We start from the raw sequence: 50,582 nt of genomic DNA on the forward strand, positions 1-50,582 counted from the left end.
TAAAAGAAGTCAGCACAACACTTACGAACAGCCCCATGCATATGAGCAGCAGTGCTGACATCAGATTCCGCTTCTGTATTGTATTGTCTTTGTAGAACATGAAGGGATAATTTGTTTGTCTATTACTACAAAATAACCAACCAGCTATTATCTCTATTTTATGCGCAGGTTATCCTATAGTTAACAAACAGGCACCTCTAAATATATTAAATAATGCATATAACTGATTACTAATTATCAGGGCTTCAGGCATAACATCTCCTTAATAGTAGCACTGCATTCATAATAATTGGTTAAACATTCACTAACCATAGAGTAAATTAATAGCAGTTGTTTTGGGCATTGGAAATTTCAACCATTAACCCATAAAACACATATGAACAAGTTTTACAAAAGGCTCTTCTTAGCGGCTATTTTATCAGGTGCTGCTTTCAGTGCGCAGGAGACAATGGCGCAGTCTGCAACTGCTGCGGGCAGTGGTTCTCCTCACAAAAACAAAATCGGCAGCTTTACTTCTGTACAGCCTGTTGGGCAGACAATGTCTATTACGTACCCAACAGAGACGCATGCTATCCAGCAGCTGGCCAAGACCGGCTTTACCACTTATACAGACGGCACCACCGGAACCATGCCGGGCAATAACGACTTTACAGCCTTCATCCCAGTGGCAGGCAGCAGCAAGAAAGGTTATCTGACTATTAACCATGAAACTTCTCCAGGTGGTGTATCTATTCTGGACATGAGCCTGAACGAGTCTACTAACCTTTGGGAAGTACAGGGAGTGCGCAAAGTTGACTTCTCCCCTTTGGTGCAGACGGTACGAAACTGCTCGGGCGGCATTACCCCCTGGGGCACACTGATTACATCTGAAGAGACCACGAATATGGGTGATGCCAACGGAGATGGGTACCAGGATGTGGGCTGGCAGGTAGAAATAGACCCTGTAACCGGTAAAATAGTAGACTACGACGGCGACGGCAAGCCAGACAAGCTGTGGGCCATGGGCCGCATGAACCATGAGAATATTGCCATCAGTTCTGATAGGGTAACGGTTTACCAAGCCGAGGACGGCGGCTCGAGCGGTGTGTTTAAGTTTGTAGCCAACACGCCGGGTAACCTTTCTGAAGGAACGCTTTATGTGCTGCAGCGTGACAGCGAAACATCAGCCTCCGGTACCTGGGTGGTGGTTCCCAACACGACGCAGGCCGACCGCAATAACACCCGAAGCCTGGCTCCTGCTGTGGGTGGCACCAACTGGAGAAACCCGGAAGACATTGAGTTTGGCCCGGACGGTAAAATGTACTTCACGTCGAAAGGCTCGGGTACCATCTGGAGATTCAAAGACGACGGCATGACTGTATCGGAGATTGAGGCCTGGGTGACACCACAGTTTTATGATGTAAACTATGGCGAAGGTACACAGGCAGAAAACTGGGGAACGGGTATCGACAACCTGACTTTCGACGGAGAAGGCAACCTGTGGGCGCTGCAGGATGGCGGCCGCAACAACCTGTGGGTAGTGCGCCCGGACCACACTCCGGAAAGCCCGAAGCTGGAGCTGTTCATGACCACACCTTTCGGTTCTGAATCTACCGGCCTCACCTTCTCCCCTGATTTCAAGTATGGCTTCATTTCCATTCAGCACCCGAGTGGCGCCAATACCGCCACTTTTACAGATGCTGCCGGAAACGAAGTGCAGTTTGATAGGGACGTAACGTTTGTTTTTGCCCGCAAACAGTTCCTGGGTAAAGAAAACAACCAGCCCGCCATGGCAAGCAGCCTGGAGCCAGCGCAAATGATAAAGGCTTATCCAAACCCATTCCAGGCGAGCACAAAAGTGAAGGTAGAGATACCTGAGCAGGCTAATGTATACCTTGAAGTGCTGGACATGCAAGGCAACAAAGTAAAGACACTGGTAAACGGCAGCCTGGAGGCCGGAGAACATACCTACGACTTTACCCCGTCTTCTACATCAGGCAGCAAAATTTACCTGTTACGCCTGCAAGTGAATGACCAGAAATCAACCACCAGAATGCTTCAGGTGAATGAGTAAGATTGAAGTTTAGCAAATGTTAAGGCTATGGGCATTATGCCCATAGCCTTTTTCCCTCTCAGGATAAGTCAAGGCCTATCTAAACATCAGCTTTTATTTATAAATACAGCTATACAGGATGAAGAGAAGATTTCAGCGAAGGCATTTACCACTTTATCCCCTATCATTTTGACAGCAGGAAAGTGAAGCAGAAAATGAAAAGAACAGTAACGGTTGCCCTATTAGCCATTGCCATCTGGCAACCGCATAAAGCCAGTGCCCAGGCCAAACCACTACCACAGCAGGAGCTGGCAAGCACCAAAATATACTCCCATGTGCCGGAGGCCTTGCAGGAAAAGGACAGGGTATACCGCCTGAACATCCGGCAGCAAATGTACTACAGCTTTCCCCCTGATTTGTGTGAGCTGGTGAACCTGCAGTTCATCAACGCCATGAAAAACAAGATAGCAGACATAGCCCCTGAAATAGGCCAACTGCAGCAGCTGCAGGAAATAAATTTCAGCGAGAATGAAATCAGGGAGCTCCCGGCTTCCTTCTATTCATTAGAAGAACTGAAAGACGTGGATTTCAGCCATAACCACTTTACAGAGCTACCTGCCGGCTTCGGAAACTTACACCACCTGCAGGTATTGCACCTGAATGGAAACAGCATCAGAACGATTTCGCCGCAGGTGCGCCGCATGCGTGCGCTCCATACGCTAAACCTCAGCTATAACCACCTCGAAATGTTACCTCCCGAAATAGGCAAAGCAAAAAAGTTAAAAGACCTTTCGCTGTCGCAGAACCAGTTGCGCGAAGTGCCACAGGCGCTTTTTCAGTTAAAAGAACTCAAAAGCCTGGCCCTCGATTTCAACCAAATAACGTCCCTACCCAGGCAGGTGGGGAAGGCAAAATCATTACAAACGCTTTTGCTGGGGCACAACCAGCTGAAGGTGGTGCCGGAGGAGCTAACGCAGCTTGAAAACCTGCAGTTGCTAGACCTGAGTTACAACCAACTTAGCCTAATGCCCACAGCGCTTGAAAAGCTTGAAAGCCTGCGAACGCTGATATTGGTTGGGAATAATATACCGGAAGCAGAAAAAGAGAGAATAAAGAAGGCCTTGCCTTCGGCCAGCATCATCTTTTAAAAGCGTGAAAACAGACAACAAGGGGCCCGGTTTACGCCGGGCCTTTTTGTTTACCACTTCTTATCATCTCCTATCAGGCTAATTCCATAGTACTGTTGCTTTTTCTGCTCTACCGGGTCCAACCACCCCTACCCCCTCCTTGTCCAAGGATGGGAATCTGCTGTTTCGTTTGCGTAGGGCTTTTCCCATTGTCAATGTTTTAGTACAAATTCTGCCAGCACGGAGTGAATCAGTTTTCAGTCTTTGGGTTGAGCGCCTGGGGGTAGGGGCCCTCTATTGTAAATTTTCGGTGCTGAACGGAATGAGGCAGCCGTCTTAAAAAGGGCCCCTACCCCAGCCTAGAGAGCACAGGAAGATAAGATGGAAAAGGCTGCTAATGAGCCGCTGGATAAGCTGAACCGACGGCAGCTTAGACAAAAGACAAAGAGCTTTAGGAAAAGTGGGCTAGTTCTCTTCAACAGCATCACCCTTCTACCATGTTAAGAAACAGTCACATATCATAACACAGGAAATTCTGTCGGTACTTAAAGCAAGCGGCTGGCATGATTCGGACAAAAGCGAGGTCTACCATGCAGAAAGTGACATATTGACAGAAACAAAGTACTATTCTCCCCTTGGCACAAGGGTTGTTATAAGAAAGACAACAGGAAAAAATTGAATTAGAAATAAGAGTTTAGAACATATATAATAAAACTATAGAATGGGAAAGATAATTGGTATTGACTTAGGTACAACCAACTCCTGCGTTGCCGTAATGGAAGGTAACGAGCCGGTGGTTATTCCTAACAGCGAAGGCCGCAGAACAACTCCGTCCATCGTTGCTTTCTTAGACAACGGTAACGGTGAGCGTAAGGTAGGTGACCCTGCAAAACGTCAGGCGATCACAAACCCGCAAAACACAATTGCTTCTATCAAGCGCTTCATGGGCCACAGCTACAATGAAGTAAGCGAAGAAGCAAAGCAGGTTTCTTATAAAGTGGTACAGGGCGGCAACAACACCGTGCGTGTGGAGATTGGCGACAGACAGTATACTCCGCAGGAAATTTCTGCCATGGTGCTTCAGAAAATGAAGGCTACTGCAGAAGATTACCTGGGTACAACTGTAACAGAGGCCGTTATTACGGTGCCTGCTTACTTCAACGATGCACAGCGCCAGGCTACAAAAGAAGCCGGACAGATTGCAGGTCTTGAAGTGAAGCGTATCATCAACGAGCCTACTGCAGCAGCACTTGCTTACGGCCTTGACAAGAAGAGCGTAGACCAGAAAATCGCCGTATTCGACTTAGGTGGTGGTACATTCGATATTTCTATCCTGGAGTTGGGTGACGGTGTATTTGAGGTACTTTCTACGAACGGTGACACCCACCTTGGTGGTGACGACTTTGACCAGGTTATCATCAACTGGCTGGCTGACGAGTTCAAGAAAGACGAAGGCCTTGACCTGCGCAAAGACCCAATGGCACTGCAGCGTTTGAAAGAAGCTGCTGAGAAGGCGAAAATTGAGCTCTCATCTTCTAACGAGACAGAAATCAACCTGCCATACATTATGCCGGTTGACGGTGTGCCAAAGCACTTAGTACGTAAACTGACGCGTGCGAAATTTGAGCAGCTGTCTGATGACCTAATCCGTCGCTCTATGGAGCCATGCCGTCAGGCCCTGAAAGATGCCGGCCTTTCTACTTCTGATATCGACGAAGTAATTCTGGTGGGTGGTTCTACCCGTATCCCAAGAGTACAGGAAGAAGTAGAGAAGTTCTTCGGCAAGAAGCCTTCTAAAGGCGTGAACCCGGATGAAGTGGTGGCCATCGGTGCTGCTATCCAGGGTGGTGTATTAACTGGTGAAGTAAAAGACGTGCTCCTGCTGGACGTAACGCCGCTTTCACTGGGTATCGAGACGATGGGTGGTGTAATGACCAAACTGATTGAGTCTAACACAACGATTCCTACGAAGAAGTCTGAGACATTCTCTACTGCTTCCGACAACCAGCCGTCTGTGGAGATTCACGTACTGCAGGGTGAGCGCCCAATGGCCCGCGACAACCGTACTATCGGCCGCTTCCACTTGTCAGACATTCCACCAGCGCCACGTGGTGTTCCTCAAATCGAAGTAACGTTTGATATTGACGCCAACGGTATCCTGCACGTAACTGCGAAGGATAAAGCGACAGGCAAAGAGCAGAAAATCCGCATCGAGGCTTCTTCTGGTCTGAGTGAGCAGGAAATCGAGCGCATGCGCCAGGAAGCTGAAGCGAACGCCGAAGCCGATAAGCGTGCGAAGGAAGAGATTGAGAAGCTGAACTCAGCTGACTCTATGATCTTCCAGACAGAGAAGCAGCTGAAGGAGTATGGCGATAAGCTGTCTGCTGGCAACAAGTCGAACATCGAGAACGCCCTGAACGAGCTGAAAACAGCCCACGGTTCTAAAGACGTAGCCGGTATCGACAGAGCCCTGGAGAACCTGAACAATGCTTGGAGTGCAGCCTCTCAGGAGATGTACAACGCCACGCAAGGTCAGCCAGGTGGCGCACCAGGCGGTGACGGCCAGAGCAACGGACAGGCTGGTGGTGCTCAAGGCGCTACTGCCGGTGATGGTGGTGTAACCGATGTAGACTACGAAGAAGTAGACGGTAACAAGTAATCACAATAACCTGATTTATATAGAAAAGCCCCGCTGGTTTCAGCGGGGCTTTTTTTGTTTACAAGTAGTAGCAATTCCTCTTATACAGAAGCTTTGAACTTTGACAGGCATACCCTTGCAAAATAACCAAACCAGCCTACTATCCCCATAAACTTAAATCCGTCTTCCAGAAAGATTCTTAGGTCCTCTCCTAATACAGGTAATAACTGATGCTGCAAAGCATCCACCACAATAGACAGCCCCAGAAATACGAAGGCGGTAAAAAACACAAAGCATTCTGTTTGCATCAGGATGTAGTTTCGGTAGATAAGTAAACCAAGCAGCATCAGGATGCCATACCCTAAGAATATCAGCTTTTCGGAGACGGGTATATAATACAGGAATATATAGTCGTGGAACTGGAAGAAGTCGTCAAAGAGCAAGAGAAGGGTCAGCAGCCCAAAATAAAGCAGGAAGCTTGCCAGCGTCTTTTCATTCTCTTTCTGACGAAATACAAACCAGCTAAAAATGCAGATGGCGGCTGCTGCACACCAGAACAGCATACCCATGTTCGAGATAAAGCCTACATAAAACGGTAATCCGGCAACGGCAACAGGCTCCCTGGTAAAGTCTCCTATGGGTATGGCTGTGTAGATATGGCTTGCCAGAACCAACACCAGGCAGACCAGGGGCACCAGGTACAGAGACACCAGAAACAGAACATTCTCCTTTGCCTGCTTCAGCAGGTGAAAGAGGAGAGTTATAACTGAAAAAATTCTGGGTGCAGTAATCCGCCTGTTCTTGGTAGCGATGTCAAGCATATAAATTTAAATTTAAGGCTTTCAGATTGGACCATTCTGATTTATAGTACCAGCCATCATACCTAAAAGAAATAAATAAGGTTATATTTATATACCGATTATTTATATATACTTTTAATTAATTTTAAGTAAGTCCGTCCTCTTATTTTTACAATTCATTTATAATTAAGCACATGCATTTCAGAAAATCATCTATATTTAAACGCTAAAATATTTAATATGAAAATAATTCTGGTTGCTATAGGCCTGCTCCTGGCACTAAGCCCTGTATTTGCTCAACTAACTCCCGGAAAACCCTTTGTTGGTACTCACTTTGGGGGAAGCATCAAAAGGGAAAATGCTTCAACAAAGACCACTGCAATCAATTTTTCGCCCATGGCGGCTTTTGCGGTGAGTTCGCATTGGATGCTAGGCATGCAGGCCAGCACCAGCTTTTCTAAATCGGAATCGGATGCGCGCCTTTCCGCTCCAGTGCCTACAAGTTCTGGTTATTACTATCAAACATCTATTAACGCCATCAAAACCAAGTTCTCGACCATAGGATTTGGTCCTATGGCACGCTATTATACAACTTTAGGCCCTACACTTGCTTTTTTGCTGAAGGAGCAGCAGGCTACTCTAAAACAAAGTATAAAATTTATAGCGAAACGTCTCAGTTCGTGGATTCAGGCACTGGCGTTCCCGCTGGTTCTCCCTGGGGAACACCATCTACTATTCCTACCAACTGGAGCAAGAGTTCAAATGAGAACAGCCAGGGCAGCATAAACGGAACAATAGCACCCGGCCTTGTTTTCTTTCCCACTCCAAGAATTGGGCTTGAGTTAAAGGCAAACTGGTTCAGATATATGTACACGGAAGGGGGCAGTGAATTTGATGCTGACCTGAGCCTTGCAAAGGCTACAGTTGGTGCTGGTTTTTATTTCTGATTACAAACCATGAAAAAGGCCGCTCTACAAGTAAATAGAGCGGCCTTTTTCATGGTTACCTTTCCTGACAGGCAGACCAAGCCCAAGCCCACAGAGTGCAGGTTCTGACGATGGTGGTGTAACGAATGCCAACTAAAGGAAGTAGACGGCACCACAAGCAAGTAATTCATAGCTGCTCCAACTATCAAGCTTCCCTGCTGAGATTCAGTAGGGAGGCTTGGTAGTTAAATTTTAAATACATAGAAAATGACATATAGTTATTTTCTATAGTTTAATAAAAAACCTATTTTTATTATTAAAATAGATTATTAGCCGCCTGGTGTTTACAAATTTCATTTTAACCCTATTATTACATGAAGAAAATTTACATTACCTTATTATGCGTTCTTATCAGCAACCTGGTATTTTCCCAAACTGATTTTAGAGAAGGATATGTTGTTCAGAGCGGTGATACCTTAAAAGGTTTGGTTGACTATCGTGGATCACAACGCAATGCCACCGTTGTTACTTACAGGGCATCAGCAACCGGCAACGCTAAAATTTACAATCCCTCCGAAATAGAAGGCTTCGGTTTTATAAAAGAAAATAAAATTTACGAATCTAGGTTAGTTCCGGGCACCGACAGTTTGAACACAACTCAGAAACTGTTTTTAGAAAATTTAGTTAAAGGAGAAGCCAACTTATTCTTCTACCGCGACAAAACCCAGAAAGACCGTTTCTATATATCAAAAAATGACGATGTACTGGAGGAACTAAAACTGGTAGTAAGACAACACACAGATCTTACTACAGGCAAAAAATACATTATCAAAGACGAGATCTACAAGGAAACACTGATGCGGGCATTCAGCAATTGCCCAAGTATAACCAAAAGGCAGGTAGACCAAGTGCAACTGGCCCATAACCCCTTATCTAAAATCACACAGCAATACAACATGTGTATGGGTAAGGAGTTTTTCAGCAAAGCACCTGATAAATTAACCCTCTCCTTTGGACCAACACTTGGCATCAGCAGCTCAACACTAAAGTTTACCGGACAGCATGATTTTTCAAAAAGCGCTTTCGAAGAAAGTGCACCTAGCTTAAGTACAGGCCTTTCCTTAAATATTTCATCACCATCGCTTAGCGAAAAACTATCTATTCAGTTAGAACTGCTTTATACCAGCAACAAATTCACATCAACTTATACAGAAAATGGAATAGGTAGCAGCAGTAATAAGTATGACACTTATTTTGATCTGCATTACTTAAAATTGCCTACACAAATCCGTTATACATATCCCCGTGGCAAAGTAAAACCTTTTGCTAATGCCGGTTCAATGCTAGGATATGCAATAAGCCATGAGGGAGAAACAACAAGAACAACTTCATTAGGTGGCACATCCCAGAGCTCAACAAGTCCAGCACTTGGAGAAAATGGTATTCGGGCGTTTACTACAGGTTTGACAGCCGGAGTTGGGGCGCTTTATTACATTAGAAGCAAACCTGTTTCCATTGAAGCACGCTATGAACGAAATGCTGGCATGTCCGGGCTTCTATATGTATCTTCTACTGTAGAAGTGGTTTACTTCATGCTGTCTTACCATTTATAACAGTTACTTATCAAAAGAGAGCCACTCCAAATTTATTCTGGAGTGGCTCTCTTTTTTGATTTAGGATAAGGAGGTAATCAGTAGCAAACTTAAATCTAAAATACTTATACTACTCAATACTTAATCTGGATTAAAATCACTTGCATCTGGTATGCACTTTCTTTTAATCCAAATCACTGTCCCCTCTTCTTAATTCCTCTACTGAGCGCATCACCTTGTCCTTCAGGCTGGTTTTATACTTTTCCAGTCGGTCGGCTACGGCAGCGTTGGTTGTGCCGAGAATCTGAGCGGCCAGGATACCGGCATTCTGTGCCCCGTTCAGGGCTACGGTTGCTACGGGTATGCCTCCCGGCATCTGCAGGATAGATAGTACCGAGTCCCAGCCGTCGATGGAGTTGCTTGATTTAACAGGCACGCCGATAACAGGCAGTGTTGTTAGTGAAGCCACCATTCCTGGTAAGTGTGCTGCTCCGCCAGCTCCAGCGATGATCACCTTCAGACCGCGCTTGCGGGCATTCTCTGCATACTCTATCATGCGGTGTGGCGTGCGGTGCGCCGACACAATGGTCAGCTCATAGGGCACACCAAGTGTTTCTAATATCTCGGCAGCGGCGTCCATCACATTCAGGTCAGACTGGCTGCCCATGATGATGCCTACAGATGGTTGGGTGGTCGTGGTTTCTCCGGCCATGGTTTATGCTTTTACTTTAATAACATTTCTGATGGATTCTGCGCGCTGCTGCGCCTCTTCTAGGTTTTGTCCCAGCACGGTAACGTGCCCCATTTTGCGGGCAGGGCGGGTGTACTTTTTGCCGTAGAGGTGAATATATACTCCTGGCACAGCCAATGCCTCCTGCAGCCCCTCGTAAGCTGCCTCACCGTCGTAGCCGGGTTCGCCCAGCAGGTTAAGCATCACAGCTGCACTCTGTATTTCGGTAGAGCCAAGTGGTAGGTTCAGGATAGCGCGCAGGTGCTGCTCGTATTGTGAGGTATAGTTTGCTTTGATGGTATGGTGCCCGCTGTTATGTGGGCGCGGCGCTACCTCGTTTACCAGAATCTGCCCGTCTTTTGTCAGGAACATTTCCACGGCCAGTATACCCACCATATTGAAGGCTTCTATTACGCGGGTGGCAATTTCAATAGCGAGGCGCTGCAGCTTGTACGGCACATTGGCTGGCGCGAACAAGGAATCTACTAAGTTATGCTCTGGATGAAAGCTCAGCTCCACTACCGGGAAAGCGGTCACCTCACCGTTTGCGTTACGGGCCACTATCACGGATATTTCTTTCTCAAAATCCACCAGTTTTTCCAGCACCGATGGATCTTCGAAGGCTTTACTTAAATCGGCCTCGCTTGCCAGGCGCGTCACGCCGCGACCATCGTAACCTTCGCGGCGCAACTTCTGGAAGGCAGGCAGAAAACCAACATTCTCCTGCAGTTCCGACTTGTCTTTCAGCAGTACAAAGTCAGAAGTAGGGATGCTGTGCCTCTGGTAAAACTCCTTCTGCAATCCTTTGTCCTGGATGGTGCGCACGGTGCGGGCATCCGGGTACACCTTTACTCCCTCCTGCTCCAGCTTTTCCAGCGCATCCGCGTTCACGTGCTCAATCTCGATGGTCAGGATATCGCAGTTTTTTCCGAATTCATACACCGTATCATAATCGCGGAAGCTGCCTACATAGAACTCGTTGCAGATGTCTTTGCAGGGTGCATTTTCATCAGGATCTAATACCAAAGTATAAATATTAAAATCGAGCCCAGCCTGCATCAGCATACGCCCCAGCTGTCCGCCGCCTAGTATGCCAAGCTTTACTTCTCCTTTCATGCCGTATTTAGTTTTTGTTAATCTTTCCTCAAAAATAAGGATTATGTCCGAACCTCCCCTCCTGTTGCCATTTTATTATGTATTGGCAGTGGCCAAAGCTTTGCTTTTTATTTAGCTATACCTATATTGAAGGAAACAAATGCAGCTATATATGTCAGAGAAGTTGGTGCGCAGCATGATGGTACTATTCCATGTTCCTTTGTTTTTAATCATAATCCGGATGCTTTGGCAGGCAGGTGGCCTGGCAGGCATCGATTTACAACTCGTGCCCTTCCAGTTACTAAGCCTCCTGTTGGCGGGCTACCTGGTGCTGGGCGACAGTTCCCGCGACGAATATTACCCCACGCTGCTAGTGTTGCTGGTGTATGATTTGGCTTTGTACTGGTACATTTTAAATTAATTCTGAGTAGCTTGCGGCTTTCGTTCTTTTAAACCCAACTATGGAAATCATACTGGCCACCTTCTCTGCCTTGTTCTCTGTTGTAAACCCATTCGGGGCGATGCCTGTTTTTCTGACCCTAACACAGGACGACACACCTGCACAGCGGAACCAGCAGGCCCTGAAGGCCTGCTTATACATGGTAGGCATTCTGGCTGTTTTTTTCCTGACAGGGCAGTACATTCTGAATTTTTTTGGCATCCGGATTCACGACCTGCGCATTGCCGGCGGTCTCATGATCATGCGGGCAGGTTTTGATTTGATGACACCTGGCGCAAACAAGAAAAAAATTTCTCCGGAGGTTGTGGAAGAAGGGCAGCAGAAAGATGACATCTCTTTCACGCCGCTGGCCATGCCGATGCTTTCCGGCCCCGGGGCCATCGCGATCAGTATTGGCCTTTTCACCACCTCCCTGTCTATCCTGGACATGCTGTTTATACTGGTGGGTATTATCCTCCTGGCCGGTGTGTCTTATTTTATCCTTCGCTCATCTCACCAACTCACCCGCCTAATGGGCAAATCAGGCCTGGCGGCGCTCTCCCGCATTATGGGTTTTATTGTACTCTCCATTGGCGTTAACTTTATTGTATCTGCCCTTACAGCATTGTTTTTTACAGCGGGATAGGTGTTGCTACAGGCCGCTATGCCTTTGCTTCCTGAGCCGCCTTATTCTCCTGTTCCCGCATTTCATCCAGCTTTTCCGTGATAGGCGTAGCGGAAATGCCATGCACAAAAATGGAGATAATGACAACCAGGCCTACGAGTGCCCATAGTTCTTCTGCTCCTTCAAAGTTTTCCTCATTCAAGCCGTAGGACAGGTAATAAAAGGAGCCGATTCCCCGCATGCCCAGAAAACTGATAGCAAAGCGGTCGCGCCAGGGAGCCTTATTAAAACCAATCAGGCCGAGCACACCGGCAAGAGGGCGTATAATAAAAACTATGATGATGGCGCAGATAACCAGTGTCCAGGTAAGTGATGACAGCAGGCCACCTGCCACAGCAGCCCCAAAAGCAATTAGCACCGCTGCCATTAAAAGGCGCTCTGCTTTCTCTGTAAAAGCATGCAGTGCTTTCTGGTATTCGTGGTCCTGGTCATAGTTTTTGATGACCACGGCGCCAATAAAAGTGGCGATAAAGCCATAACCGCCGGCATACTCTGTAGCACCGTAAATTAGCAAAGTGGCAGCCAGGGCTCCTAAACCTACCATAGATTTTGCAAGTTCTGTTTTGGCAGGCATGGCCATGATAAAGCGAGCCAGCACATACCCCAGTCCTAATCCGAAAATTGCGGCAATCCCCAACTCATAAAGTACATCAATCAGAAACCAGGTTCCTATCCAGTTGCCGGGGTGTGCACCAGCCATCGCCATGGCAATGGCCATGTTCGTGAACGGGAAGGCAAGGCCGTCATTCAGGCCGGCTTCTGAAGAAAGGCCGAACCGCACCTCATCTTCCTCCCCATGCCCTGACTCATCTGTATCCTCCGTTTCTTCGTCTTCAGAGCCTTCCTGCGGTGCGCCCACCTGTACTTCAGAGGCTAACACTGGGTCAGTAGGAGCCAGGCAAGCACCTAACAGCATGGCGGAGGCCGGAGCGAAGGCCGCGAGCCACCAGCCAGTCAGGGCAACAAGTGCAATGGTTACAATCATGGTGATACCCAGCAGGCGCCAAGTCACACTCCAACCCTTTAAGCTGGGCGGCCTGTCTATCTTCAGCCCTGCTCCCATCAGCGAGACGATTACTGCCAGTTCGGTGAGGTGCTCTGTATAATCTCCCTGCTCTAAGGGATCCGGCGCTTCCAGACCCAGGGGCAGCGCAATAGCTCCCAGGCCTAGCATCACCACAGGCATAGAAAAAGGATATTTGGCCAGGATACGCGGTAGCACAGCTGTCGCCAATACGGCCAGACCAATTATAAACAGCCATAAATTATAGTTCTCCAGCACCTCGAGGGCCTCTTCTATTTCCATAACATTCTGTTTTTTTTGAGACTAAAGTAAAAGTATAGACTCCGTAAATAGTCTCTGTTCCTGTTTCATGCGGGGTGCTGGTTGGTATGTTATTGTCTTACGCAGCCTACGTTGCTATAGATATATAGAGAAGTCTGCTGGTACCCCGAGGCCAGGTCTGAAACATCATGCATCAGGAAGCAACAGCTGCATTTTCATCGACCTCTACTCTTACCGTACTATCACCGCAACACAAAGAGCTCCTGACCCAGGATTCTGAATCTGTAGGGTCCTAACCCTTTACAAATCTGCTCATCCTCAGATTTTCAAATCTAATTTTCCTATCTTTGCAGCATGCAACTGAAGAACGATCTGCTTATAAGAGCTGCCAGAGGCGAGAAAGTGGAGCGCACCCCCGTGTGGCTCATGCGCCAGGCAGGACGTATTTTACCTGAATACCGTGCGGTACGAAACAGCCTGAGCGGCTTTAAAGAGTTGGTGGAAACACCGGAACTGGCCGCTGAGGTGACCATACAACCTGTTGACATTCTGGATGTAGACGCAGCCATCATTTTCTCCGACATCCTGGTGGTGCCGGAAGCGATGGGCTGCACCTATGAGATGGTGGAGAAAAGGGGCCCTCTGTTCCCGAATACTATCCGCACAGAGGCGGACATGAAAAAGCTGCGCGTGGCGGATCCGCACGAACACCTGAACTATGTGCTGGAGGCGATCAGGGTAACGAAGCGGGCATTGAACGGGCGCGTGCCCCTGATTGGCTTTGCCGGTGCTCCCTGGACCATATTGGCTTATATGGTAGAAGGCAGCGGTTCCAAGACTTTCTCTCAGGCGCGCGGCATGCTGTACACCAACCCGAAGCTGGCGCACCAGTTGCTCCGCAAGATAACAGACACCACCACGGCTTACCTGCAGGCGCAGGTAGAGGCGGGCGCCAACCTGATCCAGGTGTTCGATTCCTGGGCAGGCATCCTTTCGCCGGCGCAGTACCGGGAGTTCGCCCTGCCGTACATCGCTGAGATTTGTAATGCCATCCACAATGTGCCGGTCACGGTTTTTGCCAAAGGCGCTTTCTTTGCCATGGAGGACTTCAGCAAGCTTAACTGCGAAACCATCGGCCTCGACTGGAATATGGACATTAAAACGGCCCGTCAGCAGGTAGGCCCGAATAAAACCCTGCAGGGAAACATGGACCCTTGCCTGCTTTACAGCTCCTTCGATACCATCCAGCACGAAACCATCAAAATGCTGAAGGAATTCGGCCCGCAGCGCCACATCGCCAACCTCGGCCACGGCGTGTACCCGGATACAGACCCGGAGAAGGTAAAATGCTTTGTGCAGACAGTGAAGGAATATGGCGAAGCCGTTAGTAGTTAGAACGTTTAGGAGTTAGAAGGTTAAAAAGTTAAAGCCTTACTAAACTATATACCAAAGAGAAAGGTCCGCCTGAACAGCGGGCCTTTCTCTTTGGTGGTTAAATCGTTTTTTTGAAATTCTAAACTCTCTAAAGCTGGTTGCAGAACAAAATCCACCCCTAGCCCCTCCGAGGAGGGGAACTACCTGCAACAGAGAAAATCCACCCTCACTTTCAAATTTTTAACCTTCTAAATTTTTAACTTTCTAACCTAAAATGACTCTCTAACTTGCCTACCCCACCGCCAGCTGTGTTTCCGGGTACTTATAGGCTGTGGAAGAGGCGCGGGTGCTGAGGGCAAGCGCCAGCGTGAGGGTACCTACCCTGCCCAGGTACATCGACAGGATGATAACACATTTCCCCATATCAGAAAGACCTGCCGTGATTCCTGTACTTAGACCCACCGTTGCAAAAGCGGATACCTGCTCAAAAGCCAGCTTGATGATGTCGAACTGTGCATCGGTGATAGACAGAGTAAATATAAACGTGATGTTGATAAGCGCCGCGAACGTAAAAACGGAGAAAGCTTTATAAGCCACTGAATGCGGAATGGTGCGGTGGCCAATCTCCATGTTTCGCTTGTTCCGGATGGTGGTGAGCACCGCAAACAGCACCACCGTAAAAGTTGTCGTTTTTATACCTCCCGCTGTCGACCCTGGTGAGCCCCCGATAAACATCAGCGCAATTATCATCAACAGAGTAGGCACGTTTAGCGCAGAGATATCTACTGTGTTAAAACCAGCGGTACGTGTAGTCACTGACTGAAAAAAGGACGCTACCAGAGCTTCGGCAAAACCAAGACTGGAGAGGGTGTTGTAATACTCCAGGAAAAAGAAGCCAATCATACCAATAGCCAGCAGAATGGCAGAAGTATAGATGGTGACACGCGACGACATCTTCCAGTTTTTCCAGGGCTTTTCCATACGGGCGCGCATGTTCCTGGGCGAAAGGACATCCAGAATTGTAGGAAAACCAATACCGCCAAAAATGATGATCAGTGCTATAACAAGATGCAGGATATAGGAAAAGCGAACCGGCTGCGTGTACAGGCCCTCCGGGTAAAGCGAGAAACCAGCATTACAAAAAGCTGACACAGAATGGAAAACAGAAAAGAAAATCTTGCTGCCAAGGTTCGTAAACTGCACCTCTGCCCCCCACGTCAGAAACACGGCAACGGCTCCTATTCCCTCTATCATCAGCGTCAGGAAAATGAGTTTGCGCATCAGGTTTTTTGTAGAGAAAAGCGACTCGCTATCCAGGAGCTCGTGCATGGCCACGTGCTGCTTGATCCCTACTCCCTGCCGCATAAGCGAGGCAAAGAAGGTGGCGAAAGTCAAGATACCCAAACCGCCCATTTGTATAAGCAGCAGCAGCACCACCTGCCCGGCAAAGGTAAAATAGGTGCCAGGGTCTACCACCGCCAGCCCTGTTACACAGGAGGCACTGGTGGCCATAAAGAGCGCGTCCAAAAAGCTGATACCTTCCGGTGCATTTGTCATTTTGGGCAGCATGAACAAGCCGGTACCTATCAGAATCAGCATAATAAAGCTGAGCAGGAACGTAATAGAAGGCTTCAGCTGCATTGTTTTCAGGTGCACCTGCGTCTCCAGCAGCTCCACAATCAGCAAAACCAGCATGTACAGCGACACCAGCACCCGGTAGAACTCCACCGAGAGCGGTATGCCTATTCCCTCAAAGATGTTGTAAATAAGTGGGTAGTCCAGTACATAAGTAAAGAACTGGTTCAGGAAGATAATGCTCATTAAGATCCCCTCGAACCAAGTGCGCCTCAGAAACTTGACTCGCTCAAAGGCATACAGAATGCGTAGAAAATAGATCAAAACGAATGTAGCCAGGATACCATCTATCGCATAATACAGCACCTGCAGCTGCACCGGGCTTTCCACCACCCCATGTGCATAAACCAGTAATCCTATTGCCAGTATTGTCAGCACATAAGTCGTGCGGCGCATGATGGTGTACGCCGCCAGCTTACTGCCGTATAAAAATCTATTTAACGACTCTGTATTCATTCTTTTCAAACAACCTTATGTGCGCAGCCTCCTCAAACAGGCGCGTCTTGTCTATGGGCACCACCCCCACCTGCTCGCACACTAAGCCTCCGCCTAGGTTGCTAAGCCCAGCCATAAACTCTTTTGAGGTGCGCAGGGCCATGCAAAGCGCGGCAATGCTGATAACCGTATCACCGGCCCCCGACACATCAGAGATGGAGCGGCGGTGCGCCCCGATATACGTCTTTTCTTCCCCGTCAGCCACAAATACCCCCCGCTCTGAGAGGGTGACCAGCACCTGCTGTACCTGCAGGCGCTGCTGCAGGTCGGCTACGGCTTCCTCAAAAGCAGGCAGGTTCTCGTCGGCAAACTCTACCTTCAGGCCCTCTTTGAGCTCTTTCAGGTTTGGTTTAAACAAGGTGCAGCCCACGTAGCTGAGGAAATTCTTCTTTTTGGGGTCGATGACACTGGGGATGTTGCGCTCGTTGGCAAGTTGCAGAAAACGCCTGATGTTCCTTTCTGAGAAAACGCCTTTGTCGTAATCTTCAAAGATTACGACATCAACCTTCTCCAGCAGCTTCAGGTAACGCTCTTCGAGGCGGCGCTCTTCGTATTCGGTCAGGTTGTGCTCTATCTCCGAATCCACGCGCAGCAGCTGCTGTGCGCCGGCAATAATGCGGTGCTTGATGGTGGTTACCCGTTCCGGGCTCTGCACAATGCCTTCTGTAGAAAGGCCTTTCTCCTCCATCAGGCGAAGGTAGTCCGCCCCGTCCTGGTCGTCGCCAATCACAGAGCAAAGTAACGGAACAGCGCCCATGGCCTCTATGTTAAGGGCTACATTGGCAGCCCCGCCCAGGCGCTTCTCCCGTTTTATTACATTAACAATGGGTACAGGTGCTTCTGGTGAGATGCGTGTTGATTTTCCCCATAAATAAGAATCAATCATTACATCTCCCACCACCAGCACCTGCAACCCATTAAAGGCTTCAAACAAAGCCTCTAAACTAGAAAATTGAGTCATTACTGCAGTTTTGCGAGGCTGCTCTTAATGCGGCGCAGGGCCTCTGTCAGTTTTTCGTCGGATGTGGCAAAAGAGAAACGGATACACTGTGGCGCCCCGAAGGCGGCTCCGCCTACTGTTGCCACGTGGGCATCTGCCAGCAGGAACATGCTCAGGTCCTCAGAATCCTCAATTTTTTTCCCTTCAAAGCTTTTACCGAAGTAATAGCTTACATCCGGGAAAATATAGAAAGCACCCATTGGCAGGTATGTCTTAAAGCCTTCTATGTCGTTCATGAAGTCGAGCACGAGGTTGCGGCGGCGGCGGTATGCCTCTGTCATTTCCAGGGCAGCTTCTTTTCCTCCTTTCAGCGCTGCAGCAGCAGCTTTTTGTGAGATGGAGCTGGTGCCGGACGTAATCTGGCTTTGCAGCTTATCACAGGCAGCAGCTATTTCTTTGTTTGCCGCCATATAGCCCACGCGCCAACCTGTCATGGCGTAGCCTTTTGAGTGGCCGTTCACCGTCACCACACGGTCTTTGATGGACTCCACACAGGCCAGGCTGAAGTGCTTGCCCTCAAAGTTGATGTATTCGTAGATCTCATCTGCTATCACGTACACCTGCGGGTGCTTCTCCAATACGGCTGCAATGGCACGCAGTTCCTCCTCGTCCCATACAGCGCCCGTAGGGTTGCTTGGCGAAGAGTACATCACCAGCTTTGTGTTGGAAGTAATAGCCTGCTCCAACTGCTCGGCTGTTACTTTAAAGTCGTTTTCGAGGCGACCCATTACCGGAACCGGCACACCTTCAGCCAGCTTCACAATTTCCTCATAAGACACCCAGTATGGAGAGAAGATAATCACTTCATCGCCCGGATTCACAAGGCACATCACGGCATTGGCAATGCTTTGCTTTGCGCCGGTTGACACCACAATGTTTTCAGACTTGTAGTCCAGGTTGTTGTCGCGCTTAAACTTGTTCACGATCTCCTGGCGCAGTTCCGGGTAACCGGGCACCGGAGTGTAAAAGGTAAAGCCTTCGTCAATAGCCTGTTTGGCAGCGTCTTTGATATATTGCGGCGTCTGGAAATCAGGCTCTCCAAAGCTTAGGTTAATCACATCAAACCCTTGAGCAGCCAATTCACGCGCTTTTTTGGCCATGGCTATTGTCTGAGACTCAGACAGAGCTAAGATTCTGTCTGACAATGCTGATCTTACTTCCTCTGTGTTTTGCATTTCTTTTTACATTAAGCTGGCAATTTAGTCATAAAGCCACAGAATTCCATCTTTGCAATTTTGAGCTGCTGTTACTGCGGCTTTAGCAGGTAAATTGGCAAGAAGGCTTGAGAATCAAAAAGAAAACCAGAGAAAAAGATAGCAAAGTGCCTCCTGAAGGGGCATAGAGGCTTTTACATTCCTGGCTTTTGCCCTACCACAGGTTCTGGGGGCACACTACTTTGTGCTTGTTGGGGATGCGCATGCCCAGCACTACCTCGTGGCTTACGCCTCCTAAAGCGCTCACGCCGGTATCGTAGGAGTACCCCAGGTCAAAGACCTGGTTCCAGGTAAGCCCCCCCAGGATGGCAAAGCTGTCGTTTTGCCGGTAAGACACCCCGCCCCAAAGCTTGTTATCGTAAACAGCGCGGAGGTTGTAGTCCACCGATACAGGCAGGGGCTGCAGCAGTTTCAGCATTACGGAGGGTATTACGTCAAGCCTCTCAGCGACTGGAAACTTATAGGCCGCAGTAAAGAAATAGTGGTTTTCAAAATTAATATCCATTCCCCGCTCCTCTTCTACAGAAACTGTGTTGCTGATAATTTCACTGGCAGAAAGCCCGGCATAAAAGTCAGCGGAATACAGCCACATTCCCAGTTTCAGGTTCGGCCGGTGTACTGTCCAGCCTGCACTGGCTGCATCTGCCGGGTTGGCGAACACAAGCTTGTTACCGTTCAGGGCATGCTGTGATACGCCCGCAGAGACGCCGGCCCCCAGCCTTACCCCGTCCGTGAGCGGCACATGGTAAGCGTAAGACACATTGGCCTCCATACGGGTGAACGGGCCAATTCTATCATGCAGCAGAACCAGCCCAATGCCATGGTGCGGCTCGTTACTGTACTTACGGTAAATGCTCCGTGGCTCCCTTGCTCCTATAAAGGAGGGAGTGGTATTTTCTGCGCTGGTTTTGTCTTTTGATAATTTGGTATGAACGCTGAGATAGAAGCTGCTTGGAGAACCCTCTATACCTGTCCACTGGTTACGGTACCCTGATTTTATATCTACATAATTCTCGATACCAGCTATGGCAGGGTTAAGCAGGTAGTTATTGATCATGTACTGGCTGTACTGCGGCTTTTGCTGCGCAAGCACCAGCAATGGCAAAAACATCAAAAGAAGCAAGAGAGTAGAAGTCCTGACGTTCATAAGTGCCTTTTAGTGAACAATGCTAACGGATCCTGTTATCTTCTTCCCATGCTTCGGTGTGCTCTCCTTAAGCGTAATCACATAGAAATAAGTGCTCACAGGCAAAGGGCTGCCATTGTACGTTCCGTCCCATTCGTTTATGTAGCGTACCTTTTCAAATATTTTACTACCCCACCGGTCAAACACTTCTACCCGAGCATCCGGATAATCCTCCAGAGTTTCTATCACCCAGGTTTCATTTACCCCATCACCATTCGGAGAAAAAGCATTCGGAACCACTATATCGCGGCGCAAGAAAACATGCACCTGCCCTGTTACCTGGCAACCCGCAGGGGTTGTGGCCACTACTGTATAAGTGATGGTTTCATCGGGTTGCGCACGTGGGTTTGCGGCGTAAGGGTCGTCAAGACCGGTGGCTGGCGTCCACTCATAACGGGTACCGGGTATGTTGTTGGCCTTCCCCAGCTTAATGGTTTCCCCTTTACTGATGGCAAACTCTGTATAGGCGCTGATATCGGGCACTGGATTGATGGTGGCCTGCACAACAGTCCGGTTGCTTTCGCACCCGTTTCTGCCTTTAACGGAGACATAGTATGCTGTGGAGGCAGTTAGTTCCGGTGTGGTATACGTGCTGCTGAAGACACCTGCCAAAGGCGCGCCGCCTTCGGGCGAAGTGTACCACCTGTAACTACCAGCATCACCACCGGTTGCCGTCAAGGTAACAGAACCAGGCCCACACCTTGCTTCACCACTTACCACAGGGGCAGTGGGCAATGGCATGGCTGTAACAGTAATTTTATTGGAGGTTACTACACCGCAGATAGTTTCTACATCCACGGTATAGTCACCGGATTCCATGGCGGTAAAAACAGGCGCGCCTCCTCCGGTAGGTGTACCGTTCCGCTTCCAGGTAAACTTCGCATCTGTTGCCTGTCCCGGAACGTGCAACACCACACTGCCTCCTTCACAAAAAGAGGTGTTGCCGGTAGCCAGCAATTCTACAGCAGGTAAGGGATACTGGCACGCCACATCTATAGTAACCTGCGCCGTTGCCAGCTTGGCATAGCACCGCGACGAACCGGCATCGCTGACCTCATACGTCAGCACATCCTGCCCAATAAACCAGGCGCTGGGTGTGTAAATGATTTTATTGCCTGAAATAACAGCTGTGCCATTTTTAGGACCATCTACAATTTTGGTAAGTGTTAGCGGCCCGTTGGTTGTGTGGGTATCGTTGTTCAGCACGGCCACTGAAACGGGCTTCCCCGGCACCGTCTGTGCCATGTCATCGTTGGCAACAGGTTTGCTATTTAGATCTACGAGGCAAATGGTCTGCTCGTTGGACTTGCCTCCCGTGGATCCTGTAAAACCATAGTACACCATTGGGTTGCCATTGAACACATTCCGGATGATATCGTCTTTATGTGTGAATCGCTCAACGCCATCAAAAAAGAACTTTAGTTCCTGTGTAGCAGGGTTCCACCTGATGGTGTAGGTGTGGCACTGGTTGTTTTCCACATCTACGCTATTCGGGTCTATCTGCACCGCCTTAAACCGGGGAGCAGGCGTATTACCGTTATAAAGAATGGTGGTATGGTCTGCTGCAATGTCAGCCTTGTTGTTAATATAGCTGTCGTTGGTGTTGTCGTAAGTGTCAAACTCTATGGCAACGGAGGGGCTGATGGGATTGGGAGCGCCAAGGCCAAAGCCTTCTCCCAGGCTTCCCCTTGCCTCCAGGCCGCGCGGGTCGTTATGAAAAAGGAAGGCAATTCCATCTGCACCATCCTCATCTTTTGTGCCCAGGTATATGGTAAACTCCAGCTCAACAGGCTGCGAAAGGTCTATTTTCTCCTGCCACCAGATATAACCATAACGCCATTCATGGTCTTCTGTAATTTTAAAGCACTGGTCAGACAGCTTAACAGCATCTCCGCGGGTAATAAACTGTGCTGCAGAGGTAAACGGAAGAAGTAAAAGGCTAACACAACAACAAAGTGCTACCAGGAGCACCTTACTTCTAAGATGAGTATAAGTTCTTTCATACCGAGGCAGAAACATCATAGGGTTGTGTTATTGGTAAAAGACGCTGGTTAAAGGTGCTTTATCATATCTGAAAGCCTGACAGAGACAAAGCATACCCATCACAAATAGAAACTTCAATAATCAACGTCTATTTTGTATTCTTGTAAGAAGCATATATAGTAATTGGCTTAACGAAACTGCAAAAAACTTGTTACCCAACTTTCATACTAAATTTTATATGTCGTTCGCTAAGGCATGTAAAAGGTTTACCCTTGGCCAGCCATATTCATGGCCAACCAAGGGTAATATTTTTTGTACTGTTTCAGATCAGTATCACCAATACTGCCAAGCCATTCAGGCTATAGACGTACTGCTTCCGGTAAATTTATAGTGCTGGAATTTTAAAAAGAGATACGGGTTTTCTTCCGCACCGGATCTGTTTACAGGAGTATTTCTTATGTTATGTGCTGAAAATAAGTAAACAGCTATACTTTGCCATAAGTGGTGCGCTCCACTATGCTTCGGCCAAGTGTAATCTCATCGGTATACTCCAGCTCACCTCCCACCGGCACCCCACGGGCAATGGTGGTAATACGCAGGTTGTGATCGCGGAGCTTGCGGGTAAGGTAAAAGGCAGTGGTGTCGCCTTCCATGGTAGGGCTAATGGCCAGCAGAATCTCCTTCACCTCAGACTTCTGCAAGCGCTCCAGCAACGACTCTATCTGTAAATCAGATGGGCCAACGCCTTCAAGCGGCGAAATAACGCCACCCAGCACATGATACAGTCCTTTGTACTGCGATGTGTTTTCAATAGCAATTACATCCCGGATGTCGCTCACCACACACAGCACACTTTTGTCGCGCAGCGGATTGGAGCAGATGCTGCAGATTTCTGTATCAGAAATATTGTGGCATTGCTTACAATGCTTCACATCAGTGCGCATCTTCACCAGCGACTCTGCCAGTGAGAAGGTTTCTTCCGACTCTTCTTTCAGCATGTGCAGCGCCAGACGCAACGCAGTTTTCCTCCCTATGCCCGGGAGCTTTGCCAGCTCCTCCACGGCATTCTCAATCAACTTCGACGGAAAATCCATTCAGTCTCCTCTTCTACTCTATGTCGGCTGACAAGTCTTTTTGATGCAGGCTGGTACACATGCCCACTAACTCTTCGTATGAGCCTACTTTTACGGTGCACTTTCCTTTGTAATGGATCAGCATCGTGCACTGCTCCGCCTGCTCCTGTGTATGACGGCACACTTTAATAAGCGTTTCTATCACATGGTCAAAAGTATTGACGTCGTCGTTGTAAACCACGAGGTTGCGCAGGTCGGTGCTCTCCTCGAGCAACTCAACTTCAACCTCTTCCTGATGTAAAATTTCTCTCTCCCAATTCATGTTACAAAAATACGAATAATTAAGCACTTAACGAAGCTGCACACGCTTCCCGAGGCCTTTTCTTTTGGCTTTTGCCTTTCAGCTCAGCCGCTTATCTTAACAACTCCGACACCTGTTTGATTCCGGTTTTTGCTTATTTTACCCGCTGCCCTCTTGCTTCATTCAGACGCCGGGAGGCAGATTAAAATAGCATTTTTCGCTGTACCTGCTGCGCAAAGCTCTACCATATTTTGACCTAAACAGATAAAGTTTATACTTTTGTATATGGATGCTGGCATTGCAGCAGCCATATACATGAACGCTGCTTTTTCCGTAGGCTTTGTAGCAGCCATTTGAAACAGACTTCTATTTTGAATACTAAAGCAAGCGCCCCTCTGCCCCAACCGGCAAACAGAGCGGTTAGCAAAAAAAGATTGTCGGACAGCAACAATGATTTATCATACTGGCTTTCAAGGCCTCCGGTTGCGCGCATTGCAGCACTGGAGCACCTGCGGGAACAGTATAGCTTAGTAGTACAAGTACAAATGGAGCCGACACACAATTTTCATGATTTTGTAAAAGCGTTCAATGCCAGTGGTGTGGTGTATATGGTGGCAGGCGGATTTGCCGTGGCCCTTTACGGTTACCCCCGCTATACCGGAGACATTGACATCTGGATTGACACCGCGGAGGAGAATGCCTCGAAAGCGCTGAAGGTACTTTACGCCCTCGGATACTCAGACAAAGAGGTGAACCTGGAAGACCTGACCACTTCTGATATCATTGTGCAACTAGGTTACCCACCAAACCGCATCGACCTGACCACCGGAATGGCTGGTGTCGATTTTGCGTCTTGCTGGGAAAACAGGGTAGTCATGCCCTTTGGCGATACCATGGCGAACTTCATCAGCTTAAACGACCTGAGGAAAAACAAGAAAGCCACTGCCCGCCAGCAGGACCTGCTGGACCTGCAAAACCTTCCGGAGTAGCGCATAGTAAGAATTCATGCTATCTTTAGCAGGGACACGCTCCCGCAAAAAAACTTAACTTTGCCCCTATGCCCACCATTTCTCCGGTCTTTCGCCAGGCAGTTAAACAACTGAGCGAAAAAGAAAAAGAAGCCATCATACTAAAAGCTGCCCGCCGTGATGCTGAACTGTACGACCTGCTCTCGTACGAGCTGATAGAAGAGGTAACCTTGGAGGAGGTATATGAGGTAAGTGCCGACAAGATTCATGAGCTGCTGCTCAATGCCAGTGGCCGAAGCCTGGCCAAGGCGCTGACCAAGGCTTTGCGCAAAGCAGTAAAAGAAATAGCCCGCCTCAAGCGCATCACTAAAAACCCAAAGGCCGAAGTAGATTTGCACCTGTACACACTGCGCCTCCTGTTCGACAATTTCACCGGCCAGTTCGACAGTTACTACAAAGGGTTTTACACAGCCACTGCCCGGCTGCTGCTCCGGACAATACAACTCATCCGCAAAAACCTGCACGAGGACTACCACCTGGAGTATAAAGCAGAGCTAGACAGCTATCTGCAGCAAATGCACGGCCGCAGCAAGCCACTACCTGTTGCACTGCCACAGGAGTTTGAGGTGGAGTAGGTTATAATTCTGAATGACTGAATCAAAGTCCCCTTACCTGCACATCCTCCAGGTTGATTTCTGACACCTTCTCAAGCTTGCCTGCTTCAAAAGCTCTTTCGTAGTTTTGGAGCGGGAAATCTTCTTTAGAGGTATAGTTGATGTAATCCTGAAAACGAACACCGCCTACTTCACGCGGATTGGTGGCCTCTCTGAAACGGGTACCAATACTACCATCCTCTTCCTTAAAATTGTAAGCGAGGTAGTCCATGGTGTTGCGCTCCTGGTGAATCCAGTACACATACACATCTTCATGGTCTTCTCCCCCACCCTCTGCAGCAAACGTTACCTGCACTTCATGGTAAGGCTCTCCTTTTACCGTGGTCTCGCCTATGTATTGTTTCTGCACAGCAGGATCATTTAAAAAGTAAGGCAGTAAGGCAAAGTAGATAACAGAATTAACAGAAGCGCTGTATGCCTCCTTGCGCTCCTGTGGCAGGTCCACCTCTTGGCCATCTGTCGTTCGTTTAAAACCACTGTTGCTGAGCACATCGTGTATGCGCTGCCCTGTGGAGTCTTCCGTAAACGTGCGGCTGTAGACGTAGGCACCGTTGTCGCGGAGGGCGCGGTACTGCCTGTCGCGCAGTGTAAAGGATACTACCCCCTGATCTAAATGCTGACCGCCATGTGCGGCAATAGCTCTATCCACAATGGTTTGGGCCTCAGAGGTATCATTTTTTGTACAGCCCACAGAAAACAAGGCCAGTAGCAGCAACACAATAGCAGTAGGTCGTAAGAGGTTCATCATCAAAAAAGTTTTATCGCGCTGCCAAAGATAGGCATAGCCGTGCAATAGAACCGCATGGTCTAAAACGAAAACCGCTCCGACTCTTCGGAAAGAGTGGAGCGGAAATCGAAATGAAAAACAGGTCTAATTAGTTCTGTGCAGTAGCACCAGAAGCTTTTTGTGCAGTTACATCAAACGTGATGGTGAAATTATCTTCGATAGCTTTGTCGCCGAGGTTATCGAAGAAGCTGTTAGAACCGTAACGCACGTCGAACTTAGAGCGGTCTACAGTTACATCAGCCTTCGCTGTAGCAGTACCGTTGTTTACATTGATAACAGCCGGGAAGCTAACCTGCTCTGTCTTGTCTTTGATTGTCAGGTTACCAGTTACGTTGTGTGTTGCCTCACCAGCAGCGGCATTCTCAGCTGGGGTAACGTTTGTTATTTCAAACTTGGCTGTTGGGTACTTCTCTACACCAAAGAAGTCGTCAGACTTCAGGTGACCAACAAGCTTCTGCTTGTCTTCTTCAGCTGGGATGTCAGAGTTTGTAATCGTGTTCATATCGATTACGAGTGTGCCTCCCACTACCTGGTCGTTGGCTACTACTAACTCACCATTCTGTAGCTCGATGCTGCCAGAGTGCTCACCACCTACTTTTTTACCGTTCCAGTTTACCTCGCTGTTTTCAGTTACAACATTATAAGTTTCTCCTTCAGCAGCAGTAGTTGCTTCCGTAGTTACTGCTGTCGTGTTTTCAACAGTTTCATTTGAACTCTCGCTGCTGCAGGCTGTAAATAAAAGTGCTGCTGCAAATGAAGCATAAATAGCTGTTTTTTTCATGGGTATGGTTTGTTTAAGTTTTTCTGTTTTGGGATTCAGAGCACCTGCTACTGAATGCGATGTAATTTATGTATATACATTTAATGTACAAACACTTTAAAAGAAATTTAGTTCAGTCTCCTGAAATTTTTCAGTTCGGGGCTCACCACATTAAAAATAAGCCGCTTCACAGCTACGGGGCGTGGAGCGGCTTATCAGGGATACTATAGGATTACTTTTTCGCTGTTACGGTAGATTGGTGTGCAGTCAGGTCCAGGGACACCACGAAATCGTCATAGATGGCTTTATCGCCTAAATTGTCGAAGAAGCTTTTAGAACCGTAACGGATATCAAATTTAGAACGGTCTACTGTTACGTCGGCTTTCGCGTGAGCCACACCGTCTTTAACAGCTACGGTAGCTGGGAAGCTCACAGACTTCGTGATGCCTTTGATGGTTAAATCGCCGGTTACAGTTGTATTAGGCTTACCGGCAGCTGCACCAGCAATAGCTTTTACTCCGGTAATTTTAAAAGTAGCCGTTGGGTTTTTCTCTACACCGAAGAAATCGTCTGACTTCAGGTGGCCTACCAGCTTCTGGTTGTACTCAGCATCTTTGATATCAGCGCAGGTAATGGAATTCATGTCGAAGGCGAAGGTACCGCCCACCACCTTATTGCCCTGCACATTCAGCTGTCCGCTGCTCAGGCTAATGCTTCCTTTGTGCTCGCCGGTTACTTTTTTGGCGTGCCATTTTATATCGCTTTTCGCTACATCTACTTTGTAAGCACGCGCTTTAGCAGGTGCGGCCACCTCGGCAGTAAGGGTATTGGTGTTGATGCCGTTGTTCGTGTTGCCAGCATAGGCCGTAAACATCATAGCGCCAACTAGTGAGGCAAGGATTGTAAATTTTTTCATTTTTTCAGGCAATGATATAAGCTATAGTTGGTGATGGTGATGCTTAATTTCTGATTTTATCGAGTAACTCATTCAGCTGCTTTGCCTCCTCTTCTGTAAGGTTAGGAATACCGGTTGCTTGTCCGCTTTCAAGGCCATCCATCTCCTTAAGCAGGGCAAGGCCTTTCTCTGTTATCAACACATCTACGGTACGGCGGTCAGCAGGACACTGCTTCCGTGTCACGAGCTCCTTTGCTTCCAGTTTGTCCACAATGCGTGACGCGTTGGATGTTTTATCCAGCATGCGCTCAATCAGCAGGCTGATAGTAGCAGGCTTCGGGTGCTGCCCACGCAGAATGCGCAGGACATTGTACTGAGGCAATGTTACTCCGAAAGGCTTAAACAGGCTAGCCTGTGCCTGCTGCACCCAACCTGAAGTGTAAATCAGGTTGATATGGGCTTTCTGATGCTCACTTTTGAAAGAACTCTGCTTTATTTCTTCTTCTATCTTCATTCTAAGACTAACTCCTGATTAGCGCCACAAATATATGTACATACATTTAATGTACAAACACTACACTCTGTTATTTTATAGATTTATTTCCTGACTTTCCTGATAAACAGGAAAATCCACAAAAAGTTAAGAATCATTGTTCAAACAAACAATAGGCCAAAATGAGTAAAAAAGTTCCCTATTTCAGGTACAAGATGCCTTCCTGCTCCCGCACCAGCTTAAAAGGGTCTTCTTCCATAATTAAAAAGCCGTCGAGGTCCACAAAGTCGAAGGCACTGCTCAGCTGCATAGCCGACCAGATCCCTAAAGACGTTTCCACCATACAGCCCAGCATGGCCATCATGCCGTGCTTGCGGGTCTCCAGCAAAAGCCGGACTGCATTCAGGTAACCGCCGGCTTTCATGAGCTTGATATTAATGCCATGGAACTGCGTGCGCAGCAGCTGGAAATCAGCGGTATCGGTAACGGATTCATCTGCCACCAGCGGAACAGGGCTGGCTTCTTTTATATGGGCGTAGGCAGCGGCGTGTGAAGCGGGCATCGGCTGCTCCACAAACAGCACCTGGCCCGTATCCAACGCATGCAGAAAATTCATCAGCTCGTCCGGGTCCTGCCAGCTTTCGTTCCCGTCTATCACCACCTTTCGGGGCGTTGCCTTCAGCACCTCCTGCACCATCTCAAGCCCCTGATCATGATTTACCTTTACCTTCAGGCTTCTGAAGCGGTTCAGGTTGTTGGCCTGGATAAACTCCTGCACCAGCCCGGGCTCCATGATAGGCAACGAGTAACAGGTGGCCTGCTGGCCAGGCACCTTCTGCCCCAGCATATGGTGCACCGCAATACTTTTGTGCTGGCAAAAGTAATGAAGATAAGCAGATTCAATGGCAAAGCGCAGAGAATTAACCGGCGGGTGCTCCTGCAGCAACTGTATGAGGGCCTCCATACTGGTGATGTTCGCGAGACCTGCCATCAGCAGTACCTGGTATTGCTGCAGCAGCAACTCCGGAGTTTCACCATACCGAATGTTGGGCGCCGCCTCACCAAAGCCACTGAAGGTGCCGTCGGTTACCTGCACCAGAAAATTCAGTTTCTCATCGCTGGCATTCCGGGCAATCTTCCAGGTGTATTTCAGTTTGAGGTGCAAGGCCTCTATGCGCCATGTCAGCATAAGGGGGGAAGTTAGATTGGTTTGGAAAGCATAAATTGCATCTTTTTAGCTTAAAAAGCTATACTTACCTCCTTCAACTCCGACAGAAGCATAAGGTTTGCCCGCTCAGGAACTTATAGCTTTTAAATAATTTTGAAATCGTATCCTCCCTGTTTGCCGATGTGCTTTTTGCCCCTATATTTGCTAAGCTAATGTAGGTGTGCCCTGTCGGCAATTGCTTTAAATAAAGGCTTTACAGACGCATTTCTTACAAAGGCTTTTTCCGGCGGCTGCCATGCCTGGCAGGCCGTTTTTTACTTTAATTTCTTTATGAAAAAGTCTTTTTTACCGTTGGCCACGCTGTTGTGCATTACCATAGCGGCCGTACTTACTGTGCTGCAACAGTACAGCTTTATTTCTTTGCCGGTTGAGGCCCTGATGGCAGTTCGCTGGGCAGGCATCGGGGTACTCCTGCTGTATGGCCTGCAAAAGCGTTCCCTCACCACCTGGATTCTCATCAGTATGGTAGTGGGCGCCGAGATTGGTTATGACTTTCCGCACTTCGCCACAAACCTGAATGTGCTGAGCAAAGTATTCCTCAAGCTCATCAAAACCATCATCGCCCCGCTTATTTTTGCCACACTGGTGGTTGGCATTGCCGGCCACTCTAACCTGAAGCAGGTGGGCAGCATGGGCTGGAAAGCCATTGTCTACTTTGAAATCGTCACCACACTGGCCCTTTTCATTGGCCTGGCAGCGATCAACATCAGTAAAGCCGGCGAGGGCATCGACTCCAGCGTTATTGCACAGGGCCAGGAAGAGATTGCGGCCCCGGCCAAGCAGTCTGCCGCTGATATCATCCTGCACGTGTTCCCGGAAAACATTGCCAAATCCATTGTAGAGGGGCAGGTACTGCAGATTGTGGTGTTCAGTGTGCTCTTTGCCATCGGCCTGGCCATGGTAACCGAGAAAAAGCGCAAACCCATGCTGGATTTCTGCGAAAGCCTCTCCGAAACCATGTTTAAGTTCACGAACATTATCATGTACTTTGCCCCTGTTGGCGTGGGTGCGGCCATTGCCTACACAGTCGGCCATATGGGTTTTGGCATTCTTCTGAACCTGTTCCAGTTGCTGGCTACTTTGTATGTAGCCCTGCTTGCTTTTGTGCTGCTGGTACTGTTGCCGGTGGCGCTGATTGCCCGTATCCCGATCAGGCGCTTCCTGAAAGCAGTGTCCGGCCCTGTATCCATTGCCTTTGCCACCACCAGTTCGGAAGCTGCCCTGCCACGTGCCATGGAAGAGATGGAGAAACTGGGCGTACCTCGCAAGACTGTGGCTTTTGTGATGCCAACCGGCTACAGCTTCAACCTCGACGGCACTACTTTATATTTAGCCCTGGCGTCGGTATTCGTGGCACAGGCCGCCGGCGTACCGCTGAGCTGGGAGCAGCAGTTGGTAATGGTGTTTACGCTGATGCTGACAAGTAAAGGTGTGGCAGGCGTGCCACGTGCTTCGCTGGTAATATTGCTGGGCACTGTTGCTTCCTTCAACCTGCCGGTGTGGCCGGTGTTTGCCATCCTGGGCATCGACGAACTGATGGACATGGCCCGCACCTCTATCAACGTAACAGGAAACTGCCTTGCTACGGCCGTAGTAGCGCGTTGGGAAGGCGAGTTTGATCTTCAACCGGAAACAGGACTGATAGAAACAACGATACCAGAACTTGTACAGGATCAGCCGGAAGAGGATAGAACACCGGAGCTGGTGTAGTTTTAAAGGCCCGCATCTGAATTTTAAGGTCGTCGTTTATTTTACTGAACATCCGGCGCCAACATCACCCTATTTATAAGAAAACCCGTTGCCTTCCAAGGCAGCGGGTTTTCTTATTTTAGAGGTTAATAACTCTCCCCTTAGGCCTGCTGCTGCCTGTATACCACCGCTTGTGACTGCCACACCTCAATAGCCAGAGCCTTAAGCCCGAAAGAGAAAACCTGCCCTATTTTGTTTTCGAGGAGCAGTTGAATAACAGCCCGCCCTGCTCAACAACATGCTATCCCCGATGGGCTACTTTAACCCCAGGCGAAAAGACCTACTGCCCCAAGAAGTATTAGCAGAGGGTAATGAGCTCGCCAGCTATAAACAGAGGGAACAGAGGCAAAAACCAGCCTACCTTTCCACTTGTAAACATCTCACTAACAGGTGTTAAACTACTCAAACTAAATAACCTTAACTGTCGGCGGCATTTTTCATGCTGTCTACCAATTCAGGCGATATTCCTGCTAAAATTAAACACTAGCGAAGCTCGATATCTTTGATATAATTATATTTATTATTGATATTTACCAATAAACTTCTTAAGTAAAATTCCCTCCAACAGCATTTAACTTTATTTAAACACTCTATGAAAAAGGCATTAAGAATAGCCGGTTACGTAATGGCTGCTTTGGTGGCAGTGGCAGTTGCCGGCATTATTTATTTACAGTACGCCTTCCCGAACGTGGATGCTGCTCCTGTCATTACCATTGAAAAAACACCCGCCCTGATAGAACGAGGGGAGTACATAGCCAACCACGTGGCAGTTTGTATTGACTGCCACTCCACCCGTGACTTTTCCCGCTTCTCGGGGCCTCCCGATCCAAACACAAAAGGTAAAGGAGGCGATAAGTTCGACCACTCCCTCGGCTTTCCGGGTACATTCTACGCCCGCAACATCACCTCTGACAAAGAAACAGGTATAGGCACCTGGACAGACGGGGAGGTGTATCGTGCCATTACAAGAGGAGTGAGCAAAGACGGCAGTCCTCTATTCCCGGTAATGCCTTACAAGTCCTACAGCCAGATGACAACAGAGGATGCCTACGCTGTGGTGGCCTATATCCGCACTTTGGCGCCTATCAAGCACAAAGTACAGGCGTCGGACCCTGACTTCCCTGTAAACCTGATCATGCGTACCATGCCTTCCAACGACACTCCTTCCCTCCTGGAGAAAACAGCGCTAAACGATGAAGTTTCAAAAGGAGAATACCTGCTCACCATTGCCGCCTGCAACGACTGCCACACACCACAGGATAAGGAGGGGATGCGACTAGCTGGCGGTATGGAGTTCCCGACTCCGGATGGCGGGAAACTACGTTCTGCCAACATTACCCCGGACAAAGAAACCGGTATTGGCAACTGGACAGAGGAAGCCTTTGTGCAGCGCTTTAAAATGCATGAAAACCCTGCTACGGTAGCTCCTGGTGGGCCAAACACTATCATGCCCTGGAGCATGTATGCAGGCATGAAAGAAGAAGACCTGCGCGCGATATACAAGTACCTGATGACTGTAGAACCCATCAATAACAAGATGGAACGCTTTACTCCCCCAACTAAATCATAAGTAACGGAGGCTTCAGAACTTGCGCATTCCTCAGACAACCAACGCTCATTAAAATAAACCAAACGCAGTTGTGTTTTCTCAGCAATAGCTAAAAACTATAAGTTACAGTACAGGCTGGTTTGAGAAAGTCTTTTATATAAGAAGCTATCTGGCAGAAGCCAGGTAGCTTTTTTCTTGTACAAATGCCCCGGATGTTGTATTATGGCTTATAAAGCTAATGTATAACAAATGGAATTTTACACACAGGAAGAAGACAGAAACCCTGTACAACTAAGCTATGCGAAGTTTGGGGTGCGCTTTGTGGCTTTCCTTATTGACTGGCTTCTGCTGTCAGTTGTTTCAGCACTTGTTCTTCTTGCTTTAGGGCTACCACTCGTGCCAGAGATCCACGATTATGAAGCCCGCTTAAAGATGAATTTTATCACCATTGTAGCAGGCTGGTTGTATTATGCCGGCTTTGAGAGTTCCGCTTACCAAGCCACGCCAGGAAAACAGGCGATGGGTATCTTTGTGACGGATACAGAAGGGTTCGCTATCTCCTTTTCCCGTGCCACTGGCCGCTTCTTTGGCAGGCTGCTGTCCGGGCTTGTTTTGCTAATAGGGTACATTATGGCCGCTTTCACAGAACGACGACAGGCGCTGCACGACTTGTTAGCTAAAACCCTCGTGCTCAGGCACCCTATAAGGTAAACAAAAAGAACGGTGTTTTAACGCAGCACAAACAGCTTTTAACATGAAATAATTTAAAAATAAAACAGTTAATTACAACTACATCTACTCTGCTACGTATAAAGTCGGTCAGATAAAATTCATCCGGAGTTAGATGTATGCAGTTTTCTTATACACAACAAGATAGAAAAGCGGAGCTTGCAAGCCTTGGCACAAGGTTAGCCGCCTTTTCGCTTGACGTGCTGCTTATATTAACTTTAATAGGTGTTGCTGATTTCCTGACGTTTAGCAGCGACGACACCGCGCTTTTGTTTAAACCGGAACGCCTGTTGCACCTTTTGTTGGGCTGGCTTTATTTTGCCGGTACTGAAACCTGCTCCTCGCAGGCTACCCTGGGCAAATACCTCCTGCACCTGCGGGTAACTACTCAGACAAATGAGCGCATTAGCTTTAAAGCCGCCAGCATCCGTTATTTTGCCAAGCCCCTGACACTCTTTGTGCTGCTAAAGCAGTTTATAGGCTCATCTCCCTCTTCTATCCGCAGCACTTTTCACGACAGGCTGGCGCATACGCAGGTAGTGTTACGGTAGAGTGGATGGATTGCCCCGATAATCCAGTACCGTGATGTCGAACATGGGGTCAGCGTTCCAGTTCTGGGCTTTAATGCGCCGGTAAAGCATGCTGCCCACCTTCTCCTTCACCTGTTCGTCGCTAAGGGAATCACTGCGGTTGTAGAGGTAGAGCTCGCATATCACGGGGTTCAGGTCCTCCAGTGTGCCACGCGTAAAGCGGGCGTTCACTTCAATGGTCTCTATATCCTCCAGTTCTTCAAGCGCTGTCTGCATTGTCTCCGTAATCTGCGTGTTCAGGCTGGCCTTCTGCAACCCCGGCTGGCTGGAGAACTGCCAGTACAGCAGCCCGGCGACTATCAGCCCCGACACTGCCATCGAGAGCTTAAACACATACTCCTGCCCACCTGCAAAACGCACTCCTGTAATAGTTACCTTCCCCAGGAACCGGAAGATGATGGCAGCCGACATCTGTATTACAGCCAGCTGAATGACGAGCAGAAAAATACCGCTCCGTATCAACTGCCAGTTCCCGAAGTTCAGCGCCATCCCTATCAGGCCTGTAGGGGGAGCCAGCGAGGCGGCCACCAGTATACCCACAGCAGCACCGGGCACCAGGCTGTCGCGCTCCGACGAGATAATGTTTAAACCACCCGCTATGCCGGCTACAATGGGCAGCAGAATCGCCACCTGTGAAATCTGGCTTACAGACACCATCATCGGTGTGGCGTGCTGCTGGTCCACAAAGAGGGAAAGCAGGAAGGTGACTCCAACACCTGTGCTGATAGCCAGCAGATAGCGCAGGAGACTTTGCTTCAGCAGTTCCATTTTACCGGCGGCAGCGGCAAGGGCCGAGTTCATGGCCGGACCTGCGAAAGGAGCCACCAGCATGGCCGCCACCAGCAGGAAAGTGCTGCCGGTGTACAGGCCAATCCATACCAGAATTGCCCCGGCTATAGAATATATCAGAAGCCCTTTCTTGGAGCCGACACTCTGCACACCTCCCAGGAAAATCTCTATTGGGCTGCGAAACGACACATCAGCCACCTGGTCAGGTGCCTCGCCCTGGGGAGGGTAAAGCGTGATGACGCCACGCGGGATAAGGCTGATTTCCGCATCCTCCAGGTGGTGAATGCTCTCGATAAATTTGCTTACCGCGCTGTTGTTTAAATATATCGTTACAAGGTCTCCGGAATCTACCTCCTGCACACTCAGGTTCCTCCCGTTATGCTCCTTCGCCTTTCTCCATACCTCCTCACCTCTTCCTCTTGAAACCTTTACTGTTAACTGACGCATAGTTATGTTGTTTAACCCTATTACGGGGCTGCTGCACCTAAGTGTTGTAAAAGCAAAAGCGCTTCTTGATTTAAAGTGGTTTCAAGGCGCAGCAGCAGCCTCTTCCCATGCAGGGCGGGTAACCTTCAGGTATAAGAAATGGTACATACACGGGAAAGCCCGAGGCCAATCGCCTTGCTTCGCCGGTGCCTTTGCACAACCCGAACACAACCTATGAACTACCTATACTTAATCAGCGGTATTATCATCACAATCTGGGGTTTCCTGGAAGTTTTATGGACCACCATCTGGGTAGACGGAACCTCTGCCCCATTAACAGGCCGCATCACGACGCTTATCTGGAAGCTGATGCGAGGCATTATTCCTGATAAGAAGCACCGGCTGTTGAGCCTCTCCGGGCCGGTTATACTGGTCACAACTGTTTCTCTATGGATTATGATGATTATCCTGGGCTGGTCGCTTATCTTCTATGCAGACCCTGTCTCTATACAGAACCCCACCTCTAAAACCTACCCAAACTTCTACGGCCATATCTGGTACATTACCTATGTCATGTTTTCGGTAGGAAACGGTGATTTTACGCCGCAGTCTGACACCTGGCAACTATTGAGCGCCATGGTAGCCTTTGGAGGGATGGCCATGGTAACACTGGGGGTGACGTATATCCTGCAGGTTATTTCGGCAGTGGTGGTTAAACGTTCCTTTGCGAGCCAGGTAACCAGTATTGGAAAAGGAGCAGAGGACTTTGTGGTTTCGCAGTGGACGGGAGATGATTTTGGTGCTATAGAGCTACAGCTGTCTTCTCTCTCCACTACGCTTGCCACATTATCAGAGCAGCACATGGCATATCCCATCCTGCACTACTACCACGCAGCCAACCCTGAAAAGGCAAATGCTCTGGCCCTGGCTATTTTAGATGAAGCACTCATGATTATCAAATACGGTATTCCGGAGAAACACCATCCATCGGGAACAATATTAAAATCCGCACGCAGCTCAACAGAGACTTTCCTGGATTCACTGCATGGCGCCTATATCAGCCCATCAGACGATGCGCCTCCACTGCCAGACCTGTCAAAGCTGAAAGAGAAAGGAGTACCCACCGTAGCGGATGAGGAATTTAAAAAAAAGCTCGGGGAGTTGAAACAAAGGAGAAAGCGGCTTTACGGGTACGTGCAGAGCAGTGCCTGGAAGTGGCCTCCTATCAAAGAAAATTAGTATGGATAAAGTAGTCTTTTTCTGGAACGGGTATGAGCCCCTGCTGCGTGTAGTGGTGGTGGGTACCCTGACCTATATTGGAATTGTTCTGTTGCTGCGGGTATCAGGCAAGCGGACGCTGATGAGTATGAATGCCTTCGACTTCATCATCACCATCGCCATGGGCTCTGCCTTTGGCCGCCTTCTTACCGCAAAGCAGGTGTCGCTGGCAGAGGGCCTTGTTACATTTGCACTGCTCGTAATCCTGCAGTTTATCATGACCTGGCTAGAGACCAGGTCAGAGAAGTTTGCCAGTTTTGTGACAGGTACCCCGACCCTCCTGTACTACCAGGGCCGTTTTCTGGAGCGGGAAATGAAGAAACAGCGGGTACGAAAAGCGGAGATGCTCTCAGCGGCAAGAGCACAGAAGCTGGAGAACCTGGGCCAGGTAGAGGCCATTATTCTGGAAACTAGTGGCAGCTTGTCTGTCATCAAAAGATCAGACAAAAAAGGAGAAAGTACCTGGCAGCAGCCGGGCCTGGAGAACCCGAGGGAGTGACATGGTTGATTCTTTAGCTTCAAAGTAATTCCATATCTATTCAAAAGCCGCTGCAGCAACTTTTGCAGCGGCTTTTGCTTTAGCGGCTGGCGCTCCCGAAATGGTCTGTTGCCACGGTAGCGGTACCGTCGGAGGCTAGGGTCACTTTGAAAATATAATCATAGTCACTGTCTGCTATCTCAGTCACTGGCCGCTGCACTCCCAGGGCCTCCATGATAGGCAAAACAGTATTCGAATGTCCCGCTACCACAACCGTCTCTCCTCTATGGTTTTGCAGGAGCTGCTGTTTCAGGTTATCGAAATCATGCGCTTCGTACTGCCGTACTTCCAGCTGTCGGGTATCAGCCAATGGCTTCAGAGTATTAATGGTCCGGAGGTACTTGGTGGCATACAGTGCATCCACCTCTTGCCCCTCCAGCAGCGTACGCAGGGCCTCTGCCCGCGCCACACCGGCTGGTGTTAAGTCGGGGTCTTCGTTAGCCGGGTCGGTGGTGTCTTTCTCTGCATGGCGCACCAGGTACACCACAGTTGGCGCCCCCGCAGTTGCCTCAGTAGTGGATGAATTGCTACGGCAGGCGACCATACTGAAAGCGAGAAGCACCAGCCATAACTTCATAAGGGAAATCAACTTCATAAGCTGTAAAAGTTAGTTTTAGATAAGTATGAGGACATAATGCTATGGTGGCGCAGCATCATAGCAACACGTAAAAGAAACTCATTCATGCTGCACAGCGCCAGACCAGTAGCCTACAAGCAACGGTAGTGCCACACGACAGCAGCAAATTTATACGAATGCCGGATTAATATACAGCAGATTTGTCTGTACCTGCTTCTTGTTTCATGCAAAATTGTTCTCTAGGTAAGCCACGACATTTATACCTGCTCCTGCTCCACCTTCTTCACATATACTTTCTCCAGCCTGCGCATAAAGTATATAGACAGGAGGAGCCACAGGATGCCCATGGCGTAACCCGCCAGCACATCAGTAGCATAATGCACTTTCAGGTAAATGCGGCTATAGCCAATCAGGAGTATCAACAGTGTAAGGAACAATGTCAGCAGCCAGCGCCAGAACCTATGGTGCACTGTCCGCCAGACAACGTATATCAGCACCCCGTAAAAAGCGCCGCCAATCATGGCGTGTCCGCTTGGGAAACTGAGGCCCGACTGCTCCAACAGGGCAACTTCCGGACGCGGGCGCTCAAACAGGCGCTTCATGACCTGGTTCAGAATGCTGCTGGACATAGCAATGAGCAGCACTTTAAGCGCAAACCAGCGCATGCCTTTGAAAAAAGAAAATACCAGCACCACAAGCGGCGGCACCACCATCAGGTATTCGGCAGAGGCAAAGAAAGAGATGGCAATCATAATCTGCGTGTTCCGGAGCGAGGTATGGCGGTCGGCGAAGCGGAACATGGCTTCATCCAGGGCAGTGTCGCGCTGCACGAAGACCTCATTCGCCATAAAAAGAAAGAGTAGCAGGCATGCGAAAAACGCTGCCCACAGCACCACCACCTCCACCGACAGCAGGGCTAACAGGCTCAATACTTTTTGTGTCAGGCGCTTCATAGTCTGAACAGCTATACGCGGTGCTGTTTCGCTTGTTAGTCTGTAATGTGGCTAAGAAAAACTTTGCTGAATCATCTGAAAGCAGGATGAAGAGAGTTGAACCCGGCAGGCGCACATTGCCGCAAAGAGACGGTAAGCCTGCAGGTAGCAGGAAGGGATACAAAACAAAAAAGCCAGTCCGAAGACTGGCTTTTTAAACTTAATGTGCGCACGGGGAGATTCGAACTCCCACACCCGAAGGCACAGGCTTCTGAGACCTGCACGTCTACCAGTTTCGCCACGTGCGCGAAACTCACTAAAAATTTAACGTCCCAAAACCCTTAACCCTTAATGATTGGGATTGCAAAGGTAGCAGGTAGATTTTAATTTGCAATACTCCCCCGAAAAAAAATTATTCAGACCGAAGTTTCTTCCTCCACTACAGGATTCAGTTCTTTCTTAGACAGGCGTTCTAGGCGGCGCAATACCCAAAGCCCGATGACCACCCATATAAAGCCGGCAGAGAAACCAGCCAGCACATCGGTAGCATAATGCACCCGCAGATAGACACGGCTAAACCCAATCAGTAGCACAAAAATAACCAGCAGGACCACCAGCACATTGCGCCAAAGCACAGGCTGTACGTGCTTCCAGACAAGGTAAATGATCAGCCCATAGAAGGAAGCCGCTACCATGGAGTGTCCGCTCGGGAAACTTAGCCCCGATGCCTCTACCAGTGGCATAACAGGCCTTTCCCGGTCGAAGAAAAACTTGAGCACCAGGTTCAGGGTAATACTACCCAGCGCCACTACCGGCACCTTCAGCGAGTACCACCGGTGCCTGCGTATAAACAGGAAATAAGCAACCAGGAGCAAGGCCGCAGGAGTCAGGAACTGCCTGGATGCAAAAAAGGTAATGAACTTTATAAAACGGTCTAAAGCAGGACTGGCAATGTCTCCGGCAAAATTAAAAGCGGCCTCATCCACTCCGAGGGTATCTCCCTGCAGTATTTCGGCCCCAATGTACAGAAAGCAGACAATGCAAGCCAGAAACAGCAGCCATATAAGCACTAACTCGACTGTAAACAAGGCTGCACCAGCCACCATCCTTTTAAAAATACGTTGGATCATGTTATTCGCAATTCATTTACAATTATGCACGCGTTTTTACCAGGGCACCTCCCTTCGTACGTACTACAGGTAGTTAAGACGTGCTCATTCCATACATCCTAAAACTATGAAAGACAGCATCAGGTTGTTTGTAGCAGCTACTTTACCCGAAACACTGAAGCAGGAACTGCAGGAACAGGTGCAGGTTTACGAGCACCCGGCCATCAGGCCTGTGCCACAGCAAAACCTGCACCTCACCCTCTTCTTTATTGGCAACGTGCCGGTACAGCAGCTCGCTGCCATTCAACAAAACATTCGGGAAGTAGCACAGCGGCACCAGCCTTTCGTACTTGAGTTCGAGCGCACAGAGGCCGGCCCCAAACCAAAGCAACCCCGCCTGATTTGGGCACGTTTTGCACCACACCCAGTTTTCGAAGCACTGAGCCACGACCTGACAGAGGCCCTGGCAGATGAGCCACCCAAAAAGCAAAAATCCATTCCGCATGTTACAGTGGCCCGCTTCCGCAAAGACAAGCCTGTGCCTACTAACCTTTTCACCGTTACCGCAAAGGAACCTCTGCAGCTGCACGTCTCAGACATAGCCCTGTGGCAATCGGAGTTGGCATCCCCGCACCCGGTCTATTCTGTGCTGGAGGCTTACCCGCTGGGGTAAAACCTGCTGCTGCTTTCTACAGTATGATAAGCCTGTGCCAAAAATGATATCAAACCTATGAAGCAAGAAGACCTGACGCAGTTGGTGCTGGATTTAAAGGACAGGGGCCTGACGGTGGCCTTTGCAGAAAGTTGTACGGCAGGCCTGCTTGCCTCTGAATTTGTGAAAGCCATAGGCAGTAGTGATGTATTACTCGGGAGCCTGGTGGTGTATCACCCAAAGGTGAAGCAGAAGCTGCTGGGCGTAAGCAAGAGCACGCTGAAACTGTACACCGCCGAATCGCAGCAGGTTACAAACGAAATGGTGATGGGTTTAAAAAAGCACCTGGACGCCGACATCAGCATTGCCACCACTGGCCTGGCAGGTGAAGGCGGCTCCGAGACAGCCGAGAAGCCCGTAGGCACCATGTTCGTTTCCTTCCTGTATGACGGCAAGGCTGAGGAGTTTCGTGAGGTGTTCGAAGGAGACACCGAGAGCATCCGGAAACAGCTCGTGGATTATATTTTCGATAAACTGCGGGGTGTAGTGGACGGGCACTATAACCGCTAATGCGTATCTTGGCAGCCAAACTTTCTGCTTGCAGCATTGCCTAACCTCCCCGACAGCGGCTTTCACCGTGTAGCCTCCTTCTATGATCGCCTGGCACGCCTTGTTTACGGCGACGCCCTGGAACAGGCGCAGCTAAGCCTGCTTCCGCAGCTGCCGCAAGAGGGGCGTGTGCTGGTAATTGGTGGTGGCAGCGGCTGGATATTAGAGCAGCTTCTGCTAACAGGAAAGCGACTGGACATTCTGTACCTGGACGCTGCCCCTGCCATGCTGCAGCGGGCCCGGCAAAGGCACGAACGCTTTCGGCTACCACATTCCTGTTCGGTTTCCTTTAGGCTTGGCACCGAAAAGGCGTTGCTGCCCCATGAGCAATTTGAGGCGGTTATTACGCCTTTCCTGCTCGACCTCTTCCCTCCTCCCCGCCTGCAGCAGCTCATGCACACGCTGGCAGCTGCGCTTACACCCAGCAGTTGGTGGCTCCTCGCCGATTTCTGGCCTGTGCAGCAGCCTCCTCCTTTCCGGCAACAGCTCTTTATTTGGGGCATGTACAGGTTCTTCGGGTTAGTCAGTGGCGTAAAAGCAAAGCAGCTTCCGGACTATGCCGCTCATTTCAGGAGCTTAGGCTTTCAGGAAACGCACAGCCGCAGCTTTTATAGCGGAATGGTGCAGGCGAAGGTGTTTGTGAGGATTGAGAAAGTTTAGGTAGTTAAGATGAGACTTTGGCAGAATTGCTCCTCAGCTACACAACCCTTATCTTTATACCCTAAAGAATACATGGAGAAACAGGATAAATGAAAAATAAACTATACTCCTTGCTGGGTCTGGCTTTCGGACTGATGGCACAGCCAGTGCTGGCACAGCAAAAGGTGGACTACACCCTTTCTTTCCCCAACGCGATACACCACGAGGCTGAGATACAGGTCACCTTCTCCGATGTAAAAGCAGACACACTGAAAGTGCTGATGCCGCGCACTTCGCCGGGCCGTTATGCCATTCATGAGTTTGCCAAGAACGTGTACAATGTGCGTGCAACAGATGCGCAGGGCAAGCCCCTGCAGATTTTCCGCCCGAGCACGAATGAATGGAACGTTTTGAACCACAAAGGTACGGTAACAATGAGCTACACCTTGTTTGCCGATCACCCGGATGGCACCTACGCCGGTGTGGATGAAACACACGCGCACCTGAACATGCCCGCCACGCTGATGTACGCCGAAACCTTCGAGAAGGCACCTGCCTACGTTACTTTCAACATACCGCAAGGGAAGAACTGGAAAGTAGCCACACAACTAAAACAACAGCAGGGAAACACCTATTTCGCACCTGACTTCCAGTACCTAATGGACAGCCCAACCGAGCTTAGCAATTTTAATCTGGCAGAGTGGACGGTACAGGAGAACGGCAAGACCAAAACCATACAGGTGGCGCTGCACCACCAGGGCACCCCGGCGCAGTTCCAGGAGTATGTGGCTAAAACGAAGAAGATAGTGGCAGAGCAGCGTGCCGTATTCGGCCAGCTGCCGGATTATGACTTTGACCGCTATACCTTTATTGGCTGCTATATGCCACAGGCGGTTGGCGATGGTATGGAGCACCGCAACTCCACCATCCTCACCAGCTCCCGCCCGCTGGCTGCTGCCATGGACGGGCTGTTGAACACGGTGTCGCATGAGAAATTCCACGCCTGGAATGTGGAGCGTATCCGCCCGAAAAGCCTGGAACCGTTTAACTTCCAGGAGGCAAATATGTCGGAGTCGCTCTGGTTGGCAGAAGGCTTCACCAGCTATTACGGTGACTTGATCATGGCTCGGAGCGGCATTTATGACATTAAAAAATATGCATCTGACTTAGCCGGTGACCTGAACTACGTGCTGCTGTCTCCGGGACGCCAGTACCACAGTTTGGTTGAGATGAGCATGCAGGCGCCCTTCGTGGATGCCGCCCGCTCCGTAGACCCGGTGAACCGCCACAACACCTTTATCTCCTACTACACCTACGGCAGCATGACCGGGCTGGCACTGGACATGATGCTCCGCCAGAAGTATAATAAAACTCTAGACGATTTCATGCAGGCGCTCTGGCGCAAATACGGGCAGCCGGAGAAACCATATACTTTAGCCGACCTGGAAGAGACTCTGGCCGAAGTATCGGGTGATAAGGCATGGGCAGGCCAATTCTTCCGAAACAGCATCAACGGCAGCCAGCTGCCAGACTACGCACCGCTTCTGGCTAAAGCAGGCCTCGAGTTACGCAAAGCCAGGCCCGGTGAGGCAACCATCGCCATGGTTTCTTTAAAGCATGGGGAGGAAGGCGCAGAACTGATGGCAGGCACTTTTGTGAATTCTGGTGCCTACAAAGCTGGTTTGGATCGTACGGATTTGATCCGAACGCTGGATGGCCAGAAAATCCGGACTGAAAAAGACCTACAGAAGGTACTAAGCAAACATAAGCCCGGCGACAGTATCCCGGTCACATTCAACCGGCTGGGGCAAACCCGCAACACGACCCTGGTGCTGGATGAAGTGCCAACGCTGGAAGTGGTGCCTTATGAAAGCATTGGCAAAAAGCTGACGCCGGAAATGCAGCAGTACCGCCAAGCCTGGCTGGGTTCTAAGGTAAATGGCAGCGCTACAACAAACTAAAGTGAAAGACGTTGTGTGCTTGAGCCGGAACGTTTTGATTTGAACTACTTTCCGCGTAACTTAGTATATAAGGATACACCACAGCCATTTCACGTGAAAAACATATTTAGAACGATAGTAGCAGCAGGCCTGCTTTGGAGCGGACAGGCTGCAGCACAGGATGTAAAGCCGAGTTTGGACGCGGCACCAGCACCTGCTGTTTCGGCAGAACCAATGCTGACAGAAGCGTCAACGGCTCCAGCGGCAGCGGCGACCACTGATGAGAAGCCATCCTGGACAGGTCCCAGGTTAAGCTATAGTCTCTCCACAGGAGCCAGCTTTAGCAACGGCTTTGGCAATGCCCAGTTCGTGACGCCTTCTGTGCGCTACCATCTCAACAACCGCTTTCGGGTGAACGCCAGCATGACGTACATGAACGTGTCGTCTTACAACACACCCGCTTTTACGCCGGAGGGAACCACTGTGATGTACCGCAACAATGGCGGCAGCCATTACATTGCCAGTGTGGGCGTAGATTACCTTGCCAGTGACAGGCTAATCCTGAGCGGCAATATCTGGAAAGACTTCTCTAACCTGCCGGCGCAGAATCTGAACAATAGCTTCTACAACCCTGGTCGTATGGGCGCTGACTTTCAGGCAACTTATAAAATCACAGAAAGCTTCTCCGTATCAGGAGGCCTTCGCTACAGAGAAGGCGGTTCCCCGTTTGGAAGCCCATTCTACGATCCAAGCTTCGGCCCTTATAACCGAACCGGCTTCGGGTACTAACTTCGATAGCATCTTATAAAAAAAGCGCTTCTCCGTTGACCGGAGAAGCGCTTTTTTATGAGGTATCGCCTGGCACAGGCTTTTCCCGTCTATAGGTTTACACCCTATCCCTCCAAGCCTCTCCATATTGCCTTCGTTTTTTATGTATCACGGCAAACCATCCTTCTCCCTCAGAGCTGTGCCGTTAGCTCAAATCTTTCGTTATAGCTAGTCCAATGAGGGGTCTCTGCTTTTTGTTTACTATAAGACTTATCTACTCCCTTCCTCCGAGTGGGGTCTGTTAGTCCTGAGAGCACAGACAATAGCTATGAAGCGGCAGGTGTGTAGCTGCTGGATGAACAGTTACAACGGTAGTTTAAGCAAAACATACTGTGGAAGAAGCTTCAGAAAAAGTGATATAAACTCAACCAGAAAGCACATCAATAGCCCCAAAGCACAACAAGCCGCCCCATCCTCAGACAGAGCGGCTTGCTGTGCTTTGGGGCAGGAGTCAACCCTGCCCCAGTTTTTAGCTGCTTACTTGGCCAGCACGATGCGCTTCACCACAGACTTGCCCTGGTACGTCATGCGGCACAGGTAGATGCCGGTGGAAAGCCTCTCCCCACTGAAGGTGTAGGCGTACCTCACGCCTGCCTCCGCCTTTCCGTCGTGCAGTGTCTCCAGCAGCTTGCCATGCAGCGTGAAGACCTCCACCATCACCCTGTCTTCGGCCTCCTCCAGCGAGAACTCAACTGTCAGCTCCCCGTGGAACGGGTTCGGGTACGCCAGCAGCGGGTCCTTCGCCATTTCGCTGATAGTTTCACCAGACTTAACACCTTTACCTACCAGACCAGACTCGGTTACCAGGCCGGCCAGCATCAGTGTGCCGGACACGTACGGCCTCAGGTACTGGCCGGAGATTGCCTGCTTCATGGTGCCGTCCGGCATCATCCAGCCCACCGACAGGTGGTCCACCCCACGGTACTCCCGGTGCAGGGCCTCGATGTAGTAGCGCTGCCCTGCCTGCAGGGTTACAGTGGCAGACGTCTGGGAAGGGTACCTGTTGTACTGGTACTGGCCGGTGTGGCTCATCACCGAGGCAATCATGCGCTTGTTGGCAGGGGACCCATCCGTGCTCAGCCACAGCTCCGCACGGTCATCGCCCGCCAGCATAAAGGTATACTCACCTGTCATCGGCGCCACCACGTAGCCCCTGGCGCGGGAGAAGTACTGGTTGCCCACGTTGCGCGGTGTGGCAAACGAGGTCAGGAGCCGGGAGCTGGTCGGCACGAACTCCGGTATCATGGCCCCCTCTGAAGGCAGGTCGCCCCATGCCGGCGGACTCATCAGGTACTCCCACACGATGCCCTCCACCACTTCAGGCACATACGGCCTCAGGTACTGGCCGGATATCGTCTGCTCCATGGTGCCGTCCGGCATTCTCCAGCCCACCGACAGGTGGTCCACCCCACGGTATTCCCTGTGCAGCGCCTCGATGTAGTAGCGCTGCCCCGCCTGCAGCCTCACCCGGGCCATCTGGGAGGGGTACTTGTCGTACTGGTACTGCGCCGTGTGGCTGTTCACGGACGCTATCATCCGCTTGTTGGCAGGGTAGTTGTCTGTGCTCAGCCACAGCTCCGCACGGTCGTCACCGGCCAGGTAGAACACATAGTCACCTGTCATCGGCGCCACCACGTAGCCCCTGGCGCGGGAGAAGTACTGGTTGCCCACGTTGCGCGGTGTGGCAAACGAGGTCAGGAGCCGGGAGCCGGTCGGCACGAACTCCGGTATCATGGCTCCGTTTGAAGGCAGGTCGCCCCATGCCGGCGGGTCCATCAGGTACTCCCACACGATGCCCTCCACCACTTCCGGAACGAACGGGCTCAGGTAGTGGCCCGAGATAACCTGCTCCATGGTGCCGTCCGGCATTCTCCAGCCCACCGACAGGTGGTCCACGCCGCGGTACTCCCGGTGCAGGGCCTCGATGTAGTAGCGCTGCCCCGCCTGCAACATGATGGGGGCAGAGGTCTGGGAAGGGTACTTGTCGTACTGGTACTGGTCGGTGTGGCTCATCACCGAGGCAATCATCATCCTGTTTTCCGGTGCCTCATCTGTGCTCAGCCAAAGCTCCGCACGGTCGTCGCTGGCCACGTAGAACACGTACTCACCGGTTATGGGGGCAGTTACGTAGCCCCTGGCGCGGGACGCGTAGTTGTTGCCGTGGTTGCGCGGCGTGGCAAAGGAGGTCAGGATGCGGGAGCCGGTCGGGTTGTCCAACTCCGGCCTTACCTCCCCGCCTGACGGCAGGTCAACCGCAGCCGGTGGGTTCATCACGTACTCCCACAGGATACCGCCTGTGGCCACCGGATCGCCGACCACCTCGAACCTTCGCTCGACAGGGGCCGCCGGGTTGTAGTTGTCGCCCCCCCCCTGCGTCGCCCGTATCACCACGGTGCCGGCGCCTGTCAGGGTAACCATGTTGCCGCTGACGGTGGCCGGGCCGGAAACAACAGCGTAGGAAACAGGCAGGCCAGAGGAGGCGGTGGCGTTCAGCATGAACGGCGGGTCGCCCACTGCCCTGTTAGGGAGAGGGTCAAATGTAATGGTCTGCGTAGCTTTTTCAACAGTAAAAGTTTGTGCAACAGGAGTGGCAGCCGAATAAGTGTCGTTGCCGGCCTGCATTGCTCTGACTGTTACATCGCCAGCTCCGGTAATGGTCAGAATGTTGCCTGACACTGTAGCAGGACCTGAAACTACTTCGAAGCTAACTGGAAGACCGGAAGAAGCTGTAGCGCTTAACGTTACCGGACCTTCCCCGAAAGTCATGTCCGGAATGTCAGCAAACGTAATCGTCTGGCTCTCTAATCCAGTAGAGGAAACATTGAAAGCACGATCTACAGGAGGTGCTGCATTATAGGTATCATCACCCAACTGAGAAGCTCTTACTACTACCTCGCCAGTACCGGTTAGCGTGACAACATTTCCAGATATGGTAGCCGGGCCTGATAGAATGCTAAATGTGACTGGCAAGCCCGAACTGGCGGTGGCACTAACAGTGAATGGGTCATCCTCAAGTGTTTTATCTGGTATGGGATCAAAAGCAATTGTCTGGTCTAGTTTGTTTACGATAACTGTCAGATTAATCACCGTTGTCTGAGCAGGTGTTCCATTGTCTGTGGCTGTCAGGGTAATCACGTTCGTTCCGACGTTACATGCTGCTCCGGTTATCTGCATGTTAACCCTGGAAACTTCGCCATTCGTTACAGTATGATCAACATTGCACAGTCCCCTGGTATTTACTTCGGTTGTAACAAACTGCCCTACTTCAGGTCCAATGAACTGCGGAGACAGTGTTATTACTTCACCCACATTTAATGTAACTGTATTACCAACTGGTATGCCACTTACACTGGGAGGTAAGTTCACAGCATCGCCAACAACAAAGTTAAAGCACTGGTTGTCCAGGTAATTTACCCCATCTGTCTCGCCTCCCGGCCCATCGTACTCAGAGCTGTTCATTCCGAATCTACCTATCTGAATGAAGTTTTCTGTGTTGCCTTTATTAACACCAGCTGTAGCCGGCACTCCTCCAAAACCATCAACTCCACCTGAGGCTGATCCAGTTGTCCATTGCATGTCTTGATAGTAGAAAGCTGTGTTATTTCCAACTCCTATGATAGGATCTAACCCGTTCGTGATAATGACCTGAAAGGTGTTCCTCTTATCTGTTCTGCTGTTATAGTAGCCTACATTGTCCCAGGTTACAATGAGACTGGTAGGGGAAACTTTAAAATGAATGGCGCCACTCTCGGCGGGTCTTGTATCTATATCAGCCCAGAAGGGAGCAACCATTGGAATGTCGAACGGAAACCCACTGGCGTTGTATTCTGGCAAGTCCCCTGTAAAAGTTAAGTTACCATTAGTATTGATCCATGCCTGGTTATAGGTAGTACCGTACAGGTCATATTCAAAAGGAAGGGATATCGGTCCATAAGAACCATCATCATTCCGAGGTACTACGGAATAACTCTCATCTATTGGTATAAAGCAGTTATCACCTTCTGCCAGAATTCGAGCAGCGCTAGAGGCAGCCTGTCTGAGTGTAGGTTCACTTGTACGAGCACTTCTTGTAGCATTATTACTCCTTATTGCTTCCCGCTTCCTCTGATCATAGGTGGCATCTGATTGGGAGGGGTCTGTGACGACCTGCGCCCTTATCTCGCCTGACGTTAGCAGTACAAGACACATTAAAACAAGAAATTGTAAGATGTTTTTCATAGAAATTAATTAAGATTTATGATATGTAAATCACTACTGTTGTTTATACATAGTTTAGGCATTGGCTATGCTGCAAAGCACCTACCAACGAAGAAAGCTTAAATCATCATGCTGCAGAAGCCGGAGTAAAGAACAAGGTTAGCCCGCCAAAATTTCCAGATAAAGAAGCTCTTCAGGTTTTGTCTTGTGACATCATTTGTTGCTGCCGGATCTTCAGGAAGAATCGATTTGTATCATATAAATGCTCTAAAGTGTAAACCCTACAATTAAAAAATCACAAAAATCACTTCGTGTTATACAGTTGTATAGCAGAAGGCAAAACATCACGCAGATGCACTTAAGACATTTATAAGGGTGGGGTATAAGGCAGGCCTCTGAATAGAGGCGTAAAGGTATAAAGCAGCATTCATAAAGTTATATTTGACATTTATATACTTCTATAAATTCAATTGGTTCACTCCAACTGCCCTGCTCTATCAATTATAATCATTTAAATAGCAAACAGAATAAAAAGAAATGTAAAGAAGAGTAATCCGGAGGTTAAAATTTAAAGCTTCTAAAGACCCGGACATAAGGGCCCAGTTTAAAAAGCAAAAGAACCAGGCAAAATTTTGCATACCCTTACTACCTGAAACACAGCACACTTACCCTAGCTGTGACCCTATTCATAACTTACACTAATTATCAGAATCAGCAACGGTTTTAAATTGTATCAGGAGAGGGAAGTGTATTCCAACACGAAGTATATACATTTAACCTTAGCAGCCGTCCAGTTTTTTAATAACATAAACACAACAAGCCGCCCCATCCTCAGACAGAGCGGCTTGCTGTGCTTCGGGGCAGGAGTCAACCCTGCCCCTGTTTTTAGCTGCTTACCTGGCCAGCACGATGCGCTTCACCACAGACTTGCCCTGGTACGTCATGCGGCACAGGTAGATGCCGGTGGAAAGCCTCTCCCCGCTGAAGGTGTAGGCATACCTCACGCCTGCCTCCGCCTTGCCGTCGTGCAGTGTCTCCAGCAGCTTGCCATGCAGCGTGAAGACCTCCACCATCACCCTGTCTTCGGCCTCCTCCAGCGAGAACTCAACTGTCAGCTCGCCATGGAATGGGTTCGGATATGCCAGCAGCGGGTCTACTTCTCCAACTCGGTTCTCAGCCTTAGGAGGCTTGGCAACGAGTCCAGATTCAGATACCATGCCGTCCAGTGAGTCCGTATCTTCTACATATGGCCTCAGGTACTGTCCTAAAATCACCTGCTCTATTGTGCCGTCTGGCATCACCCAACCCACCGACAGGTGATCAACGCCGCGGTATTCCCTGTGCAGCGCCTCGATGTAGTAGCGCTGTCCGGCCTCCAGGTACACCGGAGCAGAGGTCTGGGAAGAGTACTTATCGTACTGGAACTGCTGCGTATGGTTGTAGACATGGGCAATCATGGCCTTGTTAGAAGGCATTTCGTCAGTGCTCAGCCACAACTCTGCGTGGTCGTCGCCAGCCAGCATGAAGGTATAGTTGCCACTCACCGGAGCCACCACATAGCCCCTGGCGCGGGAGAAGTACTGCTGACCGAAGTTACGCGGTGTGGCAAAGGAAGGAAGTATGCGGGAGCCGGTCGGAATGAACGGCTGCACCATTCCTCCATTGGTAGGCACATTAGCCGAAGAAGGAGCATTCATCAGGTACTCCCACAGCACGCCTCCTGTGGCTACTGGAGGCCCCGGTTGTGTAATAGTAAATGTACTAGTACCAGTACAATTATTTGCATCAGTCACAACCACCGTATAAGATCCGGCTACCAATCCAGTCACATCTTCTGTTTCACTGCCGTTGCTCCAACTGTAAGTATAAGGTGCCGTGCCCCCACTAACTGTTAAATCAATAGCACCATTATTTCCACCATAGGTAGTAACATTAGAAGCTATCTCAAAAATACCTAAGCATTATCTTCATGCACGCGAGCAGCAGGAATGCCAGGTAATTATCAGCCTTCTTTTCCTGTCTGACCAAGGTTCTTC

44 protein-coding genes, 1 tRNA gene and 1 pseudogene (1 of these 46 cut by a window edge) are annotated in these 50,582 nt (G+C 49.6%); 21 read left to right on the plus strand and 25 right to left on the minus strand.

The genetic code is table 11. The features are described from left to right. On the minus strand, positions 1–100 hold the 5' end (the start) of the coding sequence (locus ACYVB1_RS19780; protein WP_460925543.1) for a cytochrome-c peroxidase. It extends 1,895 nt beyond the left edge of the window; only the first 100 of its 1,995 coding nucleotides appear in the window; the start codon lies at positions 98–100; its stop codon lies beyond the left edge, outside the window. Between the two features lie 276 nt (positions 101–376). On the opposite strand from ACYVB1_RS19780, the gene ACYVB1_RS19785 reads away from it, so the two are divergent. The 3 genes from ACYVB1_RS19785 (at position 377) to dnaK (ending at position 5,818) form a co-directional block, all read left to right on the plus strand. Next, positions 377–2,053: an alkaline phosphatase PhoX gene (locus ACYVB1_RS19785; protein ID WP_460925544.1), complete on the plus strand. Its 1,677-nt coding sequence runs from the start codon at positions 377–379 to the stop codon at positions 2,051–2,053. Between the two features lie 194 nt (positions 2,054–2,247). Further along, complete coding sequence (locus tag ACYVB1_RS19790; protein WP_460925545.1) at positions 2,248–3,180, plus strand: leucine-rich repeat domain-containing protein; 933 nt, start codon at positions 2,248–2,250, stop codon at positions 3,178–3,180. Between the two features lie 700 nt (positions 3,181–3,880). After that, positions 3,881–5,818 (plus strand): molecular chaperone DnaK, encoded by a 1,938-nt coding sequence (gene dnaK / locus ACYVB1_RS19795; RefSeq protein WP_460925546.1) that lies wholly within the window; start codon positions 3,881–3,883, stop codon positions 5,816–5,818. An 80-nt stretch (positions 5,819–5,898) separates the two neighbouring features. Here dnaK and ACYVB1_RS19800 read toward each other — a convergent pair whose 3' ends face one another. Continuing rightward, the gene (locus ACYVB1_RS19800) at positions 5,899–6,618 is read right to left on the minus strand and encodes a hypothetical protein (protein ID WP_460925547.1); all 720 of its coding nucleotides are present in this window, start codon (positions 6,616–6,618) and stop codon (positions 5,899–5,901) included. A gap of 219 nt (positions 6,619–6,837) precedes the next feature. Here ACYVB1_RS19800 and ACYVB1_RS19805 point away from each other — a divergent pair, with 219 nt between their 5' ends. Beyond that, positions 6,838–7,383: a hypothetical protein gene (locus ACYVB1_RS19805; protein WP_460925548.1), complete on the plus strand. Its 546-nt coding sequence runs from the start codon at positions 6,838–6,840 to the stop codon at positions 7,381–7,383. Positions 7,384–7,897: 514 nt separating this feature from the next. After that, positions 7,898–9,136 carry a porin family protein gene (locus ACYVB1_RS19810; protein WP_460925549.1) on the plus strand — a complete coding sequence of 413 codons (1,239 nt, stop codon included), beginning with the start codon at positions 7,898–7,900 and terminating at the stop codon, positions 9,134–9,136. A 163-nt stretch (positions 9,137–9,299) separates the two neighbouring features. Here the strand turns inward: ACYVB1_RS19810 and purE are convergent, their stop codons facing one another. Both purE and ACYVB1_RS19820 read right to left on the minus strand, forming a co-directional pair. Continuing rightward, the gene (gene purE / locus ACYVB1_RS19815; protein WP_460925550.1) at positions 9,300–9,827 is read right to left on the minus strand and encodes a 5-(carboxyamino)imidazole ribonucleotide mutase; all 528 of its coding nucleotides are present in this window, start codon (positions 9,825–9,827) and stop codon (positions 9,300–9,302) included. 3 nt (positions 9,828–9,830) lie between these two features. Then, complete coding sequence (locus ACYVB1_RS19820; protein ID WP_460925551.1) at positions 9,831–10,961, minus strand: 5-(carboxyamino)imidazole ribonucleotide synthase; 1,131 nt, start codon at positions 10,959–10,961, stop codon at positions 9,831–9,833. A gap of 151 nt (positions 10,962–11,112) precedes the next feature. On the opposite strand from ACYVB1_RS19820, the gene ACYVB1_RS19825 reads away from it, so the two are divergent. Together ACYVB1_RS19825 and ACYVB1_RS19830 are read left to right on the plus strand one after the other, a co-directional pair. After that, entirely contained in the window at positions 11,113–11,361 is a 249-nt protein-coding gene (locus ACYVB1_RS19825) for a hypothetical protein (protein ID WP_460925552.1), read from the plus strand. 40 nt (positions 11,362–11,401) lie between these two features. Beyond that, entirely contained in the window at positions 11,402–12,025 is a 624-nt protein-coding gene (locus ACYVB1_RS19830; protein WP_460925553.1) for a MarC family protein, read from the plus strand. Positions 12,026–12,041: 16 nt separating this feature from the next. Here ACYVB1_RS19830 and ACYVB1_RS19835 read toward each other — a convergent pair whose 3' ends face one another. After that, positions 12,042–13,370 (minus strand): cation:proton antiporter, encoded by a 1,329-nt coding sequence (locus tag ACYVB1_RS19835; protein ID WP_460925554.1) that lies wholly within the window; start codon positions 13,368–13,370, stop codon positions 12,042–12,044. Positions 13,371–13,703: 333 nt separating this feature from the next. Between ACYVB1_RS19835 and hemE the strand changes: the two genes are divergently transcribed. After that, positions 13,704–14,744: a uroporphyrinogen decarboxylase gene (gene hemE, locus ACYVB1_RS19840; RefSeq protein WP_460925555.1), complete on the plus strand. Its 1,041-nt coding sequence runs from the start codon at positions 13,704–13,706 to the stop codon at positions 14,742–14,744. 270 nt (positions 14,745–15,014) lie between these two features. Here hemE and ACYVB1_RS19845 read toward each other — a convergent pair whose 3' ends face one another. From ACYVB1_RS19845 to ACYVB1_RS19875, 7 genes are all read right to left on the minus strand, one after another. Next, entirely contained in the window at positions 15,015–16,814 is a 1,800-nt protein-coding gene (locus ACYVB1_RS19845) for a TrkH family potassium uptake protein (RefSeq protein WP_460925556.1), read from the minus strand. Next, on the minus strand, positions 16,792–17,814 hold the full coding sequence (locus ACYVB1_RS19850) for a bifunctional heptose 7-phosphate kinase/heptose 1-phosphate adenyltransferase (protein ID WP_460925557.1): 1,023 nt from the start codon (positions 17,812–17,814) through the stop codon (positions 16,792–16,794). The genes ACYVB1_RS19845 and ACYVB1_RS19850 overlap by 23 nt, the downstream gene beginning before the upstream one ends. Beyond that, entirely contained in the window at positions 17,814–19,028 is a 1,215-nt protein-coding gene (locus tag ACYVB1_RS19855; RefSeq protein WP_460925558.1) for a pyridoxal phosphate-dependent aminotransferase, read from the minus strand. The genes ACYVB1_RS19850 and ACYVB1_RS19855 overlap by 1 nt, the downstream gene beginning before the upstream one ends. A 193-nt stretch (positions 19,029–19,221) precedes the next feature. Continuing rightward, positions 19,222–20,214 (minus strand): PorP/SprF family type IX secretion system membrane protein, encoded by a 993-nt coding sequence (locus tag ACYVB1_RS19860; protein WP_460925559.1) that lies wholly within the window; start codon positions 20,212–20,214, stop codon positions 19,222–19,224. Positions 20,215–20,223: 9 nt separating this feature from the next. Next, entirely contained in the window at positions 20,224–22,275 is a 2,052-nt protein-coding gene (locus ACYVB1_RS19865) for a lectin-like domain-containing protein (protein ID WP_460925560.1), read from the minus strand. 446 nt (positions 22,276–22,721) lie between these two features. Continuing rightward, a complete protein-coding gene (gene recR / locus ACYVB1_RS19870; protein WP_460925561.1) occupies positions 22,722–23,330 on the minus strand; it encodes a recombination mediator RecR in 609 nt (202 codons plus the stop codon). Positions 23,331–23,343: 13 nt separating this feature from the next. After that, positions 23,344–23,631 (minus strand): ATP-dependent Clp protease adaptor ClpS, encoded by a 288-nt coding sequence (locus ACYVB1_RS19875; protein ID WP_460925562.1) that lies wholly within the window; start codon positions 23,629–23,631, stop codon positions 23,344–23,346. A gap of 413 nt (positions 23,632–24,044) precedes the next feature. Here ACYVB1_RS19875 and ACYVB1_RS19880 point away from each other — a divergent pair, with 413 nt between their 5' ends. Next, on the plus strand, positions 24,045–24,599 hold the full coding sequence (locus ACYVB1_RS19880) for a hypothetical protein (protein ID WP_460925563.1): 555 nt from the start codon (positions 24,045–24,047) through the stop codon (positions 24,597–24,599). A gap of 68 nt (positions 24,600–24,667) precedes the next feature. Beyond that, complete coding sequence (locus tag ACYVB1_RS19885) at positions 24,668–25,213, plus strand: hypothetical protein (protein ID WP_460925564.1); 546 nt, start codon at positions 24,668–24,670, stop codon at positions 25,211–25,213. 22 nt (positions 25,214–25,235) lie between these two features. Here the strand turns inward: ACYVB1_RS19885 and ACYVB1_RS19890 are convergent, their stop codons facing one another. The 5 genes from ACYVB1_RS19890 to ACYVB1_RS19910 all read right to left on the minus strand — a co-directional run bounded on the left by ACYVB1_RS19890 (position 25,236) and on the right by ACYVB1_RS19910 (position 29,376). Next, positions 25,236–26,000 carry a DUF6503 family protein gene (locus ACYVB1_RS19890; RefSeq protein ID WP_460925565.1) on the minus strand — a complete coding sequence of 255 codons (765 nt, stop codon included), beginning with the start codon at positions 25,998–26,000 and terminating at the stop codon, positions 25,236–25,238. Between the two features lie 127 nt (positions 26,001–26,127). Next, positions 26,128–26,820, minus strand: coding sequence for a YceI family protein (locus ACYVB1_RS19895; protein WP_460925566.1), 693 nt, complete (start codon positions 26,818–26,820; stop codon positions 26,128–26,130). A gap of 211 nt (positions 26,821–27,031) precedes the next feature. Further along, the gene (locus ACYVB1_RS19900) at positions 27,032–27,715 is read right to left on the minus strand and encodes a YceI family protein (RefSeq protein ID WP_460925567.1); all 684 of its coding nucleotides are present in this window, start codon (positions 27,713–27,715) and stop codon (positions 27,032–27,034) included. Positions 27,716–27,758: 43 nt separating this feature from the next. After that, positions 27,759–28,208 carry a MarR family winged helix-turn-helix transcriptional regulator gene (locus tag ACYVB1_RS19905; RefSeq protein WP_460925568.1) on the minus strand — a complete coding sequence of 150 codons (450 nt, stop codon included), beginning with the start codon at positions 28,206–28,208 and terminating at the stop codon, positions 27,759–27,761. Positions 28,209–28,386: 178 nt separating this feature from the next. Beyond that, positions 28,387–29,376 carry a dipeptide epimerase gene (locus tag ACYVB1_RS19910; protein ID WP_460925569.1) on the minus strand — a complete coding sequence of 330 codons (990 nt, stop codon included), beginning with the start codon at positions 29,374–29,376 and terminating at the stop codon, positions 28,387–28,389. A gap of 309 nt (positions 29,377–29,685) precedes the next feature. Between ACYVB1_RS19910 and ACYVB1_RS19915 the strand changes: the two genes are divergently transcribed. The 4 genes from ACYVB1_RS19915 (at position 29,686) to ACYVB1_RS19930 (ending at position 33,993) form a co-directional block, all read left to right on the plus strand. Next, on the plus strand, positions 29,686–31,125 hold the full coding sequence (locus ACYVB1_RS19915; RefSeq protein ID WP_460925570.1) for a dicarboxylate/amino acid:cation symporter: 1,440 nt from the start codon (positions 29,686–29,688) through the stop codon (positions 31,123–31,125). A gap of 631 nt (positions 31,126–31,756) precedes the next feature. Then, complete coding sequence (locus ACYVB1_RS19920) at positions 31,757–32,734, plus strand: c-type cytochrome (protein WP_460925571.1); 978 nt, start codon at positions 31,757–31,759, stop codon at positions 32,732–32,734. Between the two features lie 228 nt (positions 32,735–32,962). Beyond that, the gene (locus ACYVB1_RS19925; RefSeq protein ID WP_460925572.1) at positions 32,963–33,424 is read left to right on the plus strand and encodes an RDD family protein; all 462 of its coding nucleotides are present in this window, start codon (positions 32,963–32,965) and stop codon (positions 33,422–33,424) included. A 137-nt stretch (positions 33,425–33,561) separates the two neighbouring features. Further along, positions 33,562–33,993, plus strand: a complete 432-nt coding sequence (locus ACYVB1_RS19930) for an RDD family protein (RefSeq protein WP_460925573.1) — start codon at positions 33,562–33,564, stop codon at positions 33,991–33,993. On the opposite strand, the gene ACYVB1_RS19935 is transcribed toward ACYVB1_RS19930, so the two are convergent. Then, positions 33,985–35,268 carry a DUF389 domain-containing protein gene (locus ACYVB1_RS19935; protein WP_460925574.1) on the minus strand — a complete coding sequence of 428 codons (1,284 nt, stop codon included), beginning with the start codon at positions 35,266–35,268 and terminating at the stop codon, positions 33,985–33,987. The two genes, ACYVB1_RS19930 and ACYVB1_RS19935, sit on opposite strands and share 9 nt — an antisense overlap. A 213-nt stretch (positions 35,269–35,481) precedes the next feature. Here ACYVB1_RS19935 and ACYVB1_RS19940 point away from each other — a divergent pair, with 213 nt between their 5' ends. Further along, on the plus strand, positions 35,482–36,486 hold the full coding sequence (locus ACYVB1_RS19940; protein WP_460925575.1) for an ion channel: 1,005 nt from the start codon (positions 35,482–35,484) through the stop codon (positions 36,484–36,486). A 1-nt stretch (position 36,487) separates the two neighbouring features. Further along, the gene (locus tag ACYVB1_RS19945; protein WP_460925576.1) at positions 36,488–37,024 is read left to right on the plus strand and encodes a DUF421 domain-containing protein; all 537 of its coding nucleotides are present in this window, start codon (positions 36,488–36,490) and stop codon (positions 37,022–37,024) included. A 79-nt stretch (positions 37,025–37,103) separates the two neighbouring features. Here ACYVB1_RS19945 and ACYVB1_RS19950 read toward each other — a convergent pair whose 3' ends face one another. The 4 genes from ACYVB1_RS19950 to ACYVB1_RS19965 form a co-directional block, all read right to left on the minus strand. Further along, positions 37,104–37,658 (minus strand): histidine phosphatase family protein, encoded by a 555-nt coding sequence (locus tag ACYVB1_RS19950; protein ID WP_460925577.1) that lies wholly within the window; start codon positions 37,656–37,658, stop codon positions 37,104–37,106. Positions 37,659–37,897: 239 nt separating this feature from the next. After that, complete coding sequence (locus tag ACYVB1_RS19955) at positions 37,898–38,593, minus strand: phosphatase PAP2 family protein (protein ID WP_460925578.1); 696 nt, start codon at positions 38,591–38,593, stop codon at positions 37,898–37,900. 205 nt (positions 38,594–38,798) lie between these two features. Continuing rightward, a tRNA-Leu gene (locus tag ACYVB1_RS19960) sits at positions 38,799–38,880 on the minus strand. A gap of 108 nt (positions 38,881–38,988) precedes the next feature. After that, complete coding sequence (locus ACYVB1_RS19965) at positions 38,989–39,702, minus strand: phosphatase PAP2 family protein (protein WP_460925579.1); 714 nt, start codon at positions 39,700–39,702, stop codon at positions 38,989–38,991. Between the two features lie 106 nt (positions 39,703–39,808). Between ACYVB1_RS19965 and thpR the strand changes: the two genes are divergently transcribed. The 5 genes from thpR (at position 39,809) to ACYVB1_RS19990 (ending at position 44,310) form a co-directional block, all read left to right on the plus strand. Next, complete coding sequence (gene thpR / locus ACYVB1_RS19970) at positions 39,809–40,354, plus strand: RNA 2',3'-cyclic phosphodiesterase (protein WP_460925580.1); 546 nt, start codon at positions 39,809–39,811, stop codon at positions 40,352–40,354. 57 nt (positions 40,355–40,411) lie between these two features. Continuing rightward, entirely contained in the window at positions 40,412–40,903 is a 492-nt protein-coding gene (locus ACYVB1_RS19975; protein WP_460925581.1) for a CinA family protein, read from the plus strand. Between the two features lie 36 nt (positions 40,904–40,939). After that, the gene (locus tag ACYVB1_RS19980) at positions 40,940–41,602 is read left to right on the plus strand and encodes a class I SAM-dependent methyltransferase (RefSeq protein WP_460925582.1); all 663 of its coding nucleotides are present in this window, start codon (positions 40,940–40,942) and stop codon (positions 41,600–41,602) included. A gap of 89 nt (positions 41,603–41,691) precedes the next feature. Beyond that, a complete protein-coding gene (locus ACYVB1_RS19985; RefSeq protein WP_460925583.1) occupies positions 41,692–43,542 on the plus strand; it encodes a M61 family metallopeptidase in 1,851 nt (616 codons plus the stop codon). 93 nt (positions 43,543–43,635) lie between these two features. Beyond that, positions 43,636–44,310: a hypothetical protein gene (locus ACYVB1_RS19990; RefSeq protein ID WP_460925585.1), complete on the plus strand. Its 675-nt coding sequence runs from the start codon at positions 43,636–43,638 to the stop codon at positions 44,308–44,310. A 516-nt stretch (positions 44,311–44,826) separates the two neighbouring features. Here ACYVB1_RS19990 and ACYVB1_RS19995 read toward each other — a convergent pair. The 3 genes and pseudogenes from ACYVB1_RS19995 to ACYVB1_RS20005 all read right to left on the minus strand — a co-directional run. Then, positions 44,827–48,567 carry a PA14 domain-containing protein gene (locus tag ACYVB1_RS19995; protein WP_460925586.1) on the minus strand — a complete coding sequence of 1,247 codons (3,741 nt, stop codon included), beginning with the start codon at positions 48,565–48,567 and terminating at the stop codon, positions 44,827–44,829. 872 nt (positions 48,568–49,439) lie between these two features. Beyond that, entirely contained in the window at positions 49,440–50,375 is a 936-nt protein-coding gene (locus ACYVB1_RS20000) for a PA14 domain-containing protein (protein ID WP_460925587.1), read from the minus strand. 24 nt (positions 50,376–50,399) lie between these two features. Beyond that, positions 50,400–50,498, minus strand: a pseudogene (locus tag ACYVB1_RS20005) (SprB repeat-containing protein); the annotation flags it as partial. Between the last annotated feature and the right edge of the window lie 84 nt (positions 50,499–50,582).

It is taken from the genome of Pontibacter brevis (assembly GCF_054779655.1).

Coding starts and splice junctions, on each gene's coding strand:
- ACYVB1_RS19820 (WP_460925551.1), bottom strand. CDS start 10,961: ATGAAAGGAGAAGTAAAGCTTGGCATACTAGGCGGCGGACAGCTGGGG.
- ACYVB1_RS19900 (WP_460925567.1), bottom strand. CDS start 27,715: ATGAAAAAATTTACAATCCTTGCCTCACTAGTTGGCGCTATGATGTTT.
- ACYVB1_RS19830 (WP_460925553.1), top strand. CDS start 11,402: ATGGAAATCATACTGGCCACCTTCTCTGCCTTGTTCTCTGTTGTAAAC.
- purE (WP_460925550.1), bottom strand. CDS start 9,827: ATGGCCGGAGAAACCACGACCACCCAACCATCTGTAGGCATCATCATG.
- recR (WP_460925561.1), bottom strand. CDS start 23,330: ATGGATTTTCCGTCGAAGTTGATTGAGAATGCCGTGGAGGAGCTGGCA.
- dnaK (WP_460925546.1), top strand. CDS start 3,881: ATGGGAAAGATAATTGGTATTGACTTAGGTACAACCAACTCCTGCGTT.
- ACYVB1_RS19855 (WP_460925558.1), bottom strand. CDS start 19,028: ATGCAAAACACAGAGGAAGTAAGATCAGCATTGTCAGACAGAATCTTA.
- ACYVB1_RS19895 (WP_460925566.1), bottom strand. CDS start 26,820: ATGAAAAAAACAGCTATTTATGCTTCATTTGCAGCAGCACTTTTATTT.
- ACYVB1_RS19845 (WP_460925556.1), bottom strand. CDS start 16,814: ATGAATACAGAGTCGTTAAATAGATTTTTATACGGCAGTAAGCTGGCG.
- ACYVB1_RS19930 (WP_460925573.1), top strand. CDS start 33,562: ATGCAGTTTTCTTATACACAACAAGATAGAAAAGCGGAGCTTGCAAGC.
- ACYVB1_RS19805 (WP_460925548.1), top strand. CDS start 6,838: ATGAAAATAATTCTGGTTGCTATAGGCCTGCTCCTGGCACTAAGCCCT.
- ACYVB1_RS19915 (WP_460925570.1), top strand. CDS start 29,686: ATGAAAAAGTCTTTTTTACCGTTGGCCACGCTGTTGTGCATTACCATA.
- ACYVB1_RS19955 (WP_460925578.1), bottom strand. CDS start 38,593: ATGAAGCGCCTGACACAAAAAGTATTGAGCCTGTTAGCCCTGCTGTCG.
- ACYVB1_RS19950 (WP_460925577.1), bottom strand. CDS start 37,658: ATGAAGTTGATTTCCCTTATGAAGTTATGGCTGGTGCTTCTCGCTTTC.
- ACYVB1_RS19975 (WP_460925581.1), top strand. CDS start 40,412: ATGAAGCAAGAAGACCTGACGCAGTTGGTGCTGGATTTAAAGGACAGG.
- ACYVB1_RS19965 (WP_460925579.1), bottom strand. CDS start 39,702: ATGATCCAACGTATTTTTAAAAGGATGGTGGCTGGTGCAGCCTTGTTT.
- ACYVB1_RS19935 (WP_460925574.1), bottom strand. CDS start 35,268: ATGCGTCAGTTAACAGTAAAGGTTTCAAGAGGAAGAGGTGAGGAGGTA.
- ACYVB1_RS19785 (WP_460925544.1), top strand. CDS start 377: ATGAACAAGTTTTACAAAAGGCTCTTCTTAGCGGCTATTTTATCAGGT.
- ACYVB1_RS19885 (WP_460925564.1), top strand. CDS start 24,668: ATGCCCACCATTTCTCCGGTCTTTCGCCAGGCAGTTAAACAACTGAGC.
- ACYVB1_RS19790 (WP_460925545.1), top strand. CDS start 2,248: ATGAAAAGAACAGTAACGGTTGCCCTATTAGCCATTGCCATCTGGCAA.
- ACYVB1_RS19920 (WP_460925571.1), top strand. CDS start 31,757: ATGAAAAAGGCATTAAGAATAGCCGGTTACGTAATGGCTGCTTTGGTG.
- ACYVB1_RS19945 (WP_460925576.1), top strand. CDS start 36,488: ATGGATAAAGTAGTCTTTTTCTGGAACGGGTATGAGCCCCTGCTGCGT.
- thpR (WP_460925580.1), top strand. CDS start 39,809: ATGAAAGACAGCATCAGGTTGTTTGTAGCAGCTACTTTACCCGAAACA.
- ACYVB1_RS19865 (WP_460925560.1), bottom strand. CDS start 22,275: ATGATGTTTCTGCCTCGGTATGAAAGAACTTATACTCATCTTAGAAGT.
- ACYVB1_RS19985 (WP_460925583.1), top strand. CDS start 41,692: ATGAAAAATAAACTATACTCCTTGCTGGGTCTGGCTTTCGGACTGATG.
- ACYVB1_RS19925 (WP_460925572.1), top strand. CDS start 32,963: ATGGAATTTTACACACAGGAAGAAGACAGAAACCCTGTACAACTAAGC.
- ACYVB1_RS19890 (WP_460925565.1), bottom strand. CDS start 26,000: ATGATGAACCTCTTACGACCTACTGCTATTGTGTTGCTGCTACTGGCC.
- hemE (WP_460925555.1), top strand. CDS start 13,704: ATGCAACTGAAGAACGATCTGCTTATAAGAGCTGCCAGAGGCGAGAAA.
- ACYVB1_RS19940 (WP_460925575.1), top strand. CDS start 35,482: ATGAACTACCTATACTTAATCAGCGGTATTATCATCACAATCTGGGGT.
- ACYVB1_RS19800 (WP_460925547.1), bottom strand. CDS start 6,618: ATGCTTGACATCGCTACCAAGAACAGGCGGATTACTGCACCCAGAATT.
- ACYVB1_RS19825 (WP_460925552.1), top strand. CDS start 11,113: ATGTCAGAGAAGTTGGTGCGCAGCATGATGGTACTATTCCATGTTCCT.
- ACYVB1_RS19910 (WP_460925569.1), bottom strand. CDS start 29,376: ATGCTGACATGGCGCATAGAGGCCTTGCACCTCAAACTGAAATACACC.
- ACYVB1_RS19875 (WP_460925562.1), bottom strand. CDS start 23,631: ATGAATTGGGAGAGAGAAATTTTACATCAGGAAGAGGTTGAAGTTGAG.
- ACYVB1_RS19835 (WP_460925554.1), bottom strand. CDS start 13,370: ATGGAAATAGAAGAGGCCCTCGAGGTGCTGGAGAACTATAATTTATGG.
- ACYVB1_RS19995 (WP_460925586.1), bottom strand. CDS start 48,567: ATGAAAAACATCTTACAATTTCTTGTTTTAATGTGTCTTGTACTGCTA.
- ACYVB1_RS19860 (WP_460925559.1), bottom strand. CDS start 20,214: ATGAACGTCAGGACTTCTACTCTCTTGCTTCTTTTGATGTTTTTGCCA.
- ACYVB1_RS19905 (WP_460925568.1), bottom strand. CDS start 28,208: ATGAAGATAGAAGAAGAAATAAAGCAGAGTTCTTTCAAAAGTGAGCAT.
- ACYVB1_RS19810 (WP_460925549.1), top strand. CDS start 7,898: ATGAAGAAAATTTACATTACCTTATTATGCGTTCTTATCAGCAACCTG.
- ACYVB1_RS19850 (WP_460925557.1), bottom strand. CDS start 17,814: ATGACTCAATTTTCTAGTTTAGAGGCTTTGTTTGAAGCCTTTAATGGG.